The organism is Rhizobium sp. WSM4643 (genome assembly GCF_025152745.1).
GTDB lineage: Bacteria > Pseudomonadota > Alphaproteobacteria > Rhizobiales > Rhizobiaceae > Rhizobium > Rhizobium leguminosarum_I.
Genome location: NZ_CP104040.1, coordinates 680,516 through 733,343 on the forward strand (window position 1 = coordinate 680,516; position 52,828 = coordinate 733,343).

General features: G+C 62.2%; 61 protein-coding genes and 2 pseudogenes (2 of these 63 cut by a window edge). 34 read left to right on the forward strand and 29 right to left on the reverse strand.

Going from position 1 to position 52,828, the window contains the following annotated elements:
• Positions 1 to 285, reverse strand: partial view of a metalloprotease TldD gene (gene tldD / locus N1937_RS03305; RefSeq protein WP_260057456.1) — the start only. The gene continues 1,131 nt to the left of window position 1, outside the view; the window shows 285 of its 1,416 coding nt (coding positions 1-285); its start codon is at positions 283 to 285; its stop codon lies beyond the left edge, outside the window.
• A 368-nt stretch (positions 286 to 653) separates the two neighbouring features.
• Positions 654 to 1,322, reverse strand: a complete 669-nt coding sequence (locus N1937_RS03310; RefSeq protein WP_260057457.1) for an invasion associated locus B family protein — start codon at positions 1,320 to 1,322, stop codon at positions 654 to 656.
• A gap of 316 nt (positions 1,323 to 1,638) precedes the next feature.
• Here N1937_RS03310 and coxB point away from each other — a divergent pair, with 316 nt between their 5' ends.
• From coxB to N1937_RS03340, 6 genes are all read left to right on the forward strand, one after another.
• On the forward strand, positions 1,639 to 2,523 hold the full coding sequence (gene coxB / locus N1937_RS03315; RefSeq protein ID WP_260057458.1) for a cytochrome c oxidase subunit II: 885 nt from the start codon (positions 1,639 to 1,641) through the stop codon (positions 2,521 to 2,523).
• Between the two features lie 17 nt (positions 2,524 to 2,540).
• Positions 2,541 to 4,262 carry a cytochrome c oxidase subunit I gene (gene ctaD, locus N1937_RS03320; RefSeq protein ID WP_260057459.1) on the forward strand — a complete coding sequence of 574 codons (1,722 nt, stop codon included), beginning with the start codon at positions 2,541 to 2,543 and terminating at the stop codon, positions 4,260 to 4,262.
• Between the two features lie 67 nt (positions 4,263 to 4,329).
• Positions 4,330 to 5,280: a heme o synthase gene (locus N1937_RS03325; RefSeq protein ID WP_162118296.1), complete on the forward strand. Its 951-nt coding sequence runs from the start codon at positions 4,330 to 4,332 to the stop codon at positions 5,278 to 5,280.
• The gene (locus N1937_RS03330; protein ID WP_260057460.1) at positions 5,280 to 5,420 is read left to right on the forward strand and encodes a hypothetical protein; all 141 of its coding nucleotides are present in this window, start codon (positions 5,280 to 5,282) and stop codon (positions 5,418 to 5,420) included. The genes N1937_RS03325 and N1937_RS03330 overlap by 1 nt, the downstream gene beginning before the upstream one ends.
• Positions 5,417 to 6,025, forward strand: coding sequence for a cytochrome c oxidase assembly protein (locus N1937_RS03335; RefSeq protein ID WP_260057461.1), 609 nt, complete (start codon positions 5,417 to 5,419; stop codon positions 6,023 to 6,025). The genes N1937_RS03330 and N1937_RS03335 overlap by 4 nt, the downstream gene beginning before the upstream one ends.
• A gap of 61 nt (positions 6,026 to 6,086) precedes the next feature.
• A complete protein-coding gene (locus N1937_RS03340) occupies positions 6,087 to 6,965 on the forward strand; it encodes a cytochrome c oxidase subunit 3 (protein ID WP_017963115.1) in 879 nt (292 codons plus the stop codon).
• Between the two features lie 94 nt (positions 6,966 to 7,059).
• Here the strand turns inward: N1937_RS03340 and N1937_RS31500 are convergent.
• Positions 7,060 to 7,158: pseudogene (locus tag N1937_RS31500) on the reverse strand (endonuclease domain-containing protein); the annotation flags it as partial.
• 265 nt (positions 7,159 to 7,423) lie between these two features.
• Positions 7,424 to 8,065 carry a chloramphenicol phosphotransferase CPT family protein gene (locus tag N1937_RS03345; protein ID WP_170263298.1) on the reverse strand — a complete coding sequence of 214 codons (642 nt, stop codon included), beginning with the start codon at positions 8,063 to 8,065 and terminating at the stop codon, positions 7,424 to 7,426.
• A gap of 118 nt (positions 8,066 to 8,183) precedes the next feature.
• Here N1937_RS03345 and N1937_RS03350 point away from each other — a divergent pair, with 118 nt between their 5' ends.
• The 5 genes from N1937_RS03350 (at position 8,184) to rnhA (ending at position 11,876) form a co-directional block, all read left to right on the forward strand.
• On the forward strand, positions 8,184 to 8,564 hold the full coding sequence (locus N1937_RS03350) for a DUF983 domain-containing protein (RefSeq protein WP_003545995.1): 381 nt from the start codon (positions 8,184 to 8,186) through the stop codon (positions 8,562 to 8,564).
• Positions 8,557 to 9,312 carry an SURF1 family protein gene (locus N1937_RS03355; RefSeq protein ID WP_260057462.1) on the forward strand — a complete coding sequence of 252 codons (756 nt, stop codon included), beginning with the start codon at positions 8,557 to 8,559 and terminating at the stop codon, positions 9,310 to 9,312. Before N1937_RS03350 ends, N1937_RS03355 begins: the two co-directional genes overlap by 8 nt.
• Positions 9,313 to 9,388: 76 nt before the next feature.
• The gene (ispH, locus tag N1937_RS03360) at positions 9,389 to 10,390 is read left to right on the forward strand and encodes a 4-hydroxy-3-methylbut-2-enyl diphosphate reductase (RefSeq protein ID WP_017963118.1); all 1,002 of its coding nucleotides are present in this window, start codon (positions 9,389 to 9,391) and stop codon (positions 10,388 to 10,390) included.
• Positions 10,391 to 10,458: 68 nt separating this feature from the next.
• The gene (locus tag N1937_RS03365) at positions 10,459 to 11,424 is read left to right on the forward strand and encodes a homoserine kinase (protein ID WP_260057463.1); all 966 of its coding nucleotides are present in this window, start codon (positions 10,459 to 10,461) and stop codon (positions 11,422 to 11,424) included.
• Positions 11,421 to 11,876, forward strand: a complete 456-nt coding sequence (gene rnhA, locus N1937_RS03370) for a ribonuclease HI (RefSeq protein ID WP_017963120.1) — start codon at positions 11,421 to 11,423, stop codon at positions 11,874 to 11,876. Before N1937_RS03365 ends, rnhA begins: the two co-directional genes overlap by 4 nt.
• A 319-nt stretch (positions 11,877 to 12,195) precedes the next feature.
• On the opposite strand, the gene N1937_RS03375 is transcribed toward rnhA, so the two are convergent.
• From N1937_RS03375 to N1937_RS03385, 3 genes are all read right to left on the reverse strand, one after another.
• Positions 12,196 to 13,284 carry a zinc-binding metallopeptidase family protein gene (locus N1937_RS03375; RefSeq protein WP_260057464.1) on the reverse strand — a complete coding sequence of 363 codons (1,089 nt, stop codon included), beginning with the start codon at positions 13,282 to 13,284 and terminating at the stop codon, positions 12,196 to 12,198.
• A gap of 122 nt (positions 13,285 to 13,406) precedes the next feature.
• Positions 13,407 to 13,598, reverse strand: coding sequence for a CsbD family protein (locus tag N1937_RS03380; protein WP_222281451.1), 192 nt, complete (start codon positions 13,596 to 13,598; stop codon positions 13,407 to 13,409).
• Positions 13,599 to 13,713: 115 nt separating this feature from the next.
• A complete protein-coding gene (locus tag N1937_RS03385) occupies positions 13,714 to 14,319 on the reverse strand; it encodes a YqgE/AlgH family protein (RefSeq protein WP_222281452.1) in 606 nt (201 codons plus the stop codon).
• A gap of 141 nt (positions 14,320 to 14,460) precedes the next feature.
• On the opposite strand from N1937_RS03385, the gene N1937_RS03390 reads away from it, so the two are divergent.
• On the forward strand, positions 14,461 to 15,312 hold the full coding sequence (locus tag N1937_RS03390) for a protein-disulfide reductase DsbD domain-containing protein (RefSeq protein ID WP_260057465.1): 852 nt from the start codon (positions 14,461 to 14,463) through the stop codon (positions 15,310 to 15,312).
• A 94-nt stretch (positions 15,313 to 15,406) separates the two neighbouring features.
• A complete protein-coding gene (locus N1937_RS03395; RefSeq protein WP_260057466.1) occupies positions 15,407 to 15,892 on the forward strand; it encodes a peroxiredoxin in 486 nt (161 codons plus the stop codon).
• A 430-nt stretch (positions 15,893 to 16,322) separates the two neighbouring features.
• On the opposite strand, the gene N1937_RS03400 is transcribed toward N1937_RS03395, so the two are convergent.
• On the reverse strand, positions 16,323 to 16,898 hold the full coding sequence (locus tag N1937_RS03400) for a peroxidase-related enzyme (RefSeq protein ID WP_222387119.1): 576 nt from the start codon (positions 16,896 to 16,898) through the stop codon (positions 16,323 to 16,325).
• Entirely contained in the window at positions 16,895 to 17,377 is a 483-nt protein-coding gene (locus N1937_RS03405) for a CMD domain-containing protein (RefSeq protein ID WP_222387120.1), read from the reverse strand. Before N1937_RS03405 ends, N1937_RS03400 begins: the two co-directional genes overlap by 4 nt.
• A 161-nt stretch (positions 17,378 to 17,538) precedes the next feature.
• On the opposite strand from N1937_RS03405, the gene N1937_RS03410 reads away from it, so the two are divergent.
• The 10 genes from N1937_RS03410 (at position 17,539) to N1937_RS03455 (ending at position 26,121) form a co-directional block, all read left to right on the forward strand.
• Positions 17,539 to 18,537: a LysR family transcriptional regulator gene (locus tag N1937_RS03410; RefSeq protein WP_260057467.1), complete on the forward strand. Its 999-nt coding sequence runs from the start codon at positions 17,539 to 17,541 to the stop codon at positions 18,535 to 18,537.
• On the forward strand, positions 18,534 to 20,024 hold the full coding sequence (locus N1937_RS03415; RefSeq protein ID WP_260057468.1) for an NAD(P)-binding domain-containing protein: 1,491 nt from the start codon (positions 18,534 to 18,536) through the stop codon (positions 20,022 to 20,024). Before N1937_RS03410 ends, N1937_RS03415 begins: the two co-directional genes overlap by 4 nt.
• Positions 20,017 to 20,757 (forward strand): amino acid ABC transporter ATP-binding protein, encoded by a 741-nt coding sequence (locus N1937_RS03420; protein WP_260057469.1) that lies wholly within the window; start codon positions 20,017 to 20,019, stop codon positions 20,755 to 20,757. Before N1937_RS03415 ends, N1937_RS03420 begins: the two co-directional genes overlap by 8 nt.
• Before the next feature lie 16 nt (positions 20,758 to 20,773).
• On the forward strand, positions 20,774 to 21,598 hold the full coding sequence (locus N1937_RS03425) for an amino acid ABC transporter substrate-binding protein (protein ID WP_260057470.1): 825 nt from the start codon (positions 20,774 to 20,776) through the stop codon (positions 21,596 to 21,598).
• Between the two features lie 54 nt (positions 21,599 to 21,652).
• Positions 21,653 to 22,360, forward strand: a complete 708-nt coding sequence (locus N1937_RS03430) for an amino acid ABC transporter permease (RefSeq protein ID WP_017963130.1) — start codon at positions 21,653 to 21,655, stop codon at positions 22,358 to 22,360.
• Positions 22,361 to 22,379: 19 nt separating this feature from the next.
• The gene (locus N1937_RS03435) at positions 22,380 to 23,072 is read left to right on the forward strand and encodes an amino acid ABC transporter permease (RefSeq protein WP_011650777.1); all 693 of its coding nucleotides are present in this window, start codon (positions 22,380 to 22,382) and stop codon (positions 23,070 to 23,072) included.
• Positions 23,073 to 23,461: 389 nt separating this feature from the next.
• Entirely contained in the window at positions 23,462 to 23,590 is a 129-nt protein-coding gene (locus tag N1937_RS03440) for a hypothetical protein (protein WP_017963131.1), read from the forward strand.
• Complete coding sequence (locus tag N1937_RS03445) at positions 23,587 to 24,336, forward strand: metal ABC transporter ATP-binding protein (RefSeq protein ID WP_170282306.1); 750 nt, start codon at positions 23,587 to 23,589, stop codon at positions 24,334 to 24,336. Before N1937_RS03440 ends, N1937_RS03445 begins: the two co-directional genes overlap by 4 nt.
• Positions 24,333 to 25,205: a metal ABC transporter permease gene (locus tag N1937_RS03450; protein WP_260057471.1), complete on the forward strand. Its 873-nt coding sequence runs from the start codon at positions 24,333 to 24,335 to the stop codon at positions 25,203 to 25,205. The genes N1937_RS03445 and N1937_RS03450 overlap by 4 nt, the downstream gene beginning before the upstream one ends.
• A gap of 16 nt (positions 25,206 to 25,221) precedes the next feature.
• Positions 25,222 to 26,121 carry a metal ABC transporter solute-binding protein, Zn/Mn family gene (locus N1937_RS03455; RefSeq protein ID WP_260057472.1) on the forward strand — a complete coding sequence of 300 codons (900 nt, stop codon included), beginning with the start codon at positions 25,222 to 25,224 and terminating at the stop codon, positions 26,119 to 26,121.
• A gap of 31 nt (positions 26,122 to 26,152) precedes the next feature.
• On the opposite strand, the gene N1937_RS03460 is transcribed toward N1937_RS03455, so the two are convergent.
• From N1937_RS03460 to N1937_RS03470, 3 genes are all read right to left on the reverse strand, one after another.
• The gene (locus tag N1937_RS03460) at positions 26,153 to 26,461 is read right to left on the reverse strand and encodes a Dabb family protein (protein WP_260057473.1); all 309 of its coding nucleotides are present in this window, start codon (positions 26,459 to 26,461) and stop codon (positions 26,153 to 26,155) included.
• Between the two features lie 136 nt (positions 26,462 to 26,597).
• The gene (locus N1937_RS03465) at positions 26,598 to 27,023 is read right to left on the reverse strand and encodes a hypothetical protein (RefSeq protein ID WP_170278572.1); all 426 of its coding nucleotides are present in this window, start codon (positions 27,021 to 27,023) and stop codon (positions 26,598 to 26,600) included.
• A 143-nt stretch (positions 27,024 to 27,166) separates the two neighbouring features.
• On the reverse strand, positions 27,167 to 27,655 hold the full coding sequence (locus N1937_RS03470; RefSeq protein WP_260057474.1) for a RidA family protein: 489 nt from the start codon (positions 27,653 to 27,655) through the stop codon (positions 27,167 to 27,169).
• A 193-nt stretch (positions 27,656 to 27,848) separates the two neighbouring features.
• On the opposite strand from N1937_RS03470, the gene N1937_RS03475 reads away from it, so the two are divergent.
• On the forward strand, positions 27,849 to 28,547 hold the full coding sequence (locus N1937_RS03475; RefSeq protein WP_260057475.1) for a TetR/AcrR family transcriptional regulator: 699 nt from the start codon (positions 27,849 to 27,851) through the stop codon (positions 28,545 to 28,547).
• Between the two features lie 83 nt (positions 28,548 to 28,630).
• Here the strand turns inward: N1937_RS03475 and N1937_RS03480 are convergent, their stop codons facing one another.
• On the reverse strand, positions 28,631 to 28,981 hold the full coding sequence (locus N1937_RS03480; protein ID WP_260057476.1) for a DUF2200 domain-containing protein: 351 nt from the start codon (positions 28,979 to 28,981) through the stop codon (positions 28,631 to 28,633).
• A gap of 404 nt (positions 28,982 to 29,385) precedes the next feature.
• Between N1937_RS03480 and N1937_RS03485 the strand changes: the two genes are divergently transcribed.
• From N1937_RS03485 to N1937_RS03495, 3 genes and pseudogenes are all read left to right on the forward strand, one after another.
• Complete coding sequence (locus N1937_RS03485) at positions 29,386 to 30,057, forward strand: class I SAM-dependent methyltransferase (RefSeq protein WP_260057477.1); 672 nt, start codon at positions 29,386 to 29,388, stop codon at positions 30,055 to 30,057.
• A gap of 210 nt (positions 30,058 to 30,267) precedes the next feature.
• Positions 30,268 to 31,377 carry a sulfite oxidase gene (locus N1937_RS03490; protein WP_260057478.1) on the forward strand — a complete coding sequence of 370 codons (1,110 nt, stop codon included), beginning with the start codon at positions 30,268 to 30,270 and terminating at the stop codon, positions 31,375 to 31,377.
• 283 nt (positions 31,378 to 31,660) lie between these two features.
• A pseudogene (locus tag N1937_RS03495) lies at positions 31,661 to 32,288 on the forward strand (class I SAM-dependent methyltransferase).
• Between the two features lie 211 nt (positions 32,289 to 32,499).
• Here N1937_RS03495 and N1937_RS03500 read toward each other — a convergent pair.
• Genes N1937_RS03500 through thrC form a run of 4 tightly spaced genes read right to left on the reverse strand, consistent with a single transcriptional unit; the run spans position 32,500 to position 38,779 of the window.
• A complete protein-coding gene (locus N1937_RS03500; protein ID WP_260057479.1) occupies positions 32,500 to 35,412 on the reverse strand; it encodes a sensor domain-containing phosphodiesterase in 2,913 nt (970 codons plus the stop codon).
• Positions 35,409 to 36,023, reverse strand: coding sequence for a GNAT family N-acetyltransferase (locus N1937_RS03505; RefSeq protein WP_017963151.1), 615 nt, complete (start codon positions 36,021 to 36,023; stop codon positions 35,409 to 35,411). The genes N1937_RS03500 and N1937_RS03505 overlap by 4 nt, the downstream gene beginning before the upstream one ends.
• A 29-nt stretch (positions 36,024 to 36,052) precedes the next feature.
• The gene (locus tag N1937_RS03510) at positions 36,053 to 37,351 is read right to left on the reverse strand and encodes a M16 family metallopeptidase (RefSeq protein ID WP_260057480.1); all 1,299 of its coding nucleotides are present in this window, start codon (positions 37,349 to 37,351) and stop codon (positions 36,053 to 36,055) included.
• A gap of 3 nt (positions 37,352 to 37,354) precedes the next feature.
• The gene (gene thrC, locus N1937_RS03515; RefSeq protein ID WP_260057481.1) at positions 37,355 to 38,779 is read right to left on the reverse strand and encodes a threonine synthase; all 1,425 of its coding nucleotides are present in this window, start codon (positions 38,777 to 38,779) and stop codon (positions 37,355 to 37,357) included.
• A 262-nt stretch (positions 38,780 to 39,041) separates the two neighbouring features.
• On the opposite strand from thrC, the gene N1937_RS03520 reads away from it, so the two are divergent.
• Positions 39,042 to 39,689, forward strand: a complete 648-nt coding sequence (locus N1937_RS03520) for a hypothetical protein (protein WP_026154030.1) — start codon at positions 39,042 to 39,044, stop codon at positions 39,687 to 39,689.
• A 97-nt stretch (positions 39,690 to 39,786) separates the two neighbouring features.
• Here N1937_RS03520 and N1937_RS03525 read toward each other — a convergent pair whose 3' ends face one another.
• From N1937_RS03525 to N1937_RS03555, 7 genes are all read right to left on the reverse strand, one after another.
• Positions 39,787 to 40,218 (reverse strand): type II toxin-antitoxin system VapC family toxin, encoded by a 432-nt coding sequence (locus N1937_RS03525; protein ID WP_017963156.1) that lies wholly within the window; start codon positions 40,216 to 40,218, stop codon positions 39,787 to 39,789.
• On the reverse strand, positions 40,215 to 40,850 hold the full coding sequence (locus N1937_RS03530) for a DUF433 domain-containing protein (RefSeq protein WP_162119398.1): 636 nt from the start codon (positions 40,848 to 40,850) through the stop codon (positions 40,215 to 40,217). Before N1937_RS03530 ends, N1937_RS03525 begins: the two co-directional genes overlap by 4 nt.
• A gap of 246 nt (positions 40,851 to 41,096) precedes the next feature.
• Entirely contained in the window at positions 41,097 to 41,786 is a 690-nt protein-coding gene (locus tag N1937_RS03535; RefSeq protein WP_260057482.1) for an HAD family hydrolase, read from the reverse strand.
• A gap of 141 nt (positions 41,787 to 41,927) precedes the next feature.
• Positions 41,928 to 43,760 carry a HAMP domain-containing methyl-accepting chemotaxis protein gene (locus N1937_RS03540; protein ID WP_260057483.1) on the reverse strand — a complete coding sequence of 611 codons (1,833 nt, stop codon included), beginning with the start codon at positions 43,758 to 43,760 and terminating at the stop codon, positions 41,928 to 41,930.
• Positions 43,761 to 43,994: 234 nt separating this feature from the next.
• Positions 43,995 to 44,438, reverse strand: coding sequence for a hypothetical protein (locus N1937_RS03545; protein ID WP_260057484.1), 444 nt, complete (start codon positions 44,436 to 44,438; stop codon positions 43,995 to 43,997).
• Positions 44,439 to 44,447: 9 nt separating this feature from the next.
• Positions 44,448 to 44,798, reverse strand: coding sequence for a hypothetical protein (locus N1937_RS03550; protein ID WP_260057485.1), 351 nt, complete (start codon positions 44,796 to 44,798; stop codon positions 44,448 to 44,450).
• 52 nt (positions 44,799 to 44,850) lie between these two features.
• On the reverse strand, positions 44,851 to 45,318 hold the full coding sequence (locus N1937_RS03555; RefSeq protein WP_260057486.1) for a hypothetical protein: 468 nt from the start codon (positions 45,316 to 45,318) through the stop codon (positions 44,851 to 44,853).
• A 285-nt stretch (positions 45,319 to 45,603) separates the two neighbouring features.
• Between N1937_RS03555 and N1937_RS03560 the strand changes: the two genes are divergently transcribed.
• Positions 45,604 to 45,825: a hypothetical protein gene (locus tag N1937_RS03560; RefSeq protein WP_162119402.1), complete on the forward strand. Its 222-nt coding sequence runs from the start codon at positions 45,604 to 45,606 to the stop codon at positions 45,823 to 45,825.
• A 298-nt stretch (positions 45,826 to 46,123) separates the two neighbouring features.
• Positions 46,124 to 46,471 carry an oxidoreductase gene (locus N1937_RS03565; protein WP_170278582.1) on the forward strand — a complete coding sequence of 116 codons (348 nt, stop codon included), beginning with the start codon at positions 46,124 to 46,126 and terminating at the stop codon, positions 46,469 to 46,471.
• A 394-nt stretch (positions 46,472 to 46,865) separates the two neighbouring features.
• Here N1937_RS03565 and N1937_RS03570 read toward each other — a convergent pair whose 3' ends face one another.
• The gene (locus N1937_RS03570) at positions 46,866 to 47,552 is read right to left on the reverse strand and encodes an ArsR/SmtB family transcription factor (protein WP_260057487.1); all 687 of its coding nucleotides are present in this window, start codon (positions 47,550 to 47,552) and stop codon (positions 46,866 to 46,868) included.
• A 71-nt stretch (positions 47,553 to 47,623) separates the two neighbouring features.
• On the opposite strand from N1937_RS03570, the gene N1937_RS03575 reads away from it, so the two are divergent.
• From N1937_RS03575 to N1937_RS03585, 3 genes are all read left to right on the forward strand, one after another.
• Positions 47,624 to 47,953, forward strand: coding sequence for an NIPSNAP family protein (locus N1937_RS03575; RefSeq protein ID WP_017963167.1), 330 nt, complete (start codon positions 47,624 to 47,626; stop codon positions 47,951 to 47,953).
• Positions 47,950 to 48,300, forward strand: coding sequence for an antibiotic biosynthesis monooxygenase family protein (locus tag N1937_RS03580; protein WP_017963168.1), 351 nt, complete (start codon positions 47,950 to 47,952; stop codon positions 48,298 to 48,300). Before N1937_RS03575 ends, N1937_RS03580 begins: the two co-directional genes overlap by 4 nt.
• Before the next feature lie 154 nt (positions 48,301 to 48,454).
• A complete protein-coding gene (locus N1937_RS03585; protein ID WP_017963169.1) occupies positions 48,455 to 49,609 on the forward strand; it encodes a site-specific DNA-methyltransferase in 1,155 nt (384 codons plus the stop codon).
• A gap of 153 nt (positions 49,610 to 49,762) precedes the next feature.
• On the opposite strand, the gene N1937_RS03590 is transcribed toward N1937_RS03585, so the two are convergent.
• The 3 genes from N1937_RS03590 to mutY are packed head-to-tail and all read right to left on the reverse strand — an operon-like array spanning position 49,763 to position 51,854.
• Complete coding sequence (locus N1937_RS03590) at positions 49,763 to 50,128, reverse strand: nuclear transport factor 2 family protein (RefSeq protein WP_170278585.1); 366 nt, start codon at positions 50,126 to 50,128, stop codon at positions 49,763 to 49,765.
• 5 nt (positions 50,129 to 50,133) lie between these two features.
• Positions 50,134 to 50,748, reverse strand: coding sequence for an HAD family hydrolase (locus N1937_RS03595; protein ID WP_162119405.1), 615 nt, complete (start codon positions 50,746 to 50,748; stop codon positions 50,134 to 50,136).
• 2 nt (positions 50,749 to 50,750) lie between these two features.
• Positions 50,751 to 51,854, reverse strand: coding sequence for an A/G-specific adenine glycosylase (gene mutY / locus N1937_RS03600; protein WP_162119406.1), 1,104 nt, complete (start codon positions 51,852 to 51,854; stop codon positions 50,751 to 50,753).
• A 108-nt stretch (positions 51,855 to 51,962) separates the two neighbouring features.
• Here mutY and N1937_RS03605 point away from each other — a divergent pair, with 108 nt between their 5' ends.
• Entirely contained in the window at positions 51,963 to 52,460 is a 498-nt protein-coding gene (locus N1937_RS03605; protein ID WP_018069144.1) for a DUF721 domain-containing protein, read from the forward strand.
• Between the two features lie 33 nt (positions 52,461 to 52,493).
• On the opposite strand, the gene N1937_RS03610 is transcribed toward N1937_RS03605, so the two are convergent.
• Positions 52,494 to 52,828 carry the 3' portion of a hypothetical protein gene (locus N1937_RS03610; protein ID WP_162119407.1) on the reverse strand. 31 nt of this gene lie beyond the right edge of the window, so only the last 335 of its 366 coding nucleotides appear in the window; its start codon lies off the right edge, out of view; the stop codon is at positions 52,494 to 52,496.

A 52,828-nucleotide genomic window follows, 5' to 3' on the forward strand; every position in this document is an offset into this window, starting at 1 on the left:
GCGCGTCACCGCGCCGACGGCATCGGCCGCCCGCTTCAGCGCCGCCACCGAGAGATCGCCGGCATGGGCATAACCCACAGCTTCGCCGGCAACGGCGCGCAGGCCGAAACCCTGTTCGGTGTTGAAGCTGCCGCCCTTGAGCCGGCCATTGTCGAAAGTCAGTGCTTCCGCCTGCGCATGCTCGATGAACAGTTCGCCGTCATCGGCGCCGGACAGAGCCTCGGCGACGCGCTTGCGCATCGTGGCTTCATCGGCATCGAAAAGCGTCAGGAGATCGGTGGTCATGATAGGGCTCCAATGGGCATGTGTTCAGGAGTGCACTTACTCCCTAGATAGGGCTCCACATAATAAGGAGTGAAGCCCCGCCGTCGAATTATTCTTTTTTAATGGGATGGGAGCGTTTCCATCGCTTTGCGCTGTGTGGCGACGCGGCTTTTTTGCATAATCACTTTGAGAGCTGATTTGTTCGAAATGTCGAGAAAATATCCGCCCCTCACCCTAACCCTCTACCCGTAAAAACGGGGCGAGGGGACGTGCCCTGCGAGAGGCTGGTGGGGGACGGAGAGGGTGCGGCATATCCCTTCGCCCCGTTTACGGGGAGAAGGTGGCGGCAGCCGGATGAGGGGCGGACCCACGGAAGCTGCCAATTGCCCTCACGGCAGGGCGTCGAAACCTTCGGCAAAGCCCTTGAGGTCGACGGGGATGCCGATGCCTTCCTCCGGGGTCTGGAAGACGATGAAGGTTGCCTGGGCGCCGCTGCGGAAGGTCTTGAGCAGCTCGTCCTCGAGCACGACCTCGGCATAGCAGCCATCGGCGAAGCAGCGGACGAAATAGGCGCGGCCGATATCCTTACCATCGACATTGAGCCCGAGGCCGTTCGGCAGCAGCACGCCGAGCGGCGCCAGCACACGGAGAATCTTCGACTTGCGGTCGGCCGTCTTCAAGACGACGACGGAAAGGCCGACCTCCGGTCGATCCTCGGCGATGACGTTCTGCATCAGCGCGCATTGTTCGGTCGCTGCACCTGCCGGCTTGTCGCAGACGACAGACCATGCGCCGTGATTGGATTTCACCGTGCCGGGCGCCGGCGGCTGCGTCTGGCCGGGCGTCACCTGTTCGACATTCGGTTTGGCGGCGCTCGGCTGTTGCGGCGCCGGAGCAGGGGTCGGCGCCGGCGCCGAAGCGGGCGGCTTGGCCTCCGACGGGGTGGGTTGCTGCTGTGCGAAAACGGGCGTCGCCGCTGCGGCCGCGATGCTGGCAGTCAGGAGAAGCGACTGCGCGAGGGAACGGAAACCCATGGAAACCTCTGGATATCGAATCATTGCGGCTATTGTTGAAGCTGCCCACCAAAAATGAAAAGCCCCACCCCGTGAAAACCGGGGGACTGCGGCGGAAATTGGACCTTTGCGAAATAATGTGTCGCGCGCGGATTGGCCGGAAAGCCGATTTTTCATATGCTGATGAAAAACTTGGTATGTTTTGCCGTTCCGGCCTGCCTATGCTTTGAGCAAAAATGCCGCATAGACAATTGCTCTGACCTGTTGCGGCGAATGCCAAACTGTGGTTTGAAGCGCTGAAGATGGCAAGGATTCTGCGTTCTATTTTGCAGGTCAAGCGCTCGAGGGAGATAATAAGGTGATGAAGAAGGCTTATGCAGCCCTGACCACGCTGGTCTGTCTGCTTTTTGCTTCCGGCACATATGCCGACCAGCCCATGCCGTGGCAGGCGACGCTGCAGCCGGCGGCAACGCCGATCATGCGGGAAATCCACTGGTTCGAACAATATACCCTGTGGTTTATCGTTCCGATCACGCTTTTCGTTCTGGCCCTGCTCATCGTCGTCTGTTTCAAGTTCCGCGCCAGTGCGAACCCGGTTCCCTCGAGGACGAGCCACAACACGCTGATCGAGATTGCCTGGACCGTGGGGCCGGTTCTGGTGCTGCTTCTTCTCGCCATTCCTTCGTTCAACCTGCTGACCGCGCAGCTGACGCTGCCGGAAAATCCCGACGTGACGATCAAGGCGACCGCCACCCAGTGGCAGTGGAACTACGAATATGAAGGTTCGGGCGAAAGCCCGCTGGCTTTCGATTCCTACCTCTTGAAGGATCAGGACCGCGCCGCCGCCGGCAAGGAAGACAAGTCGATCTATCCCAGACTTCTCGCCGTCGACAACGAGCTGGTCCTGCCGGTCAACAAGACGGTCCGCGTTCTCGTGACCTCGGCGCCGACCGACGTCATCCACGCCTTCGCCATGCCGTCCTTCGGCGTCAAGATCGATGCCGTGCCGGGCCGCCTGAACGAGACCTGGTTCAGGGCCGAGCGCGAAGGCCTGTTCTACGGCCAGTGTTCCGAACTCTGCGGCAAGGACCATGCGTTCATGCCGATCGCCATCCGCGTCGTCTCCGAGGACAAGTACAAGCAGTGGCTGACCGCAGCCGCCAGCGACCTGCCCGGCGCCTACAAGACACTCATGGCCGCAACCGATGGTCCCGCAAAGACCCTCGACGTCGCCGAAGCACAGTAATTAAGGGGATCGGGACAATGGCTGGACCTTCCGCTCACGACGATCATTCTCATGCTCACGATCGCACGCATGGCGATCACGCCGCCCATCATGACCACGCGCATGACGACCACGATCACGGCCACAAGCCGAGCTTTGCCAATCGCTGGCTGTTCTCGACGAACCACAAGGACATCGGCACGCTCTACCTGATCTTCGCGATCATTGCCGGCATCATCGGCGGCGCACTGTCGGTTGCCATGCGCATGGAACTGCAGGAACCTGGCATCCAGATCTTCCACGGCCTGGCCTCGATGGTCTACGGCTATGAGGGCGATGCCGCGATCGACGGCGCCAAGCAGATGTTCAACATGTTCACCACAGCGCACGCGCTGATCATGATCTTCTTCATGGTCATGCCGGCGATGATCGGCGGTTTCGCCAACTGGATGGTGCCGATCATGATCGGCGCGCCGGATATGGCCTTCCCGCGCCTCAACAACATCTCCTTCTGGCTGATCGTTCCCGCTTTCGCGCTGCTGCTGCTGTCGATGTTCGTCGAAGGCCCGGCAGGCGCCTACGGCACGGGCGGCGGCTGGACGATGTATCCGCCGCTGGCGACGAGCGGCACGCCGGGACCGGCGGTCGACCTTGCGATTTTCGCGCTCCACATTGCCGGCGCCTCGTCGATCCTCGGTGCGATCAACTTCATCACCACGATCCTCAACATGCGCGCTCCCGGCATGACGCTGCACAAGATGCCGCTGTTTGCCTGGTCCGTGCTGATCACCGCCTTCCTGCTGCTGCTGTCGCTGCCGGTTCTGGCAGGCGGCATCACCATGTTGCTCACCGACCGCAACTTCGGCACCTCCTTCTTCTCTCCGGAAGGCGGCGGCGACCCGATCCTCTACCAGCACCTGTTCTGGTTTTTCGGTCACCCCGAGGTCTACATCCTCATCCTGCCGGGCTTCGGCATGGTCAGCCACATCATCTCGACTTTCTCGAAGAAGCCGATCTTCGGCTATCTCGGCATGGCCTATGCCATGGTCGCGATCGGCGCCGTCGGCTTCGTCGTCTGGGCTCACCACATGTACACGGTCGGCCTGTCGCTCGATGCGCAGCGCTACTTCGTCTTCGCGACGATGGTCATCGCCGTTCCGACGGGCGTGAAGATCTTCTCCTGGATCGCGACGATGTGGGGCGGCTCGATCTCGTTCCGCACGCCGATGCTCTGGGCGATCGGCTTCATCTTCCTGTTCACGGTCGGCGGCGTCACCGGCGTCCAGCTTGCCAATGCCGGTCTCGACCGGTCGCTGCATGACACTTATTACGTCGTGGCCCACTTCCATTACGTTCTGTCGCTCGGCGCCGTCTTTGCGATCTTCGCCGGCTGGTACTACTGGTTCCCGAAGATGACCGGCTACATGTACAACGAGTTCGTCGGCAAGCTGCATTTCTGGGTCATGTTCATCGGCGTCAACCTAGTGTTCTTCCCGCAGCATTTCCTCGGCCTCGCCGGCATGCCGCGCCGCTATATCGATTATCCGGATGCCTTTGCCGGCTGGAACTACGTGTCCTCGATCGGCTCCTACATCTCGGCCTTCGGTGTGCTGATCTTCCTCTTCGGCGTCTTCGAAGCCTTCGCCAGGAAGCGCGTCGCCGGCGACAATCCGTGGGGTGAGGGTGCAACGACGCTCGAATGGCAGCTGCCTTCGCCGCCGCCCTATCACCAGTGGGAACAGCTTCCGCGCATCAAGTAATTTGCGCGGACATCGGGACGCCGCATGCGGTACGGCGTCCTGATGGTAAGACATTCAGGACGGAATGATGACGGTCATCGACAATCACGAGGTGCTTGCAAAGGACGGCGAATTGTCGGAAGCGAGTGCGCGCGATTATTTCGAATTGCTGAAGCCACGAGTGATGTCGCTCGTGGTCTTCACAGCCTTTGCCGGTCTCGTGCTGGCGCCGGGCCACATCCATCCCGTCCTCGGCCTGATCGCCATTCTCTGCATCGCCGTCGGCGCCGGCGCCTCCGGCGCGCTGAACATGTGGTATGACGCCGATATCGACGCCATCATGAGCCGCACGGCCAACCGTCCGATCCCGGCCGGCCGCATCGCGCCGTCGGAGGCTCTCGCCTTCGGCCTGGTGCTGTCAGGCTTCTCAGTCGTGATCCTCGGCCTTGCGGTCAACTGGCTCTCGGCCGGCATCCTCGCCTTCACTATCTTCTTCTATGCCGTCGTCTACACCATGTGGCTGAAGCGCTCGACGCCGCAGAACATCGTCATCGGCGGTGCTGCCGGCGCCTTCCCGCCGATGATCGGCTGGGCTTGCGTGACCAATAGCGTGACGATCGAGAGCACCGTTCTCTTCCTCATCATCTTCCTTTGGACGCCGGCGCATTTCTGGGCGCTGGCGCTCTTCAAGATGCGCGATTACGAGGCCGTCGGCGTGCCGATGCTGCCGAACGTCGCCGGCGAACGGGTGACCAAGCATCAGATCGTCGCTTATGCGGTGCTGACCGCCGTCTGCGCGGTATTGCCGTCCTTCCTCGGTTTCGCCAGCTTCGGCTACGGCCTCGTTGCTGCCGCCCTCGGCGCGATCTTCATATACTGTTCCATCGCCGTCTGGCGCATGCCCGACGGCGATCTGAAGATGATCCCGGCAAAGAAGCTGTTCGGCTTTTCGATCTTCTATCTCTTTGCCGTGTTCTCCGCCTTGATGATCGACCGGCTGGCCTTGCTGCTGGTCTCGCATGCGGGAGGTTGGTTCTGATGGAATTGGTCAAGCTTACGGAAAAGCAGCGCAAGTCGCGCCGCAACCGCAACGTCGCGCTGGGGCTGGTGCTTGCCGGCCTCGTCATCCTGTTCTACGCGATCACTATCGTGAAGATCGGCGGGGGAATGGCTGGATGAGCGACAACGCCGGTATACCGAAGAAGCAGGGGCGCAACAACGGCGCCGTCGTGATGATGTGCCTGAGCTTCGTCTTCGGCATGGGCGCGATGAGTTATGCCGCCGTGCCGCTCTATCGCATCTTCTGCCAGGTGACCGGCTATAACGGCACGACGCAGCGCGTCGACCAAGTGTCGAGCGTCGTGCTCGACCGCACGATGCGCGTCACCTTCGACGCCAATGTCGCCCCCGGTCTGCAATGGGAATTCAAGCCGGTCCAGCGCGAGGTCAATCCGAAGATCGGCGAAACGATCCAGGTCAATTTCACCGCCGAGAATCGTTCGAACGAGACCCAGCGCGGCCAGGCGGTTTTCAACGTCACCCCCGGCGAAGCGGGCGTCTATTTCAACAAGGTGCAATGTTTCTGCTTTACGGAAACGGACCTGAAGCCGGGCGAGAAGCTCGACATGCCGGTCGTGTTCTACATCGATCCGGAAATCGTCAAGGCCGTGGAATCCAAGGATATCCACACGGTTACGCTGTCATATACGTTCTACCCGAAAGAGGGTCCGAAGCCGGTGGCTTCGAATGAGGGTGGAGCGGAGAAGATTGAAAAGAAACTTTGATCAAGGCTCGTTTCCGGCTATGCCGGGAGCGGAGTGAAGGAAGACATCCGGGGATAGCTACATGGCCGATGCTCACCAGAAGAATCACGACTATCACATCATCGATCCGAGCCCGTGGCCGATTATCGCTTCGCTCGGCGCCTTCCTCATGGCGATCGGCGGCGTCTGCTACATGCGCTACCTGAACGGCGGTTCGTTCAAGGTCGCCGGTGCCGAGCTCGCCAATCCCTGGCTCTTTTATATCGGCTTCGCGCTGGTGCTCTACGTGATGTATGGCTGGTGGGCCGATACGGTGAAGGAAGCCCATGAGGGTGCCCACACCCGCGTCGTCTCGCTGCATCTGCGCTACGGCATGATCATGTTCATCGCTTCGGAAGTGATGTTCTTCGTCGCCTGGTTCTGGGCCTATTTCGACGCCAGCCTGTTTCCGAACGAGGCGATCCAGGCCTCGCGCCTGGCCTATACCGGCGGCGTCTGGCCGCCGAAGGGCATCGAGGTTCTCGATCCCTGGCACCTGCCGATCTATAACACCGTCATCCTGCTCCTGTCGGGCACGACGGTCACCTGGGCGCACCACGCGCTGCTGCACAACGACCGCAAAGGCCTGATTCAGGGCCTGACGCTGACGGTGCTGCTCGGCGTGTTGTTCTCCTCCGTCCAGGCCTATGAATATGCCCACGCGCCCTTCGCCTTCAAGAATTCGATCTACGGCGCGACCTTCTTCATGGCGACCGGCTTCCACGGTTTCCACGTCCTCGTCGGCACGATCTTCCTGGGTGTCTGCCTGATCCGTGCGCTGCGCGGCGACTTCACCCCGAAGCAGCATTTCGGCTTCGAGGCGGCCGCCTGGTACTGGCACTTCGTCGACGTCGTCTGGCTGTTCCTGTTCTTCTGCATCTACGTCTGGGGCGGCTGGGGCGCACCCGTCGCAGCCGGCTGATCGGAACGATAGTCAAGCAAAAGGCGGGCCTGGTGCCCGCCTTTTTTGTTGGTGGGGTCCGCGACAGCCCGCACCTTTTCGGAGACCAGAGGGACGCGCCATCCGGGCGGGCGAGGAACGGAGAGGCTCCGGCATGTCTCCTCTTCTCCCCAGCGGGGAGAAGGTGGCCCGAAGGGTCGGATGAGGGGGCCACACGGCACGCCCTCTCATCTTAACTATCCGCTATGTCGACGCGAATGCGTTCGAATCCGCATGAATATTGTTGGAAAGACCGGCTTCGCCGGCCCCCTCATCCGCCCTACGGGCACCTTCTCCCCGCTGGGGAGAAGAGGGATTCGAGACGCTGCGGCATATCCCCTTCGCCCCGTTTACGGGGAGAAGGTGGCGGCAGCCGGATGAGGGGCGCCATCGGCAATCTCTTCGGCCGAGGTAAGGGCTCCGTGCCCGCTTTTATCGCCTCAGCGCGCCCCGGCGATCCGTTCGAAGGCCGAAGGCGCGGGAATGCCGAGATCCAACTGGTGGCGGATCGCTTCGGCGCATTCGAGCGGCGTCAGCACCGACGTATCGACCTCCATATCGTAGATGCCGGGGCGATGAACCTCATCCTGCCAGCGTTGCACCGGTTCTGGAACGGGCACGTCCTCCGTGGCGCTGAGATAAAGCGTCTCGCGCCCTTCCTGGGCAATCTCGCGCCGCTGCATGATCGTCTCGATCGGACAGCGCACGCCAACGAACAGCACTGGAAAGTCTTCCAGTCGCCGGGCGCAATCGCCGAGGATGCCGAGCGGCTGCGAATAGCTGTCATGGTGGCCGAGATCGGCGATGACATTGAGCCCCAGGCTGGCATGGATGGCGATCGATTCGTAGAGCGCCGCATAAAAGAACGGCACCAGTTCCTCCAAGTCCGGCCGCTCGCCGCCTGGCCGCAGTCCGATGCCCGGCAGATAACGCTTCGGTGTCATAGCATTGTAGCCGTCGACGCCGAGGTTGATCCACGGTCCCTCGAATTCGTCCTGGATTGCGCGCGCAATGCTGGATTTGCCGCTCCGCGGCGCGCCGTTCAGGATAATGATCTGTACGGAATGGCTATCATCGGTCATCAGTTCTTCTTCTGTTTGGCGCGAATCACTCGGCGGAGACCGCGCAGGCCTTTCCATCCGGGATGCAAATACTTTATGGGAGAGTTAAGGCAGCGTGGAGCGCCTAAAAGGAATTGCCATGAACGAGGACAGCGCCCATTTTCCCCCCGTCGATCCGGTGAAGACCGGCATCAAGGGCTGCTGCCCGCGCTGCGGCCAGGGCAAGCTCTTCGATGGCCTGCTCGGCGTGAAGCCGCGCTGTGCTGCCTGCGGCCTCGATTATTCCTTTGCCGATTCCGGTGACGGCCCGGCCGTCTTCGTCATTCTCATCGTCGGCTTCATCGTCATCGGCATGGTGCTGTGGCTGCAGGTGAATTACGGGCCGCCGATTTGGGTGCATATCCTGCTCTTCGCGCCGCTGACGATTATCCTGTCGCTGCTGACGCTGCGCTGGTTCAAAGGCATCCTGATCGCCATGCAATACCGCCATAATGCCCGCGAAGGACGCCTGAGTGACTGATATCGATCATGCCGCGCCGCGCCGCCGGCTGCCTGTCTTGACCGGCATCCTGGTGCTGATCGCCCTTGCCATCCTGATTTCGCTGGGCACCTGGCAGGTGGAGCGCCTGCACTGGAAAGAGGGCCTGATCGCCGATATTGCTGCGCGGCAGGCAGCAGCCCCCGTGCCGCTCGCCGACATCGAGGCGACGGCGGCTGCAGGCGGCGACATCGAATACCGCAAGGTCACCGCCACCGGCCGCTATATCAACAACAAGGAGCGGCACTTCTTCGCCACCTGGGGCGGCCAGACCGGCTTTTATGTCTATACGCCGCTGGAGCTTGCCGACGGGCGCATTCTCTTCGTCAATCGCGGCTTCGTTCCCTATGACAACAAGGAGCCGGAAACGCGCATGCAGGGCCAGCTGACGGATCAGCAGACTGTCACCGGCCTGGCGCGCGAAAAGCTTCCCGGCAAGCCTTCCTGGGTGGTGCCCGATAACGACGTCGCCAAGAACATCTTCTACTGGAAGGATCTTGACGTCATGGCCGAGAGCGTCGGCCTCGAGAAAGCGAAGGTCGTTCCCTTTTTCGTCGATGCCGATTCCACCCTGAATCCGGCCGGCCTGCCGATCGGCGGCGTTACCCAGGTGGATCTGCCGAACGACCATCTGCAATATGCTTTCACCTGGTACGGGCTGGCCGCGGTGCTCACCGCGGTGGTGGCGATCTCCTGGTTCCGCAAACCCGGCACGCAGCCTCGGCAATAGTATCGCTTCAATTCCCGGTCATATTGGGCTAGAGGTCGCTTATCCCGACGCGGTACGGAATTTTGACGGAACAGACATGAATATTGCGGCGAAACCTCCTTTGACGATCAGGCTCTGCGGGCCGCGCGGCTTCTGCGCCGGCGTCGACCGCGCCATCCAGATCGTCGTGCTGGCGCTGAAATCATATGGTGCGCCGGTCTATGTGCGCCACGAGATCGTCCATAATCGTTATGTCGTCGAAGGGCTGGAGGCCAAGGGCGCCGTCTTCGTCGAGGAGCTGGACGAGATCCCGGCCGAACATCGCGCCCAGCCGGTGGTCTTCTCCGCCCATGGCGTGCCGAAATCCGTGCCGGAGGATGCGGCAAGCCGCAACCTCTTCTATCTCGACGCCACCTGCCCGCTGGTCTCCAAGGTCCACAAGCAGGCGATGCGCCACAATCGCCTCGGCCGCCATGTCGTCCTCATCGGCCATGCCGGCCACCCCGAAGTAATCGGCACGATGGGTCAACTGCCGGAGGGGTCGGTTTCGCTGATCGAGACGATCGAGGACGCCGACGCCTATATTCCCACGGACCCCGATAATCTCGGCTATGTCACCCAGACGACACTGTCCGTCGACGACACCGCCGGCGTCATCACCCGACTGCACGAGCGCTTCCCCAACCTGACGGCGCCGGCAGCGGACTCGATCTGTTATGCGACGACCAACCGCCAGGAAGTGGTGAAGCAGGCAGCCCCCGGCTGCGATCTCTTCATCATCGTCGGCGCGCCGAATTCATCCAACTCCAAGCGCCTCGTCGAAGTGGCGCTGAGGGCAGGGGCGAAGAAATCGATCCTCGTGCAGCGCGCCGCCGAGCTCGACTGGGACGAGATCGGCACGATTTCGACGCTCGGTCTCTCCGCCGGCGCCTCGGCACCCGAGGTCATCGTCAACGAGATCATCGAGGCTTTCCGCGCCCGCTTCGATGCCCGCGTCGAACTGGCCGAAACGGTGCAGGAAACCGAAAACTTCCTCGTCAACCGCGAACTTCGCAGTATCGAGCTGACGGCAGCAGACATGGCCTTCGTCAACGGCTAGACCGGCCTTCGGCCTGGCGCCCACTCCGGCAAATCCAATATCAACAAGGCATGAAGGCGAGACCTCACTTGGCAGTCTATACCGATATCGCCGAAGACGATCTGAAGTGGTTCCTGACGGAATATGACGCAGGCACGCTGCTTTCCTACAAGGGGATCGCCGAAGGCGTCGAAAACTCCAACTTCCTGCTTCACACCTCCAAGGATCCGCTGATCCTGACGCTCTATGAAAAGCGCGTCGAAAAGAGCGATCTGCCTTTCTTCCTCGGCCTGATGCAGCATCTCGCGGCCCGCGGCCTATCCTGCCCGCTGCCGCTGCCGCGCCGGGACGGCGCGCTGCTCGGCTCGCTCTCCGGCCGTCCGGCGGCGCTGATCTCCTTCCTCGAAGGCATGTGGCTGAGAAAGCCGGAGGCCAGGCACTGCCGCGAAGTCGGCAGGGCGCTGGCCGAGATGCATGTGGCCGGTGATGATTTCCAGTTGAAGCGGGCGAATGCGCTGTCGATCGACGGCTGGCGGGGGCTGTGGGAAAAATCCGAAGCGCGGGCCGGCGAGGTCGAGCCCGGCCTGCAGGCCGAGATCCGCAGCGAACTCGATTTCCTCTCCGCCGCCTGGCCGAGTGATCTGCCGGCCGGCGTCATCCATGCCGACCTCTTCCCCGACAACGTCTTCTTCCTCGGCGACCAGCTCTCCGGCCTGATCGACTTCTATTTCGCCTGCAACGACCTGCTCGCCTATGACGTCTCGATCTGCCTGAATGCCTGGTGCTTCGAGAAGGATGGCGCCTACAACATCACCAAGGGCACGGCGATGCTTGCGGGTTACCAGAGTGTGCGGCCGTTGAGCGATGCCGAAATCTCAGCCTTGCCGGTACTGTCGCGGGGGTCGGCGCTGCGGTTCTTGCTGACCCGGCTTTATGATTGGCTGACGACGCCGGAAGGCGCCATGGTCACCAAGAAGGACCCGCTCGAATATCTCCGCAAGCTGCGCTTCCACCGCCAGATCAAATCGCCCGCCGAATATGGATTGAGCCTATGAAGCACGTCGATATCTTTACCGACGGCGCATGTTCCGGCAATCCCGGCCCCGGCGGCTGGGGCGCGGTGCTGCGTTATGGCGACGTCGAAAAGGAGCTTTTCGGCGGCGAGGCCGACACGACCAACAATCGCATGGAGCTGCTGGCGGCAATCTCGGCGCTATCGGCCCTGAAGAGCCCTTGCGAGGTCGATCTTTATACCGACAGCGCCTACGTCAAGGACGGTATCTCCAAGTGGATTTTCGGCTGGAAGAAAAACGGCTGGAAGACATCAGACAAGAAGCCGGTGAAGAATGCCGAGCTCTGGCAGGCGCTGGAGGCGGCCCGCGACCGCCACAAGGTGACGCTGCACTGGGTCAAGGGCCACGCCGGCCACCCGGAAAACGAACGCGCCGACGAACTCGCCCGGAAGGGCATGGAGCCGTTCAAGAAGGGCAAGGCGGTTTCGTTTTAAGTCAGTTCGGCTCCTCGGCTCCTGACGGATGAGAGAAGAATACGGCGCCGCCACACGTCTCTTCTCCCCAGCGGGGGTCCGAAGGACGGGTCGAGACCTGTGGCTCGACCCCGGTCGGTGCCGGCAGGCGGTTGAGGGGGTGAGCGGCGAAGCCGCGAATGCACCGAGCGGAAGCGAAGGGCAATGGATGGCGTGCCGTGTGGCCCCCTTGCTCATCCGACCCTTCGGGCCACCGACCAGGGTCGAGCCGCGGGTCTCGACCCGTCCTCTGGACCCCCGCTGGGGAGAAGAGGGGCGAGCAGCGCGGCCCGAACCTCATTCAAGCCGCCTGCTGCTGCTGCGGCGCCGTCGCTGCGCCCTGGATCAGCCGGTGCAGATATTCGAGCTTTGCCACAACAGGCGAAGACAGCACGAAGGGGTAGGAGTCGGGCTGGCCCATGCTGCGCTGGATGGCGTTGATCGCGATGCTGAGCGGCACCCAGGCGCTGACCAGCTGTTCGGCGCTTCTTGCCCGGTAAGGGATGAAATCCACCTCGCCTGATATTTCCTCATGGCCGCTCGGATCGATGGCGATGCCGAAGGCGCGCGCGGTTTCGAGCGTATCGACGATATGGAGGTAATGCGCGAAACATTCGGCGAAATCCTCCCAGGGATGCGACGCCGCATAGGCGCTGATGAAATTGTCCTGCCATCCCAAGGGCGCGCCGCCGGCATAATGGGTCTGCAGGGCTGCTGCATAATCCTGCCGTTCGTCGCCGAAGACGGCGCGGAAATCGGCAAGGCCGCCCCGATCGCGCACCAGCTTGTTCCAGATGAAATGGCCGGCCTCGTGGCGGAAATGGCCGAGCAGCGTGCGATAGGGTTCGTTCATCGAGCTGCGCGCCTGTTCGCGCGTCGCATCGTCGGCCTCTGCGGCGCGGATGGTGATCAGGCCTTCCTCGTGGCCGGTCATGGCAGGCACGACATAGCCGTTGCTCTCGATCGAATCCTCGAGGAAATCGAAGACTAGGCCGCCTTGCGGATCTTGCGCACGATCCGGATGCGGCAGCTTCCAGCGCAGCAGCGAATAAAACAGATGTCGCTGCGCCTGGCTGATGCGCCGCCAGCGATCGATGCCGTCCTGGGTATCGGTGTTCGGAACCAGCCGGTTGTGGCGGCAGGCAACGCAGAATTCGCTCTCTCCGTCACCGTCCACCAGCCAGTTGCAGATGTCGAGGCCGGCATTGGCGCAGAAGCGGACCTCGCGATCGGGATTGGAAACGAGCTGCCAGAGCGTCTCGTCGCACGGCTCCAGCGCATGCATGGCGAGATCGCCGGGCAGGAAACCGAGGCGATGGTTGCAGCGCACGCAGTGTCGGTTGTCGAAGTGAACGACCTGGTCGCAGTTGTCGCAGGCGAAAAGCTTCATCTTGTCTATCTCTGCAGAGCATGAGGTGCGGGATCAAAAATGCCCGCCGCGCGAGGGCGCGACAGGCATGGTGATAAGGGATGAGCGTCTAGTGTGCATTCCCTAAATCGGGGTACTATCGCTCAGAGCCGGTCAACTGCGCCCTTGAGCTTGTCCTTGACCTTGCCGGATGCGACCTGTCCCTTGCCTTTGGCTTCCTGGACGGCGCCCTTGGCCTGCATGTCGCGATCGTCCGTCGCCTTGCCGACGGCCTGCTTGGTCTTGCCGGCAATTTCATTTGCCTTGCCGGAAATCTTGTCGCTGGTGCTACCCATCTCGTGATGTCTCCTTGATCAGCATGGGCCTTCTGTCCATGCTTGCCGAAATGAAACGTCACTCTTGGCTATTCGTTCCCGCTGCCGTCAGGCCAGCTAGCGCCAGGCCAGCCCCTCAGGCATGGCCGGCTTCGGCCGAAAGCATGGCGGCGGTTACGCCCATGCCGGCGAGCGCCCGCTCATATTTGTCCTCGAGGCTGCGGTCGAAGATCAATTCCTCGTTGGCCGGGCAGGTGAGCCAGCCATTGTTGACGACCTCGTTTTCGAGCTGGCCGGCCGCCCAGGAGGAATAGCCGAGCAGCATCGTCGCCCGCGTCGGCCCATTGCCCTTGGAAATGGCGCGGACGATATCGAGCGTCGCCGTCAGGCAAATGTCGTCGCTGACCGGGATCGAGGAGTCGCTGGCATAATCGTCCGAATGCAGCACGAAGCCGCGGCCGCTTTCCACCGGGCCGCCGGTCTGGATCGGGAAGTCGCGCGCGCGCTTCGGCAGCACGATCGAATCTTCCTGCTTGATCATGTCGAGATGCAGCAGCACATCGGTGAAGGTGAGGCTCTGCGGACGGTTGATGACGAAGCCCATGGCGCCGGCATCCGAATGCGCGCAGATGTAGATGACGGTGCGCGCAAAATTGCGGTCTTCCATGCCCGGCATGGCGATGAGGAACTGGCCATCGAAGAAGCCACGTTCCCGTCTGTTCTTCAGCGTCGATAAGGACATCGTTCCTCCTGCTGCTAGACCGCACCAAGGCCTCGACAAGAGAAACATGGGCCAATGTCACACATCAATCAACTGAAAATGAAGATTTAAATCGCCGCGACTTCTGGCGGCCAAACAGCAGTTTCGGTAAACCTTTGTTCCATGATGATTATTTCCTCAGGCCCGCGCGGGCTTTTAATCGCGCTTGTGTCGGTGGTCGCAGCCCTTGTGCCGTTTTATTCCGCCCGTGCGGAAATGAGCGCCTGGGCGGACAATGAGGGCGGCCGCATGCGCCTGGTGGCGCTCGCGCCCGATGCCGGCGGCAAAATCCGCGCCGCCCTTCAGATCGAGCCGAAACCCGGCTGGATCACCTATTGGAAAGAGCCCGGCGGCAATGGCATTCCGCCCCAGATCACCATCGCGGCGGAGAGCGGGGTCAGCCTCGATGCCATCGCCTATCCCGTTCCGAAGCATTTTTTCAACGGCACGGTCGAGGATATCGCCTATGACGCTCCGGTGACGCTGCCGCTGTCGCTGACGGCAGCCGGCAAAGGCCCGGTCGCAATCGACGCTTCCGCCTTCATCGGCATCTGCAAAGATATCTGCATTCCCTTCCAGGCGAATTTTCAGCTGAAGCTTGGCCCCGCCATCCAGTCGCACCCGCAAGAGGAGTCAATCCTTCAGGCTGCCGATGCGAAACTGCCGAAGCCGCCGTCGCCGGATTTCGGCGTCACGGCGCATGCGATGTCGCCCGACAGGAAGACGCTGTCGCTGACGCTGGCTCTGCCGAGCGGGGGGCCGGGCGAGGGCAAGGGCGCGCCCGATATCATCGTCACCGGCCCGAGCGGCCATGCCTTCACCAAGCAGATCGGCGGCAAGCGCGACGGCGCCGTCTTCAAGGTCGATGTATCTATCGGCAAGTTGCCAAAGGATTACGACCTATCCGGCAAGCACTGGGGCGTGCTGGTCATCGATGGCGAAAGGGCGATGGAGACCACTCTTGCCTTTCAATGACCGGGTCTTATAGTCGCCGCAGATCCCGTGCGGCGCCCGCTGCCAAGCAGAACCCAAAGCCAGAACTCCCAAAGCCGGAACCAAGGAGAAGACCATGACCATCGCGATCGGCGACAAGCTTCCTGCCGCCACCTTCAAGGAAAAAACGGCTGACGGCCCGGTCGAAATCACCACCGATCAGCTCTTCGCCGGCAAGCGCGTCGTGCTCTTTGCCGTGCCGGGCGCGTTCACGCCCACCTGCTCGCTGAACCACCTGCCGGGTTATCTCGAAAACCGAGATACCATCCTTGGCAGGGGCGTCGACGACATCGCCGTCGTCTCCGTCAACGACTGGCACGTCATGGGCGCCTGGGCGCAATCGTCCGGCGGCATGGGCAAGATCCATTTCCTCGCCGATTGGGATGCCGCCTTCACCAAGGCCGTCGGCCTCGACGCCGACCTCTCCGCCGGCGGCCTCGGCCTCCGCTCCAAGCGTTACTCGATGCTGGTGGAAGACGGCGTCGTCAAAGCCCTCAACGTCGAGGAAAGCCCCGGCCAGGCCACCGTCTCGGGTGCTGCCGCGATGCTGGAACAGCTCTGAGCGTTAGAGAAAGTCTGCCCCTCACCCTAACCCTCTCCCCGTAAAAACGGGGCGAGGGGACGTGCCCTGCGAGAGTTTGGTGGGACTGGAGAGGTTGCGGCTATCTCCCTTCGCCCCGCGAGCGGGGGTCCGAAGGACGGGGCGAGACCCGTGGCTCGACCCCGGTCGGTGCCGGCAGGCGGATGAGGGGCACGCGCCGACGTCTCTACGCTTGCTAGAGCTCGAGCGGTCGCAGGTCGCGCGTCGGCACCCGCGGTCTCGGTCAGCCGGCCACCATCTCCATAGTGTCACGCCATGTGAAATGCGAAATGCGCTTCGAGATCAGCCACCGACCGTCCTGACACACATACTCGTCATTGTAATAAACGCCCCGTAAGCACCGGCTGAATCCGGATTCGGGTATCCATGCTGTCGCTCCCCAGGAAACACTTCAGTCCTTCATCGGCTCGCCGAGCGTATGCATCAGGCGGTTCGCCCAGCCGAAGATCGCCGAGGAGAGGACGAGATCGAGAGCCTGCAACTCGTCGAGCCCGACGTCCGCCAACGCCTGCGCATCGGTCGCGACGGCCTCGGGCGGCGTCGTCGACAGTCGGGCCGAGAAGTTGAAGATTGCCTGGAGGTGCTCGTCGAGCGTCGCCTCGAGACCATCGGCGAACACGGCGTCGATGACATCGGTGCGTTTTGTCAAATTGTTGAACCGGGATGCATGGACGGCGGCGCAGTAGACGCAGCGGTTGACGACAGAGGCGGCGACGGCACCCAGTTCACGCTCGCTCGCTGCCAGTCCGTCCTTGCCGTACATGATCAGGTTGAACAGGGGTGAGCGGACCGCGAGCGTCTCGGGGTCGTGCGCCAGGGTCAGCACATACGGCGAGATGCCCTTGTTCGACGGCGTCGTCTGCATCGCTGCATGCTGCTCGTCGGTGGCGGTCGCGAAATCGACCGGAACGACGTAGGGCTGCCAGCGCGGCACCGTGGTGGTGAAGGTGTGGACGACCTCGCTCATCGCATCTCTCCCAGCAGCTTCAGGCCGGCGAGAACCCGCACCTGGTAATTGACGAAAGCCGCAAGCTCTGCGAGCCGGACGATGTCGGCGTCGGTTACGCCGACTTGGCGCAATGCGTCCACATGGGTGCGCGTGGCATCGCGCGGCGCGACCGTGAGCCGGTCGGCATGGCGAACGATCTCGGCGGTACGCGGATCCGACACGTTCGTGTTCGGCTCGGCGAGCAAGGCTGTCGCCGGTTCGTCGGCGCGGGCAACGAGGGTGTCGTAGTGGCCTGTGAGCGCCGGGCTGCGATTGTGGCGCGCCATCCGGGCGGCGAGTGCCGCCCTCAGGCCGTGCGACAGTCCGCCGGGATCGCGTGGCAGAAGCACAGCGTCGTGGGCCGCTTCACTGAGGCGCAGGATCTCCGCGCGTTTCCCCATGGCTTCCGCGAGCGCGGAACCCGGCCTCACAGAGGCAAGAGTTTCGATGAGTGTCAAAACAAGCTCCTCAATACGTCAGCGGACATAAGCTCTAGGTAGGCCGGACCTCTCATTATGTCAAACTGGAATGATAAACAGCACTTGATGTGAATTTTTTATCTACAGCCAGTCGTCAAATAAGAATTGTCATGCTTTACTGACATGAAGGAGAGTGTTTGATGTCCACTATGCATTCTAACTCTTTCGATATCCGGCAACTTGAAGCCTTCGCGGCGGTGATGTCCGCCGGCAGCGTGACCGGGGCGGCAAGGCTGCTGGGCCGGTCGCAGCCGGCGGTCACGCGGCTGATCCAGGATCTCGAAGCCGATATCGGTTATGCGCTGCTGCATCGAAGCGGCCCGCGCATCAGCCCGACCGCGCGCGGTCTGCTCTTTCACGCCGAGGTGGAGCGCCATCTTGCCAGCCTCGCCCACATTCGCGAGCGGGCCAATGCCATCGGTCTCGATGAACCGCCGTCGCTGACGATCGCGGCCACGCCTTCACTTGCGGCGGGCGTTCTGCCCCAGGCGATCGCGGCCGTCGCGCCGGACCTGATACCGCGTCATCTCCATGTGCAGGCGCTGGCGGCAGAGAATGTCGTGCAGGCGGTGCTCGCCCGCTCGGCCGACTTCGGGATCTCAAGCCTGCCGCTGGAGCACCCCGGCCTCGACGTGCACTGGATTGCCGAAGCGTCGTGTGTCGTCGCCCTCGCCGCCAACGATCCGCTCGCCAATGATCACGTGGTGCGTCTCTCCGATCTCGCCGAGCGACGCATCATCACGCTCGCCAATCCTTACCGCCTGCGGCACCGCATCGACGAGGCCCTGGAGCGCGCGGGTGTGGCGCCGCAACGGATGATCGACGTCAACGCCTCGCTGACCGCGCTGACGATGGTCCGGGCCGGACTGGGCGTCGCCATCGTCGAGCCGGCGACGGTCTGCGGCGTTCCGCTCGAGGGGATCGTGATGCGCGTCCTCGACCACACCATCCCCTTCCTGTTCGGCGCCATCTCGCCGGCCGCAATGCCGCTGACTCCGACGGTCGCCGCCGTGATCGATGCGGCGCGCGCCGTGGCGCTGGCGATGCCCGGTTGCCGGCTACATGACGCAGGCGGCGTCGAAGCCTTGGCCGACACCGTCTACGGCGGTAGCCCGATGAACGAGGACGTGCCGTCATGAGCGATCTCTCGACGTTTCCGAACAATCTCGAAGCGCTCGAGGCACGCCTGCGCCAGGACCTCGCCTGGCTGGAGCTGCCGGCCAAGTCCTGGGTTCCGCCCCGCCTCGTCGACGGCCAAGCGGTCATTGACGTCGTGATTATCGGTGCGGGCATGGCCGGGCTCGTGGCCTCCGCCATGCTGAAGCGGCTCGGCGTCGCCAACCACACCGTTCTCGACAAGGCGCCTGCCGGAAACGAGGGTCCGTGGGTCACCTTCGCCAGGATGCGAACCCTTCGCTCTCCCAAGCAACTGACCGGACCCGCAATGGGCCTGCCGGCGCTGACGTTTCGCGCCTATTACGAGGCGCTGCATGGCCGCGATGCCTGGGTCGCGCTCGATAGGGCGCCGCGTCAGACATGGATGGACTACCTCGTGTGGTACCGGCACGTGCTTGACCTGCCGGTGCGCAATGGGGTCGCCGTCGATGCCATTCGTCCGCGCGGCGACGGCCTGCTCGATGTTGTCTGCCATCACGATGGCCGGTCCGAAACGATGATAGCGCGCCATGTGGTGCTGGCAACGGGCCGCGACGGTCTGGGCGGGCCCTTCGTACCTTCGATCACCGACGACATCGAGCGCAAGTTCTGGGCTCATACCGCCGACCCTATCGATTTCGCCGCATTGCGCGGCAAGCGGGTCGGCGTCGTCGGAGCCGGCGCCTCGGCGATGGACAACGCCGCTACCGCGCTCGAGGCAGGCGCTGCGCGGCTCGACATGTTCGTGCGCAGGACCGACCTGCCACGGATCAACAAATTCACCGGCATCGGCAGCCAGGGCGTGGTGCATGGCTTTGCCGGTCTGCCGGATGACTGGAAGTGGCGCTTTCTCGACTATGCCATGCGCTCGCAGACGCCGCCTCCGCGCCCGAGCGTCCTGCGTGTCAGCGCATTCCCGCAGGCCCATCTCCATCTGAAAAGCCCGATCGATCGATTGCAGCAGGAGGTCGATCATATCGTTGTGACGACGCCGAAAGGCAGCTATCCCGTCGATTTCCTGATCTTCGGCACCGGCTTCAAGGTCGACCTGACGAACCGGCCGGAACTCGCTGCCGTCGCATCGCATATCCGCCTCTGGCGCGACCGCTTTCCCGTGCCGGCGGACATGCGAAACGACGAGCTGGAAACCTCTCCCGACCTCGGTGAGGCGTTCGAGTTCCTCGAGGCCGAGCCCGGCGCCTCTCCGGCGCTCGCCCGCATCCACTGCTTCAACTTCCCGGCGACGCTCAGCCACGGCAAGCTCACGGGCGATATTCCCGCAATCAGCGAAGGCGCCGACCGGCTCGCGCGCGGCATCGTCAGGGCGTTGTTCGTCGCCGACCGCGAGCGTCATTTCGCCGATCTCCAGGCCTTCGACACGCCCGAACTGCTCGGAGACGAGTGGGCCGACGACGAGACCGCGATGTTTTCCGACCTATCTGCCGAAAGGACACCGACCCGAAATGCTTGAGCTCAAAAACCTAAAGCTGTCCTACGGAAACACCCAGGTCCTGAACGGCGTCGATCTCTCGGTGAACCGCGGCGACGTGGTGTCGATCATCGGCCCCAGCGGCACCGGCAAGACGACATTGCTGAAGTGCATCAACTATCTGGCCAAGCCGGTCTCCGGCACGATCGCCTTCGATCAGGTCAGCATGGACTACCGGAAACCGGACAACACCGCGGTCCAGGCGATCCGGCTGCGGACGGCGATGGTCTTCCAGCAGTTCAACGTCTTCAAGAACATGACCGTCATTCAGAACGTGATGGATCCGCTCGTCGTCGTGCAGCGCAAGTCGAAGGACGAGGCGCGTTCGATCGCCTTGCAGGAGCTTGAGCGGGTGGGCCTTTCGAACAAGATCGACAGCTACCCGTCCCAGCTTTCGGGCGGCCAGCTGCAGCGGACCGGCATTGCGCGTGCGCTGGCCGTGAAGCCGGATGTCATGCTCTTCGACGAACCGACGTCGTCGCTCGACCCCGAACTCGTCGGCGAGGTTTTGAAGGTGATCAGGGACGTCACGTCATCCGGCATCACCTCGCTCCTCGTCACCCACGAGATGCAGTTCGCAAAGAACATCTCGAACCGCATCGTCTTCATGGATCGGGGCGTCGTCGCAGCTCAAGGCAGTCCTGCCGAGATCTTCGACACGCCCTCCAACCCGCGCCTTGCCCAGTTCCTGAATTCCGAACACTCCATCCAGTAAAGAAAGGATGCCTGACATGTCTTCCATCAAGTCGACTTCCCGCCGTAGCTTCGGCCTCACTGTCGCCGGCGTTGCCTTTGCCTTCGCAACCGCCGGCCTGTCGCATGCCGAGGACGTGCGCACCATCAAGATCGCGACGGCCGCCGAATCCAAGCCGCTCTCCTGGGGTGCCATCGGCGTCGAGCCGCAGGGTTACGAGCCCGACGTCCTGAAGGCGATCAACACCAAGCTGCCCCAGTACAAATTCGTCATGGAGGGTGCTGCCGACATCGCTCAGGAGACCGGCCTTGCCACCGGCAAGTACGACATCGCGACCGGCGGCTACTACCGGGCGCCCGCTCGCGAAAAGCAGTTCCTCATTCCAGAAAGCCCGATCGGCGCCAGCTTGATCAAGATCTACAGCCGCAAGGACAGCGGCATCAACGAGATGAAGGATCTCGTCGGCAAGAAGATCGTGCCGGTGACGGCCGGCGGCGGCATCTACAAGTTCGCCACTGCCTGGCAGGAAAAGAACCCCGACTTCAAGATCGAGATCACCGCGTCCAGCGCCGGCATTCCCTATCCGGATCGCCTGAAAGAGGTCGAGAACGGCAAATACGACGCGCTGGTTCTGCCGTCCAACCTCGGCGAGCAGACGGTCATCGACCAGCAGAAGCTCGACGTCAAGGCGAGCGAGCCGGTCGCGATCAACAATACCTTCGTCCTGATCCATCGCTCCGAGGAGAACAAGGCACTCGCCGAAGACATCGACAAGGCTCTGAAGGAGCTCAAGGCCGACGGCACGCTCGCCAAGCTCTCGCAGAAATGGTTCGGCGAGGACATCACCACCTACATGAAGTAACGCTGAGAAACGATCGGCGATCAGGCCCAAGACCGAAACAAGGAGTGTTCCGAAGTGGACCTATCCATCATGATCCCCGAGCTGCTCAAGGCGCTGCCGCTGACGCTTGCGATCACGTTCACGGCCATGATCGCCGGCTTCCTGCTGGCCCTGATAACGACTACGTTCCGGGTGCGCAGGATACCGGTTGTCAGTCAGCTGGCTGACCTCTACGTCTCCTATGCCCGGAGCGTCCCCGTCGTGCTCCAGTTGTTCGTCGCCTTCTACGGGCTGCCGCTGGTCGTCGCTCTGTTCGAGGTCGAGGACTTCGTGTCCCCGAACGTCGCGGCGATCGTCGGCCTCAGCCTCTACCATGGAGGCTATCTTTCCGAGGTTCTGCGGCCGGCCTACCTCGCCGTGGAACGCGGCCAGCACGACGCCGCCGATAGTCTCGGATACAGCTTCCTTCAGAAGATCCTTCGGGTCGTCGGGCCTCAGGCGGTGCACATCGCCCTGCCAGGCTACGGCAACTCGATCATCTACCTCATCCACAACGTCGCACTGGTGATGTACATCGGCGCCGCAGATGTCATGGCGACCGCCCATCTCGTCATGGAGCGCGACTACAACCAATACCAGTTCGAGACCTACCTTGTGCTGGCGGTGATCTATTCGCTGCTATGCCTTGTCGCATGGATCGTCGTGCGCTTTTTCGAAACGCGAAACGCAAAATTCGCGCCCAATACCGCACCGGCCAAGGCCACCATGATGGCAAGCGTCTGATCGAATAGGAGGTCATCACATGTTCGATTCCGAAGTCCTTCTTCCCGATCTCTGGGACATCCTTGGCGCGGTCCCGGTGACGCTCGCCATGGCGCTTGGAATCTTCGTCTTCTCCACCATCGTCGGCAGCCTTTTCGCGATGGTGGAATATCGCCGGGTCCCGCTGCTTCGGGAACTGGTCGTCGCCTACAAGGTCGTCTTCAAGGGCGTTCCGATGGTCATCGTGATCTTCCTCGCCTATTACGGCCTGCCGCCGACGCTGCAGTTCCTGACCTCGCTCGTCGGCATCGACTATAATGGTCACTCGACGCCGAACTGGATCACGCTTATCGTCGCCCTGACCGCCTGCGTCGCAGCCTTCCAGGCTGAGGTCGTCAAGGGCGCCCTCAACTCCTTCGACAACGGTCAGGCCGATGCGGCCTATTCCCTGGGCTACAAGCGCAGCCAACTGTTCCGCCGGGTGATGTTGCCTCAGGTCATCGTCGCGGCCATTCCGGATCTTGCCAACTCCATTATGGTGATCATGAAGGCGCTGTCGCTGGGATTTGCGATCGAGGTCGTCGACATCTTCGCGCAGTCGCAACTGACCGCGGCGCTGAACTTCTACTACCTCGAAGCCTTCCTCATCGCTGTCGTCATCTACATGGTGATCGCCTATATCGTCACATACGCCGCCGACCGGATGGAACGGGCTCTGAGGGTATGGGCCTAGGGGCGGTTTGCCCAGGATCGGGATTTCCGCAGTCGTTTCGGCATGTGGCGGCCAGAGGCCTGGGCTCGTTCCTGTGACGAGCACAGGAATAGGGTGGGCAACGTCACGGTATGCCGATCAGCCCTCATGGTGAGGAGGCCCGAAGGGCCGTCTCGAACCACGGGGGCGGGTGGTTGGACGCCTGCGATATCCGCATTTGCGAGGGCGGTGGCCAGCCCCGTCCTTCGAGGCCCCTGCGGGGCACCTCAGGATGAGGCTGGAGAGAGGGCGCGCCTGGGTTGGCGGCCGATTGTCGCCCCTTTCAAGTGTGAATATCTGCCAGGCTCCGCCTCAATCTCGCCGCAATCGTTATAACATAACAGTAATGTTATTACATTGTAGGATGCGCCATGCCCCCGAGCCCCGACCGCCCCTCCGTCAGCCTGCTGGGACAGTCGGCATTCTCGAGGGTGATCGGCATGGCGCTGGTCATTGCGCTCCTTTGGCTGGCGATCCACTGGGCGGTTGTCTTGCCATGACGCCGCTGATCCGTCTTGATAATTTGACCGTCGCCTATAACAGGCACCCCGCCGTCCATCATGTCTCCGGCGCCTTCGCCTCAGGCAGCCTGACGGCGATTGCCGGGCCGAATGGGGCGGGCAAGTCGACGCTGCTAAAGGCGATCATGGGCGAACTTCGTCCCGCCGAAGGCAGGATCGAGCATCGGCTGGGGCGGGCGGAATTCGGCTATCTCCCGCAGGCGGCCGAGATCGACCGGCGCTTTCCGATCTCGGTGATCGATACCGTCATGCTCGGCGCCTGGAAGAAGACCGGCGCCTTCGGCCGCATCGCGCCCGCCGAGGTGAAAAGGGCAGGCGAGGCGCTCTCGGCCGTCGGGCTCGAAGGCTTCGGCCGGCGCCATGTCGGCTCGCTGTCGGCCGGCCAGTTCCAGCGTGTGCTTTTTGCCCGGCTGCTGCTGCAGGATGCCGGCATCATCCTGCTCGACGAGCCGTTTACGGCAATCGATGCCCGCACGACCAGGGACCTCATCGATATCGTCACCCGCTGGCATGGCGAAGGCCGTACAGTGATTGCCGTGCTGCACGATTTCGAGCTCGTCCGTGCCCATTTTCCGCAAACCCTGCTGCTTGCCCGCGAGCTGGTCGGCTGGGGTGCGACCGCAGACGTCATGTCCTCGGTCAATCTTCTGAAGGCTCGCGCCATGGCCGAGCGCTGGGATGAGGATGCGAACGCCTGCGCACCCGAAGAGGCACCGGCGGCATGACGGCTTACGATCTCTTCCTCGCGCCCTTTGCCGATTACGGTTTCATGCGCCGGGCGCTCATCGCCTGCCTCTGCCTTGGGCTCGGCTCCGGCCCGATCGGCGTCTTCCTGATGCTGCGGCGCATGAGCCTGATGGGTGATGCCATGAGCCATGCCGTGCTGCCGGGGGCTGCGATCGGTTACCTCGTCGCCGGCTCCCTGTCGCTGACGGCGATGGGCCTCGGCGGTCTCATCGCCGGCCTGTCGGTGGCGCTGCTGTCCGGCGCCGTCAGCCGGATGACCGTGCTGCAGGAGGATGCGAGCTTTGCCAGCTTCTATCTCGCCTCGCTGGCGCTCGGCGTGCTGATCGTCTCGCTGCGAGGCTCGAATATCGATCTCCTGCATGTGCTCTTCGGCACCATCCTGGCGATCGATGCTCCGGCCCTTTATCTGATCGGCGCGATCACCTCGCTGACCATCGTCATCCTCGCCTTCATCTATCGGCCGCTGGTGGCCGAATGTTTCGATCCGGGTTTTCTGCGCGCCGTCGGCGGGCGCGGGCCGGTCTATCACCTGCTCTTCCTGCTGCTCGTGGTGCTCAACCTCGTCGCCAGCTTCCAGGCGCTCGGCACGCTGATGGCGGTCGGCCTGATGATGCTGCCGGCAGCCGTCGCCCAGCTCTGGTCGCGCAGTCTGCCCGTGATGATGGCGATAGCAGCCGTCAGTGCCGCCGCATCCGGCTATCTCGGCCTGATCGCCTCCTATCATCTCGAGCTCGCCTCCGGCCCGACAATCATCATGACGGCGGCGATCCTCTATGGCTTTTCCATTCTTTTCGCGCCCTCCGGCTTGGCCCGGCGCGTCTTTCCCCGCCCGCATTTGAAGGGCTGATCCCAAGGAGACTTCGATGACACCGCACAGACTGCTTCTCTCCGCAGCAATCCCCGCTTTGATGGCGCTGTCGGCCATGCCCGCCTCCGCCGAGACACTGAAGGTTGTGGCCTCCTTCACCGTGCTTGCCGATGTCGTCAAACAGGTCGGCGGCGAACACGTCAAGGTGACGAGCCTCGTCGGGCCGAACGGCGACCCCCATGAATTCGAGCCGTCGCCGGCCGACGCGAAGAATTTGAAGGCGGCTGCAGTGACCTTCGTCAGCGGCGAGGGGCTGGAAGGCTGGATGGACCGGCTGATCACCGCCTCGGGCTATAAGGGCAAACCGGTCACCGTCTCCGCAGGCATCAACACCCGCACCATGGAAGAGGACGGCGCGGAAATCACCGATCCGCATGTCTGGAACAGCCCCGTCAACGTCAAAATCTGGGTCGCCAATATCGAAAAGGCGCTGTCATCGGCCGATCCCTCGGACGCCGCCGCCTTCAAGGCCAATGCCGAGAAGTACACCAGGACGCTGGATGAATTGAACGCCTATGCCCATGCGAAATTCGACAAGGTGGCCGACGATCGCCGCAAGGTGCTGACCAGCCATGATGCCTTCGGTTATTTCGGCCGCGAATATAATATCAGCTTCCTGGCGCCGCTCGGTCTGTCCACCGAAAGCGAGGCCTCGGCCGCCGATGTCGCCAAACTGATCGAGCAGATCAAGGGCGAGCGCGTGAAGGCCTATTTCTTCGAGAATTCCAACGATCCGCGCTTGGTCAAGCAGGTCGCCAAGGCAACCGGGGCCGAGCCCGGCGGTGAGCTCTATGTCGAATCCCTGTCCGACGCCAAGGGACCGGCGCCGACCTATGAAAAGATGTTCAAATACAATGTCGATCAGCTCGCCGCCGCCATGGCGAAATCGAGCTGAGGATTAAGGGCTGCAGGTTATCCTGCGGCCCTCACAAATTGAGGTCGAAGACCAGGATGCCGGCAAGGCCTCCATCCGTCGACGAGACGATGCGCTCGCCCACCGTCACGTGCTCGGGATGGATGAGATATGCGTCGCGGGCCTCGGCGCTTTCAAAGGTCACAACAAACCCGTCGACGAAGCCGCCATGCAGTCCCTCGGGCGAAACATTCGGCCCGTATTTAATGTCCAATATGCCGGGAATGATCTGTTTCAGGGCGACGATCGCCGCAAACAGCGACTGCTTGTCTTCGCTCGTCATCGCGGTCTTCAATCGCAGGAATACGCAGTGCAGGATCATCAATCGTCCTCCCTATTTTCCTTGGCCCTATTTTCTTTGGCCCGATTTTCGTTGGATGGAGAATAGCGGCGAAAGCCGGGAGAGCAATGAGATTTATTTTCACGCAGACGTTGCGCCCAGAGGCACCCCAACCAGATTACATCTGGTCGGTCGCGACCATCGGGCGCTTGTAGATCTTCTGGACGAGATCGCGGGACGAGGCGCGGGCCTGGTCTTTCTCAGCCGGCGTCATCGGCCGGCAGGTGTTCCTGAGATTGGAAGCGTCGAGCACTGTCGCAACGCCCGAATTGGCAATGACCAGATGCCAGCTGCAGGAAGCGACCTTGTCGATGGCGACGGCACCATGGCAACCTGTGGACAGGCAGAAGGCAACGGTCACCTGTGCACCGTGGTCACCCTTATAGGCCAGCTCGACGGCTTTCTTGATATCCGTGACCCATCGCTCGCATTGCGCCTGCTTTGCCCCCGGCTCGCAGCTTTTGGTCACCGGAGTGATCTCAGCGGCCTGAAGCGGCGAGACGCAAAAAACACCCATCGAGAGGGCGAGCAGAATCTTGAGCATGGGATTTTCCTTGTACAAGCCATGAGTGGCGCATATTGCAGGCGGTTGGTCAATGGCCACTGACAAAAGGGAAGGGGGGGCACGCCAGCAGATGTTGGCACGCCACCGGGAAAATCCGAAATTGTGTCGATCCGGTGCCGCTCCTAATCCAGAACGACGGTGGCTTCGACCTCGAAGAGCATGGGATCGATGGCAAGCTTGGGAACGGGAATCAGCGTCTGCGCCGGCAGTGCTTCGCCGAACATGTCCTTGACGTTGCTAGTCAGCACCTCGAGCTTGGACATATCGTGATCGACCACGAAAACCGTCAGCTTGGCGACCTGATCCGGCCGTGCGCCGAGCGCATCGAGGGCGGTGCGCAAATTCGCATAGGCCTGCTTCACCTGGACAGCGAAGTCGGGCGACAAGGCTCCCGCGCTATCCTGGCCGCCCTGTCCGGAGATATAGGCCAGCCGGCCTTGGCGGGGCACGATCACCGCCGTGCTGTAGCCATTCGACGAGGGGTCGTAGAGGTTTTTTGGATTGACGATCGTCAGTCTGAGATTGTCTTCATTGGCTGTCGTCGCGGTGCGAACGCTGATGGTCATGATGATGAGTCCTCCGATAATGAGATGCTTGATTGCGCGTGACATGATGTTCTCTTGGCTTCTCAGGGCTGCGTGCGACGGATCCTCGTGGCCTGCAGGATGAATCTCTATCGCCTCTATGATACAACTCGTACAACGTACGGTTAGATTGCATCGTACGTCGTACGAGTCAATCGGTCAGGATCGACATTCCCAGCATTGTCGGCTTAGATCGACGTCTGATCGGTAAGGAAGACGAATGGCAGCAAAACGCAGCGGCGGTGAGAGCAAGGGGTCTGGCCGGAGAAGTGAGTCACCGCAGTCCGGGCAGGAGCCGCGCAGTGAGCCGCCTCTCTCGCTGGAACGGATCGTGGCGACTGCGGTGGAGTTGCTGGACGCCGAGGGCGTCGACGGACTGAAGATGCGCCGGCTGGCCGATCGCCTCGGCTCGGGCGCGATGAGCCTCTATTGGCACGTCGACAACAAGGAAAAGGTCTTCGATCTGGCGCTGGATTCGGTGCTCGAATATCGGGGATCGCCTGATTTCGTCGAGTCTCGAGACTGGCGCGGGGAAATCGTTCATATGCTCGAAGACTGGCGCGCCAGCATGCTGCGTCATCCCTGGTCGGCATCGTTGCTGCCGCGCCGCACGCTCGGCCCGAACATCCTCAGCCGGCTGGAACGGCTGAGCAAGACCTTGTCTGCAGCCGGTGTCGCCGATGCGGATTTGAACGTCGCGATCTGGTCGCTCTGGAACTATGTGATCGGCGCGACCATCACCCGGGCTAACTTCGACCTCTCCGACGAGGACAGAGCGGCCGCGCAGCAGCGCCTGACAGGTCTGAGCCAACACTACCCGACGATCGAACGCTCCAGTCTGCTGCTGGATAATGATTGGGACGGCGCTTTCAGGAAGGGCCTCGACTTCCTGCTCGATGGCCTCGCTCCGCGCCAGTGATCATTGGTCATTCCTGGACGAGACGGTGCCGGATTCTGCGCGTGCCGCCGGTGATCGCGCACTGCCGCGACGCGGTTTCCCGGCTATTTCCGCAGGATTTTCTCCATCGCTTTCCCCTTCGCGAGTTCGTCGATCAATTTGTCCAGGTAGCGGATTTCCCGCATCGTCTTTTCCTGGATGTCTTCCACGCGGACGCCGCAGATCACGCCGGTAATCGACGATCGGGAGGGATTCATCCGAGGCGCTTGTGCAAAGAAATCCTCGAAGTTGGTCTTCGCAGCCAACTGATCGTCCAGGCTCTGCTGGCTATGCCCCGTCAGCCAACAGATGATGTCATCGACCTCCGTCTTCGTCCGCCCCTTCTTCTCCGCCTTGGCGACATAGTGGGGATAGACGCTCGCGACGCTGACCGAATAGATGCGATGCCTCGTCATCGAGTGCTCCTCAACGTTCCAGATATTTTCCGGCTTGAGATAGCTGACTTCAAGTCCTCAACAAGTGGCCGACAATGGGCGAGCCTCCGCGGGCGCGAAGTAGATCAGTGCAAAGGTGGCATCTCTACAGCGCCGCGCGTCTTCGACCGGATTGCGCCAGAACGGACATCGGCTCGGCTTGATTAGACGCCGCTACGGGGGCCGAAAGCCGTCGGTCGGCTTCCGGGCCGATTTTCGAAAGCAGACTTTGAGCCTGGCGGTCGCGTGATCTGACGCGAAGTGGACGTTCGGTCGCCCTCGGCCGAACGCACGCGCCGGCGACCCCCTTCGTCCGAAATCCTTGGTTTCTGTCCCATCATTTCAGCTATAAGGTGGGAGACATCGCCCAAGGGGATTCAAGGCCAATGCCCCCAGAGAAGAAGGACCGTTCACCTGTTGCGCTGGAACAGCGCGACATAAGCGCCGACCAGCGCATGTTCTCACCTTCCGTTGCGCGAAATTCGGCGCCGATCGTCGCGGTCCTAAAACGTGTCCTTCCAACACGGGGCGCCGTGCTGGAGATTGGATGCGGGACCGGCGAGCACGCCGTGTGTTTTGCGGGAGCAATGCCCAACCTCACCTGGCAGCCGAGCGATCCGGATGCCGACGCCCGCACCAGCACGTCTAGCTGGATCAAATTCGCAGGGCTGAAGAATGTGCTGGCACCGCGGGATATTGATGTGTGCTCAGGACAATGGGACGTCGAACAAACGGGGCATTTTGACGCCATCGTGTCGATCAATATGATCCATATCGCGCCGTGGGCGGCAAGCTTAGGATTGTTCGCAGGAGCTGGCCGTTTGCTTCACGCTGGTGGGCTTCTTCTTCTCTACGGCCCATTCATGCGCGACGGGGCACACAACGCCCCCTCGAACGCTGCTTTCGACGCGGCTCTAAAGGAGCGCAACCCATCCTGGGGGGTGCGTGATGTCGCTGATCTTGAACAAGTGGGTGAGGCCGCTGGACTTAATCTCCGCGAGACGATCGAGATGCCTACCAACAATACGTTGCTGGTCTTCTCCAGCGGCAGTGCCTGAACGACAAGCGGGCGCGAAAGAGACGGGGGCCCATAGCAGCATTCGGGCCCCTTGCTGCCGTTCGAGGTCGATCCGAGGAACGTGCGGCATGTGCTAGGATGCGGCCTGAAGGCGGAATGCGACGGACGCACTGCGAGGGGCGGTGTGATCGTACCGGAATTCGCGCGACCGAGAGCCGACGTTGTGCTTTTGAAAGGGGAGACGAGGACGATGCCGACACCACAGCAACCCAGTCTGATAGTTCGACAGAAATCCCCACAGAACATCGAGTTTCCGTTTGCGTCGCTCTCCGATTGGCTGATCCCAACCGAGCTGTTCTTCGTGCGAAACCATTTCCCGTCGCCGGACCTCGATGCGCGAGACTGGAGATTGCGCGTTGGCGGGGCGGTGGAGCGGCCGATCGAACTTGACCTCGACAGCATCAAGGCGATGCGGAGCACGACTTTCACCGCCGTGGTCGAGTGTGCGGGGAACGGGCGCGTCTACTATGAGCCGCCGAAGGAGGGGTTGCAGTGGCAGAACGGAGCCGTCGGCAATGCCGCGTGGACAGGTGTTTCTCTGCGCGAGATTTTGGAAATGGCGGGCGTTAAGCGAACCGCATGTGAGGTTCTGCTCATAGGCGCCGACAGCGGCGTCGTCGACACAAACAAGAAAACGGCTTCTCCCGGCCCCATCGCTTTTGCGCGCAGTTTACCGCTTGAGAAGGCCATCGCTGACAGCACGATCCTTGCCTACTCGATGAACGAGCAGCCGTTGACGCGTGATCACGGCTACCCCCTACGCGCGGTCGTGGGCGGCTGGTTCGGCATGGCTTGGGTCAAGTGGATCACGCATATCACGGTTGTGGAACAACCCTTCCTTGGCTACTGGCAGGCGCGCGACTATTTCCGTTGGGAGCGCAGCCTCGGGGAACCCAGGCTGGTCCCCCTTGCGGAGATGGAGGTCAAAGCGCAGATCGCGCGTCCCGTACAGGGGGCGCATCTCATCGCCGGCCAACCGTACCGGATTTTCGGAGCCGCCTGGAGCGGAGAGGCTGCTATCCGGCAGGTGCAGGTCTGCACCGGAGATGGCAGGGGCTGGCGCGAGGGAAGGCTTCTCGAAACAGAACGTCCCTTTGCATGGCGCTTGTGGGAGTACATGTGGACCCCTGAAGAAGTGGGGCGATATATACTGCGATGTCGCGCGATCGATGGGGCGGGGTGCGTGCAGCCCGAGCTCCAGCGTTCCGACTGCGAGAGCTACGCGGCCAATTGGATCGTGCCGGTGGAGGTTACGGTCGTTCCCGAGCCACAGAAGTACGAGGAGGAATTCGTGATCTAATCACCCCCATGGGCGGAATGGCGGCTTTTGGCGCAACCGCGACCGCGTTGTCATTGCGTCATGTCCGCTTTCCAGCAGCAGCGACGGGTGGCTCGATGACCATTATGAGGACGCATTGCCGCCCGGCAGCATTGGCTCGGTCGGTGGTGTCTCCGTCCGCATTTCTGCTAAAACTCGGAAGCAAATCGTCCGCGATGTCACCAACTGCCGAAGTGTGAAGGGCGCAACGGGCTGATGGGCCTCTTGCTCATCAAGCCTCTTGTCTTGAAGGAGGAGCGCTAGGATGAGCACCGACCTGGATACCGTGCGGTCCTATGATAGGGTCGCGGCGGAGTACGCTGCCGAGGCCGCGGCGATGCCCGAATGGGTCGCGACAGAGATCGATGCGTTCGTGACCGAGCTGGGCGGCTCGGGCAGGGTGCTGGAGATCGGAAGCGGTGGCGGGCGAGATGCACTTGAGCTTGAGAAGCGGGGAATGAGCGTCCGGCGCACCGACATTGCAAAGGGTTTCGTCGAACTGCTTCGCGAAAGTGGCTTCGAAGCCGACCTGTTGGACCCGCTGACCGATGACTTGGCCGACCCGCAAGCGTCCCGGCACGCCTTACGACGGGATCTGGGCCTGTGCCTGCCTGATTCATGTCGCCCGCGAGGATTTCGGCACGGTGCTTGGACGGCTTGCCGAGGCGACCCGGACCGGTGGGCGGTTGCACGCCTCGGTTAGAGAGGGCGAAGGCGAGGATGTGTCCACACACGGCAGTGCTGCAGCGCCTCGGCGCTACGTCGAGACGTATTGGCGCGAGCCTGCCCTGCGGTCCGCACTCACAGACGCCGGCTGGATCGTCAGCGAGGTACGTCGGTGCGTCGGAAGGCCCCATGATCGGTGGCTGAGTGTTCGGGCGAGCCGGGCGTGACGCACACAGAACTTGCGGGAATGGCCGGTTGTGGCGCGACTATGAACGCCAGGTGGTCACCGCAATGTCGGCTTCCGGGCGAAGGCAAAGATCCCCTCTGTGGCCGACAAGGGGGCGCAAAGCAGCCGTATCCTTCAACAACGAACAGATGTCCGCCGCGGGCCGAAGCCGGCCTCTTGTTGCTACTGAGGAAATCGACCAGCCGCTCCGCTCACGCCCGTTTCGTCAGCGGAAACCGGTCGCGAAGCAGCCGCAGCACCGATTCCGAAGGGATCGGCGGGCCGAAAAGATAGCTCTGGCCGTAGTTGCAGCCCATCTTGGCGAGTTCGATCGCATCCTCGTTGGATTCGATCCCTTCCGCCACCACCTTCATCTCAAGTTCGCGTGCCATCGATATCACCGATCTGAGCACGATCGCCTTCTTGTCGCTGCTGTCGCGCACCAAAGTCTTGTCGAGCTTGATCGTGTCGAAGGGGAAGCGCGTGAGATAGGCGAGCGACGAATATCCGGTGCCGAAATCGTCGAGCGCCAGGCCGATGCCGGCCTCCTTCAGCTTCTGCAGCACGAGGCGGGCCTGTTCCGGATTTTCCATCACCATGGATTCCGTCAGTTCGAGCTTGAGGCGCGAGGGCTGGCAATGCGTCTTGGCGAGAACCGAACGCACATCGTCATAGAGCTCGTTATTGAGCAACTGCACGCTCGACAGGTTGATCGAGACGAAGATCGGCAATTCGCCGGTCTGGTGCTGCCAGCTCATCAGATCGTTGGTCGCCTGTTCCAGTGCGAACATGCCGAGGGGCCCGATAAGATCGGAGGCCTCGGCGATCGGAATGAATTCGGATGGCGGGATATTGCCGCGCTTGGGGTGTTCCCAGCGCATCAGCGCCTCGAAACCAGCGACCTCGACATCCTCCAGCCTTGCGATCGGCTGGTAGACCATCGACAATTCCTTGCGCTCGATGGCGCGGCGGAGATCCGTTTCCAGCTGCAGCCGATCGGTGCCGAAGTCGCGGAAGGCCGGCTGGAACGGCTCGACGCGGTTGCCGCCGGCCCGTTTTGCCCGGTACATCGCAAGCTCGGCATCGCTGAGCAGGCCGGTGGCGCTCTCCTGCCGGTCGACCCAGGAGGCGAGGCCGACCGAGGCCGTCAGGATGATCTCGCGATTGGAAAAGTTGATCGGCACCATGATCGCCTTGCTGATTGCATCGGCGAAATCGGCGACCTTGGCCGGATTGTGCTCGGAGACCAGGATGAGGCCGAACTGGTCGCCGGCAAGCCGCGCCAGCGTGTCCTGCGGTTTCAACAGCCGGCGCAGCCGCCGCGTCAGCGCGATGAGGATGTTGTCGCCGGCGGCAACGCCGAGCGAATCATTGACCAGCTTGTAGCGGTCGATGTCGATCACCATCACCGTCGGCCTGAGCGTGTCGCCGCCCGGCGCCAGAGCCAGCACCGACTGCAGCCGGTCGAGGAAGACCTGCCGGTTCGGCAGGCCGGTCAGATTGTCGTGCAGCGCATCATGCAGCAGCCGTTCGACGGAATTCTTCTGCTCGGTCACATCGACGATCGTGCCGACGCAGCGGATGATCTCGCCGTTCGAGCCGAGCACCGGCCGGGCGCGGATCAACAGCCAGTGGAAATGCCCGTCTTCGGCGCGGATGCGGAACTCATGGTTCAGCCGCCCGCGGCGGTGTTCGAGCAGCACATCGAGCGTGGCGCGGAAACGGTCGCGGTCGTCGGGATGCAGCCGCGGCAGCCAGTTGCGCGCCGCACCATGCATGGCGCCCTGCGAAAGGCCGAGCTTGATCGAGACGTCGGGAATGGTGACGACGCGGTCGCGCGCCACGTCCCAATCCCACACCATATCGCCGGAGCCGGTCAGCGCCAGCGATTGCCGCTCGAGATCGGAAAACAGCCCCTGCTGGAAGGCGCCGCCGGCGAATGCATGCTGCATGACGGTGAAGCCGATCAAAAGCACGATCAGCACCAGGCCGCCGCCGAGCGCCGGCTGGATGATGTCGTTGTCGAGCCGGCCGGTGACCGTCAGCCACGCCCCGAACAGCCAGACGAGCGTCAGCGCCCAGGCCGGCACCAGCAGAATGGCGCGGTCGTAGCGGTTGAAGCCGAGATAGATGATCAAGAGCAGTCCCGTCGCGGCCGTCAACGCGAAGGAAAGCCGGGCGATGCCGGCGGCAATCGACGGGTCGTAGATCGCCACACCAAAGAGCAGGGCAAGGCCGAGCACCCAGGCAAGCGTGGCGTAGCCGAGATGCGCATGCCAGCGGTTGAGGTTGAGATAGGTGAAGAGGAAGATGACGAAACTCGAGGCCAGCGCCACCTCCGCGCAGGCGCGCCATATTCGCTGGTCGGCCGAGGCGACGCTGATCAGCTTGCCGAGAAAACCGAAATCGACGCAGATATAACCGAGCACCGCCCAGGCAAGGGCTGCCGTCGCCGGCAGCATCGAGGTGCCCTTGACGACGAAGAGGATCGTCAGGAACACCGCGAGCAGGCCGGCAATGCCGAGCACGATGCCGCGATAGAGCGTGAAGGCGTTGATCGTGTCCTTGTAGGCGTTCGGTTCCCAGAGATAGATCTGCGGCAGCTCCGGCGTCGACAGTTCGGCGACGAAGGTGATGACGGCGCCGGGGTTCAGCGTGATGCGGAAGACGTCGGCCTCGTCGCTCGGCTGCCGATCGAGCGCAAAACCTTCGCTGGGCGTAATCGCGCTGATGCGCTGCGAGCCGAGATCCGGCCAGAACAGCTTGGAATTGACCAGACGGAAATGCGGCGCGACGATGACGCGCTCGAGCTGTTCTTCCGAAACGTTGGCAAGCGCAAACACCGCCCAGTCGCCCTGATGGTTCTCCGAGCTCGCCCTGACCTCGATGCGGCGGCGGATGCCGTCGGCGCCGGCGGCCGTCGAAACCTGGAAGGCCTCGCCCTGGTTGGCGTAGATCTCGGTCGTCGCCGTCAGATCGAGCGCGGTATCGTCACGGGAAATTTTTACCGGTTCGGCCGCCTGGGCAACGCCCGCTATGAAGGCGAATGCCGCCAGGAAAAGGGCTGCGATCACCGCGATCACTTGTCCGGACGGTGACTTGGGCAGCATGCGGTCTCTTGTCATCGGCTGTCGGTTTTCCTGCCTTTATCCGTATCGGTGGCGAGACGTGAAAACATCACATGGTCGTGCCACTGACCGTTGATCTTCAAATATCCGCGCAGATAGCCTTCCTGTTGAAACCCGGCTTTTTCAAGCAGACGGATGCTGCGCGCGTTATCTGGAATACAGGCTGCTTCGATACGGTGCAACTCAAGCCCGGTGAAGATGTAAGGAATAACCATTTGAAGAGCGGCAAACATATGCCCCTGGCCGGCATGACGTTCGCCCATCCAGTAGCCGATCATGCAGCTTTGTGCCGCCCCCCTTCTGATGTAGCCGATGGTGACGCCGCCGACGAGCGTCATGTCGTCTTTGAGGAAAATGAACAGCGGCACCGCCTGGCCCGAGGCATATTCCTGCTTGCCGCGGACGACGCGGGCGCGGTAGGCGCCCTCCGTCAGCTCGTCGCGCCGCCAGGTCGGCTCCCAGGGTTCCAGGAATTTGCGGCTGTCGGCGCGCAACCGGTGCCACTGGTTGAAATCCTGGTAGCGCGGCAGGCGCAGGAGATATCTGTCGTTCTCCAACTGCACCGCTTCCGGCTGCCGCTGCAGGAACCGAAAAACCGATTTTGGCATCGATCACTCCCGGCAGGACGGACGTCGGCTCAGCGGCTTGCCTGCAGCGTCTTCGACGCCGGGACCGAAAGCGAGGCAGTGATGACTTCCATCGGGGCGAGCTGTTCCAGTGGACCGATCGCCGAAAGCGTCGGCACCGTATCATAGAACAGCCGGCCGGCGAGATCGGTCAGCCGTTCGATGGTGATGCCTTCCAGCCGCTCCATCATCTCCGGATTGGAGATCGGCCGGCCGTAGAGCATCATCTGCCTGGCGATCTGGCCGGCGCGGGCAGCCGGGCTTTCCGCACCCATCAACAGCTGGGCGCGGATCTGGGCGCGGGCGCGCTCGATTTCCTTCTGATGGATCGCATCGGCCGATTTGTGCAGCTCATCGATGATGACGGGCACCAGCTCCGGCAGGTTTTCGCCGCCGGTCGCGGCATGAATGCCGAAGATGCCGGTGTCGGAAAAGCCCCAGTGGAAGGCATAGACCGAATAACAGAGGCCGCGGAACTCGCGCACCTCCTGGAAGAGCCTGGAGGACATGCCGCCGCCAAGGATATTGGCGAGGATCTGCGAGCAGTAGAAATCGCGGGCATGATAGGGCTTGCCTTCGAAGCCGAGCAGGATTTGCGCGTCCATCAGGTCGCGCGGTTCGCGCACGCTGCCGCCGATATAACGCGCCGGTTCCATGACCGGCGGGGCGGAAGGGGTCGTCGGCAGGCTGGCGAAGCGATCCTCGACCATGCGCAGGAATTCTTCATGTTCGACGGCGCCGGTGGCGACCACGAACATGCGGTCGGTCGTATAGTTGCGGCCGAGATAGCCACGGATCTGCTGCGGCGTGAAGGAGACGACGGTCTCCGGCGTGCCGAGGATCGCCCGGCCGAGCGTCTGGTCGCGATAGGCGGCCTCGGAGAACCGGTCGAACACCACGTCGTCGGGCGTGTCGTTGGCGGCGTTGATCTCCTGCAGGATCACCTGCTTCTCGCGCTCCAGCTCCTCTTCCTCGAAGGCCGATTCCGTCAGGATGTCGGCGAGGATATCGACGGCGAGCGGCACGTAGTCCTTGAGCACGCGGGCATAATAGGAGGTCGTCTCGGTCGAGGTCGCGGCATTGACTTCGCCGCCGACATCCTCGATCTCCTCGGCAATCTGGCGGGCCGTGCGGCGCGCCGTGCCCTTGAAGGCCATGTGTTCGAGCAGGTGAGCGATGCCGTGCTCGTTGTCCGTCTCGTTACGCGATCCCGATTTGATCCAGACTCCGAGCGCAACGCTTTCAAGATGCGGCATGGTCTCTGTGACTACTGTCAGCCCGGATTTCAGCCGGGTGCACTCAACTGTCATTGGCTATCTTTCTGCGCCTGCTGTCGTCTCGCCGCGGGCATGCTGGCCGATAAAAGTCTCAACGGCTTTCAGCTCCGGTTTGATGATCTGGAAACGCTCCTCCCTGTGCATCAGATCAGCAAGCCACGTCGGAAGCGCCGGGTCAATACCGCAGGCGGATTTTACGGCGGCGGGGAATTTCGCCGGATGCGCGGTCGAAAGCGTCACCATCGGCGTCTTCGGCTTTTCTTTCTTGGCAGCGACGAAGACGCCGATCGCCGAATGCGGATCCAGCAGATAGCCGGTCTCGGCGTGGGTCTGGCGGATCGTCTCGGCCACTTGCTTCTCGCTGGCGCGCCCGGCGCGGAAGTCGCGGCGGATCGCCTTCAGCGCTTGCGCACCGATCTCGAAGCCGTTGGATTGCTTGAGGCTTTCCATTGCCGCGCGCACCTTCGAGGCGTCGCGGTCATAGGCTTCGAACAGCAGCCGTTCGAAGTTCGAGGAGATCTGGATGTCCATCGATGGCGAACTCGTCGCCTTGACCGCTTTCATGTCGTAACGACCGGTCTTCAGCATCCGCGCCAGGATGTCGTTTTCATTGGTGGCGATCACCAGCCGGTCGATCGGCAGGCCCATGCGCTTGGCGCAGTAGCCGGCGAATATATCGCCGAAATTGCCGGTGGGCACCGTGAACGAGATCTTCCGGTCGGGGCCGCCGAGCGCCACCGCCGCCGTGAAATAATAGACGATCTGGGCCATGATGCGCGCCCAGTTGATCGAGTTGACGCCGGAAAGCCGAACCCTGTCGCGGAAGGCCACGTCGTTGAACATCGCCTTCACGAGGTTCTGGCAATCGTCGAAATTGCCCTCGACGGCAAGCGCATGCACGTTCGGCGACGAAGAGGTCGTCATCTGCCGCTGCTGCACCGGCGAGACCTTGCCATGCGGGAAGAGGATGAAGATGTCGGTGCGCTCGCGGCCGGCGAAAGCGTCGATCGCCGCCCCGCCGGTGTCGCCCGAGGTGGCGCCGACGATCGTCGCGCGCTCGCCGCGCTTCTCGAGCGCATAGTCCATCAGCCGGGCGAGCAATTGCATCGCCACGTCCTTGAAGGCGAGCGTCGTGCCGTGGAACAGCTCCATGACGAAGCTGTTCGGCCCGGTCTGGACGAGCGGCGCGATTGCCGGATGGCGGAAGGTGCCGTAGGCCTCGTCGATCATCGCTCGGAACGTGTCGTCGGGGATTTCGCCGTTGGTGAAGGGCGACAGGATGGTGAAGGCGATTTCCTGATAAGACTTGCCGCGCAGCGCGCGGATCTCCTTCTTCGAAAAGCTCGGCCATTTGCGCGGAACGTAGAGCCCGCCGTCGCGCGCCAGCCCTGTCAGCAGGGCGTCGCAAAAGCCGAGGGAAGGGGCCTCGCCGCGGGTCGAGATATAGTCCACGTTCGTCATCCTTGATCTATCGCTGAAGGAAATCCGGCCGGGCGCCGCCGTGGCCCGGTCCGCTGGAAATCGAAAAGAGGCCGCCCTGCAGGCATGGCATCGCGGATATGCTGTTGAGGTTGCCCGCATCCGGCGGCGAAAAGTGCATCAAAACGGCGCTTACCCAATCGATTTTTGTTTACGCCGCTGATATAGACCATCGCAAACCGTCATGAAAGGCCCCGCGAAAAAGACATGGGCCTCCAAGAAACGCTTGCACAAGGGATGGAATATGGTGCTCGGCAAGGTCTCGCGTCTCATCGTCTCCGCATCTTTTCTCGCCTTGCTCACTGGTTGCAACTCGCTCGGTATAGGCGGCGACAGCAAGTCGTCGGCGCCGGCGACGCAGTCGAACGGCACCGCCCAGATCATGCCGCTGGCGCCCGCCAACCCGTCTTCGAACAATCCCTCGATCGGCACGGCGACGACGGCGCAGGGCACGGTCGCTCCCGTCGTCCAGGGCGCCTGCCCACAGATCTTCATGCGTGACCAGGATGCGATCTTCCGCACCTATGCCAAGGGCAAGAAGGACGATCCGCAGCAGATCGTCTTCCAGGCTTCCTTCGGCGATTACACCCGCCAGTGCACGCTGAACGACACGAACCTGACGATGACGGTCGTTGCCCAGCTGCGCCTCATTACCGGCCCGGCCGGCACGCCGGGCCCCGTGACGCTGCCGATCCGCATCTCCGTCGTCGATGGCGAGACCGTGCTCTATTCCGAGGTCACCAAGTTCCCGACCGAGATCCCACCGGGTGCGCCGGGCACCCAGGTGGTCTTCCGCAAGGACGGCATCAAGATGCCGGTCGGCTCCGGCGCCCTGGTGCGCGTCAACGTCGGCTTCGACACCCAGCCGGCAAAGACCAAGAAGAGCAGCTAGAGCAATTCCAGGAAAAGTGCGCAGCGGTTTTCCGTCCGGAATTGCGTGAAAAGGAAAGCCAATCTCAGGAAAGGCGGTTTTCGGACGACGTCCTATTCTAGGGCTCGATCCGCTCCGGGGGATCGGTGAACGGATTGAGCAGCCGCGTACCGCGGCCCTCGAAATCTTTGATGTTACGCGTGACAAGCACGAGGCGGTGAACGCGCGCAGTCGCTGCAAGCGCCAAGTCCCAGCGGTCCTTGTTCTTGGCTCCGAGCAGGCGCGTCCATTCTTCCACAACTGGGGCGTCCACCGGCAAAATCCGATCTGCAAACGCTTTCTCCAGGTTGGCAATTCCTCGAATGATAGCAGCGGCGCGTTCCGGGTCGCGCCGTTTGAGCATTTCAGCACCTCGGCGCTTCTCGAATAGCGTCGCTACGCTGAGGCGCAGTTCCGCGTCATCGACGCCGGCGATCCACTTGCGGACGTTGGCGTTCCCTCGCGGGCTGAACTCACGCAAGACATTCTCGTCCAGCAAGTAGCCGGTCACGGAATTATTCGCGGGCCTGCAACATCGGCTGCTCCGTCGACTTCATCGAAGGCCCCAAGTTCGGCGAGGTCGGCGAGCGATCGCTTGAGACTGCGGGATGGATAGGGTCGCCCCCGCTTCGGATATGCTTTCGCGTATTCGATGGCGGCCTCGACCTGCTCGCGGCTGAGAGAAGGAAAATCCTCGACGATCTCCGCGACTGTCTGTCCGCGGGCAAGTGCTGCCACCATATGGACCGGAACGCGCGTGGCCTTTATCAGCGGTTCTCCACGCTCTACGTCTACCCACTCTCGCAAAGCTTCCAGGCGCTGAAGCCGAGTTTCGAGATCTGCGTCTATCTTCCCCAGGTCGAGCTCGATTTCCCCGAGACTGACACGATGAGCGTCGAAAGAGAGTTGACGGATCGCATCGTATAGTCTGCGACGGCCGGCAGGAGTTAGGTCTTTATCGAGGCCGTCGGCGACGAGCAAAAAACGCATTTCTGCGGGGCCCAAAAGCCGCTGAACAGCGCTACCGACCTTGCGCTGGCGCGCGCGAATAACACCTGTATCGACAGCCTTGTTGAGAGCGGTCGCGGACCGGTTCAGGACGTAACCGGCCTCAGTCAAAGTGAGAGCGTGGGTAGCAGGCATAAGCATTTCCTTGCTAATTGATCTCCAACATAGGGATGATTTAAGCGCGTGGCAAGGTGAGATTGAACGACAGCTTCATTGCCGTCCTCAATTCCGCGCCGATTGGCGCAGAAGTGCGAAACCCGCTTCTCAGCTTCGGTTTATTCAGGTTCTAGAACACCGATGTCGGCGGGGCATGAAGCCGCCGCTGTCCCGATCAAAATGGTCGTCCTGGTCACCGATTGCGGCCTCAGAACCTAAATCGGTTCAGAGAACGCCTTCCCAGGCCGCCAGTGCGGCAACGACGCCCGGCAGGTCATTCATGCGGGAGATTGCCGTTTCGGCGCCGGCATCCGTCAATTTGTCGGCATGGGCGGGATAGCTGTGCGAGGCGCCGGTAAAGCCGATGACGCGCATGCCGGCGGCACGCGCCGCATGCACGCCGTGGACGGAATCCTCGACCACGACAACTTTGTCGGGCGAAACGCCCATCTGGCTTGCGCCGTGCAGGAAGATGTCGGGCTTCGGCTTGACGCGGTCGGGCCCAAGATCCTTGGCGGAAAAGATGTTCGGCGCAAACAGCGGCTTCAGCCCTACCTTGCTCAGCATCATGTCGAGTCGCTTGGTGCTCGAATTCGAGCAGATGCAGCGCTTGATCGGCAGCCTGGAGACGGCGAATTCGACACCTGGAATGGCCTGGACGTCCTGCGCCAATCTGAGGTCGAGCATATGCTCCGACTTGTCGAGCAGGGAGGCCGAAAACGGGATGCTTGCCTCGCGCTCGATCTGCAGCAGGATGTTGCGCCATGTCATGCCGGCGAAGCGCTCGCCCATTTCCTCGGCACCGATCGGATACCCGGCCTCGGTCAGAAGCGCGGATTCGACTTCCGCCGCGATGATTTCCGAATCGACGAGAACGCCGTCGCAGTCGAAGATGATGAGGTCGAAGCCGTCCATATGTTCACGCCTTGCTGGAAGTCTGGGCCTTGTCCGGGAATGCTGCGGCTTTACACGATGCCCGGCCAAAGCTCAACCTGATCTCAAGCATGGCTGCGATGCGGCAAGCGAGCGGCTGCGGCGTCGCTGCCGGAGTAGCCGTCAGGCGGCCAGCTTCCCACCCCGGCGTCCGGCTGCAGATTGCGTGGAGGCTGTCGCCCGAAGCTTGAACCGGGAAACGAGTTCGCGCAGCGTGGCAGCTTCCTGGGCAAGCTGGCCGGATGCCGCGGTGGATTGCTCCACCATCGCCGCGTTCTGCTGGGTCACCTGGTCCATGGAATTGACGGCGGTATTGACTTCGGCAAGGCCGGTCGACTGCTCCCTGGCCGATACGGCGATTGCATCCATGTGCTGGTTGATGCGGGCAATCTGTTCACTGATCGCCTTCAGAACCTGGCTGGTGTCGAGAACCAGTCTGACGCCGCTTTCGACTTCCACCGAGGATTTCTGGATGTGGCCTTTGATTTCCTTTGCCGCCTGGGCCGATCGCTGGGCGAGCTCGCGAACTTCCTGGGCCACCACCGCAAAGCCCTTGCCGGCGTCTCCGGCGCGTGCAGCTTCGACGCCGGCGTTCAGCGCCAGCAGATTGGTCTGGAAGGCGATCTCGTCGATCACGCCGATAATGCTGGAGATCTGCTGGGACGAAGCCTCGATGCGGCGCATGGCCTCTTCGGCATGCGACACGACCTCCGAAGACTTGACGGCATTGCGGTTTGCATCGGTCGCTTCGGTGCGTGCCTCGTCGGTGCGCTTGCTCGAGTTCGAGACATTGGCGGTGATCTGGTCGAGTGCCGCGGCCGTTTCTTCGAGAGCGGCCGCTTGCTGTTCTGTTCGTTTCGACAGATCGCCGGCCCCGGACGCGATTTCCCTGGTGCCTTCGTCGATCGCGGCAATAGCGGTCGCGATCGCGCCGAGCGTCTGATCGAGCTGCCGGATCGACATGTTGAAGTCATGCCGGAGGTTTTCAAAGTCGGGAGCGAAGGGCTCGTCGATCTGGAAGGCGAGATCGCCGGATGCAAGCCGCTTCAGGCCTGCAGCGAGGCCTGATGTCGCCGCCCGCAGCCGAACGGCGGCATCTTCGTCAGCCTGCTTCCGGGCGGTGATCCGCTCGGCTTCGCCCTGCAATCGAGCTGCCTCAGCGTCCTGCTCGAGTTGCTTGTTGGCAATCGCCGCCTGGCGGAAGACTTCGACGGCCGATGCCATCGTTCCGATTTCATCGGTGCGGCCGATCCCGCTGCAGGCAATGGCTGTGTCACCGCCGGCGAGCTTTTGCATATCGTTGGAAAGCGAAAGGATCGGCTTGGTGACCGTCTTGCGGGTCAGGAAATAGAGGCCAAAGGCGAAGAGCGCGGCCAAGCCCAGAAGTGCTTTCAGAACGATATCGACCGAAGCTTTTATCTCGGAGCTGTGCTTGGAAATATCATCCGACGCCGCCGTGATCTGGTCTCCGGCCTGTTCCATGGCCGTTTCCAGCGTCGAGAACTGCGCCATGAAATCCGGCAATGCCTTCAACGCCGCGGTGGGATCCTTGCCGGCGAGATCGACGATCTCAGTGGCGCTTGCAATATAGGCAAGCAGGGGACGTTCGACGCCGGCAAGGATCGTTTTGGTCTTGTCGTCGGTGGCAAGCGCCTTGTTGGCGTCGATCATCTCGCGGAACGACGCCTCGTGCTCCACCAGATCTGCCTTCACCGCGTCGGCGGCGATGCCTGCTGCCGGGTTGGATGCCAGCATCGACGCGAGCACGTCGGCGCGCAGCGCATCATGCATCATGTCGGCCTGCATGTGGTTGCGCAGAATTTGCGCTGACTGGCTGACATCGGCGCTGTTTGCGGTAAGAATGGAAGCCGACCAGATGCCGACGCCCGTGGCGCCGCCCGCCAACCCGAAAATCGCGATGCTCGCAATGATGATCTTATGCTGGATCGACGCCATGACAGGACTCTCTCGTTAATTTAGAACGTGAGAGTAGCCGAACATGCTTAATTATTTCTCTGCACCATGTCGCTTAGCGTTGCGAAAACAACAGGTTGCAGCGGGTGTTTCACTTTCGATGAAAAGTTGAGCTGCTTTGAGCGTAGAGCGGGTAACCGGTGCGAGCTCATCGAGCGCCGGGAGATGCAATAAGGTTAGGGCTCTTCCTCGTTTGCGAGGGCGAGCCCCATCCGACTATTGTTCCGGCAGGATGATCTTCTTATTGGTGGTGCTCTTGACCGGCTTCTCGCCGGGGACGTGCGACATCGTGCGCGTCGTGCTATCCAGCGTGCTGCCGTCGGTGCTGGTCTTTGTGCGAGACTTGCTGAACGTCCCTTTGTCCACAGCCTGGGCTTTGGTCTGGGCCTTCAGCTGGTCGCCATTGTCGTTGACGTGGGTCTTGCTTTGCGCCTTTCCATCGATGGTGGCTGCACTTCCCCCCGATCCAATCGAAGAGGTGGTGCCGTCGTCGGTCCGGCAAGTGCCGGCCGTTCCGAGCGAGCTTGCGGATGTGCCGCCTGCCGAGGCGCTTCCGGCCGATCCGACCGTTCCGGCCGCGATGCAATCCTCGGCGAGGACGGCCGGGGCCGACGCCAGCAGCGCGATCGAGGCGGCCGCGATAAGGTCGATAGGTTTCATTGCTATCTCCTACTTCTTGGGTTTCGTAACCGAGCAGGTTCCGTCGGACCGTTTGGTGATGACGGTGCCGTCAGGCCGGGCAATGCTCGCCGTCGAAAAGCTGTCGACGCTTCCCGATCCGGCCGAGGAGCCGGCGGAGGAGGATGACGAAGAGGTACCGGTCGATCCGCCGCCGGTCGTGGTGGATGAGGAAACATGACCGTTGCCGGCCGTTACGGTGGACGACATGTCTCCTTGCGACGACTGAGACTGGACGATGGTGCACGTCGTTCCGTCGTCGAGCTTGATTTCCTCGGACATTGCCTGTCCGGCGATCAGGGCGAGTGAAGCGCCGATTGCGATTGTGGAAAAGTTGGTCATTGGTCTATCTCCAAGGGATTGGCCGACGCCATCAAGGCGCCGGCCGACATCGTCAGCAGTCTTTGGTGCCGGCGGCGTCCTTCTTGACCTGTCCGGGTGCACAGCCCTTCTTGCCCTTATTGTCGTGAGAGCTTCCCGCAGCGCTGCCGCCGGTGCCGACTGTGCTGCCGGTCTTGTCTCCGTCCGCTGACGAAGCGCCGGTTCCGACGCTCGAGGCCGAGTTCGCGTCGCCCGAGCCCGCCGCGGAGCCGCCGGTGCCGACGGAGCTGCTCGATGTACCGCCGCCGGCCGATGAGCCGCCGGTGCCGAGCGTCGAGGACGAGCCGGAATTACAGTTGGTAGCGCCGGCAGGGCAGGTGCCCCCGGCAGAGCTGCCACCAGTACCGATCGTGCTGCTCGCAGTTCCGCCGCCGGCCGACGAACCGCCGGTGCCGACGGTGCTTGACGATTGGGCGAAGCCGGAAACAGCCGTGCCGGCCAGAAGGGCGGCCGCCAAGGCCAGATGTGTTGCCTTCATCATGGTGTATTCCTCCGTTATTTCTTACGTGCCGTCGCATCCGGAATGGATGGATAGCTGTCTGACAAACTTGGCTCTCACCCCACTGTTCCTCTCTTGGGCCCTCAGTCGGATGGGCCTCAGACCTTGGTCCGAACCTCGCCGCCATGGTTCACGATCGAGCGTGATGGGAGCGCGTTCTCGCCCGCCCGGCTGTTCGGAACACCGGCGTTTCCTGGCTGGCGCGACACCGTCCTCATTGCGGGCTCACCGGCTCGGGCGTAGCATGCAGAGCATAGGAGAGGGGAAATGAGGCTTTCAGCTCTTGTTCGGTCGGCGGCAGCCGCAGCGCTGCTGTTTGCCTTCACATCCGCCGACGTCACCGCCAAGGGCGGCAAGCACCACCACAAGCGAACCTGCGCCCAGATGCAGGCGATGATGGATCATGGTCTGACCGGCGGAAAACATGTTGGGGATGGGCCCGAAAAGAGAGCCAAGCTCGAAAAGAAGATGAGGAAGAAGGGCTGCTAAGCGCTGGGTAAACTGCGAGAGCTGGCGACGGGTGCGCAGCTGCGCGAAATCAAGGAGGATGAAAGCATCCTCGGTGAAGCCGAGAGCAATCACGCGGCGCTGGCCCTCACGCCGGCGGCACGGCGGGCGCATGTGCGGCAGGAAGATGAAAAGAGGGCAGCTGCGTGAGGGCTCGGGAAGGTTAAGCGGCGCGCTTGAAACCGTCGTGAGACGGCAAGATCCCGCGCATTTTCATCGGAACAAATCGAAGGAATCCCGGTTCGCCCACCATCCCTGGTGAAGCAAAAAGGAGATTCCAATGCTTCTGAGACTGCTCGCAGTAACAGCGCTTTCACTTGGCCTGACAACGGCCGCCATCGCACAATCCGGCGGCGGCAGCGGCGGTTCCGGATCCGGCTCCGGCAGCAGCAGCGGTGCGTCCGGCTCCGGTAGCGGCAGCGGGTCGGATTCCGGTTCCGGCGGCACGGGATCCGGCAATTCGGGCGCGAATTCGACAGATGGAGGAGGCGCAGGAGGAATGAACGGCGTCAACAACTCCGGCGGCGATCCGGACGATTGCCAGCGCCAGCAGGCAGGCCAGCCCGGCAATTCGGCACCCTCCGGCACGACGACAAACAAGCCGGATTCCGCCACCGCCTGCCAATAGAAGACGCATCCGATTATGACTGGATCCCTGGCAGCGCCTCCACGGCAAGCTGCCTGAGCTGACGCCATGCTCCGGTTGTGCCTATTTGTGAAAAGCTATGACTGGCGAGCTGTCATCCGCAGAATGCTGCTCATCTGCGGTCGGCACGCTCCACCAGACCTCATCCTGAGGTGCGCAGCCCGCAGGGCGAAGCCTCGAAGGACACGCCGAGACGCTTCTCCTTGCCTCTATCAACGCCGGTGCACCCGCCTCGCCCTTCGAGGCCCTGCGGGCACCTCAGGGTGAGGCTCTCTTGGGTGCTGGCGTTCTGGCGCATTGGCGCAATGGGAGCCGGGTGGGTGGTGAAGAGCTAGAGCCGGGATCGCGCGCCAACATTTTTTAGATCCGTCCCGACCTATGAATCGACCGGAAAAAGCATCAGAAATTGCCGGTCGCCTTCCGGTGAAAACAGGATGGAGCGGCTTTCCGCCGTGCGCCGCGCCCAGCCTTTGTCGAGGAAGCTCGAGAGTAGGGCCTTGCCGAGGCTGCCGGCCAGGTGCGCGCGTCTTTCGCTCCAGTCGAGGCAGGAGCGGCAGAGCGGGCGGCGCGAGGATCTGAGGTCGCTGACATCGATGCCGATGCATTTGAGGTCGCTTTCACCTTTTTCCGTCAGCGCCAGGCCATCGCCGACCGCGTCGATCGATCCGGAAGCGATCAGGCTGTCGAGCATGCGCACGCCGTAATCGCCGGCAAGATGATCGTAGCAGATGCGCGCCTTGCGCAGCGCCGGCTCCTTCGGTCCCGGCTGGTGACGCAGATGGCCGCGTCCGGCGGCAAAGCCCATCATGCTTTCGATCAGCCGGGCGACGGCCTCATCGGCCAGCGTGAAATAACGGTGGCGGCCCTGCTTGCGCTGGGCGAGCAAGCCGCCGGCTTCGAGTTTTGCAAGATGCGTGCTGGCCGTCTGCACGGTGATGCCGCCGACGCCGGCAAGCTCGGTCGCCGTCAGCGCCCGGCCACCTGTCAGCGCCGCCAGCATGTTGGCGCGCGCCGGATCGCCGATCAGCGCGCCGATCTGCGCAATGTCAGGACCTTCCTTCATAGTTCGATCGTAACCGAAGCATCGCCGTCAGGCAATGTGCGAAAACGGATGAAGAGCCAAAGGAGAAACCGATGATCACCTGCTTCATCCGTTACGAGATCGACCCCTTCAAGAAGGAGGCGTTTGCCGACTATGCCCGCAACTGGGGCCAGGCGATTCCGAAGAATGGCGCCGACCTGATCGGTTACTACGGCCCGCACGAGGGATCGGCGACGACGGCTTACGGCGTCTACAATATCGAAAGCCTCGCCGCTTACGAAGCCTATCGTGCCCGGCTGGCTGCCGACCCGCTCGGACGCGAGAATTACGAATTTGCCAGACGCGAAGGCTTCATCTTGAAGGAGGATCGCATCTTTCTCAAAAATGTCTCCGCTCCTCACGCCAAGCTGGTGCTGTCATGATCGCCGTCATCTTCGAAGTCGTGCCCTATATGGGCGAACGCCACAAATATCTCGATCTCGCCGGCGAGTTGCGCGGCGAACTCGAAAAGATCGACGGCTTCATCTCGATCGAGCGTTTCGAGAGCCTGACGACACGCGGCAAGCTGCTGTCGCTCTCGTTTTTCCGCGACGAGGAGGCGGTGAAGGAATGGCGCAATCTCGAAGCTCACCGGGCAGCCCAGCAGGCCGGCCGCGGCGGCATCTTCGCCGACTATCGCCTGCGCATCGCCAGTGTGGTGCGCGATTACGGCATGTTCGAACGCGACGAAGCGCCGGCCGATAGCCGCAAAGTTCATGATGCCGCCTGATCGCCGGCGGCCGGCCGGCATCGGGCAACGTTTGCCACTTACTCATCGGGCACCCGAATAAATTCCCGAAATCGGCCACCGCTTCAGGCTTTGGTAACTAAGTTGCGTAACCATAACGGACAGTTAAGCGTAGAGCGTATGAGTGAGTATTTAAATGGCATCAGTTTTTCCGCTTGCCGACCTCAAGGCTTCCGTCAAGTCGGATTCCCGGCCGGGATCCCGGACGGATTCCTGGGTTGACACGATCATCAAGGGCGACTGCGTCAGCGCCCTTGAAGCTCTGCCCAGCCACTCCGTCGATATCATATTTGCCGATCCGCCGTATAATCTGCAACTCGGCGGAACGCTGCATCGTCCCGATCAATCGCTGGTCGATGCCGTCGACGACGAATGGGATCAGTTCGCCTCCTTCGAGGCCTATGACGCCTTCACCCGCGCCTGGCTGCTGGCTTGCCGCCGCGTGCTGAAGCCCACCGGGTCGATCTGGGTGATCGGCTCCTACCACAATATCTTCCGCGTCGGCGCCACGCTGCAGGATCTGAATTTCTGGATCCTCAACGACATCATCTGGCGCAAGACCAACCCGATGCCGAATTTCAAGGGCCGCCGTTTCCAGAACGCCCATGAGACGATGATCTGGGCAAGCCCCAGCGCCAAGGCCAAGGGCTATACCTTCAATTACGATGCGCTGAAGGCCGCCAATGACGACGTACAGATGCGTTCCGACTGGCTCTTCCCGATCTGCAGCGGCGGCGAGCGGCTGAAGGGCGAGGACGGCAAGAAGGCGCATCCGACGCAGAAGCCGGAAGCGCTGCTTGCCCGCGTCATCATGGCCTCGACCAAGCCCGGCGATATCGTGCTCGATCCCTTTTTCGGCTCGGGAACGACGGGCGCCGTCGCCAAGCGTCTCGGCCGCCACTTCGTCGGCATCGAGCGCGAGCAGGATTATATCGATGCGGCCTCGGCCCGCATCGCTGCCGTCGAGCCGCTCGGCAAAGCGGAACTGACCGTCATGACCGGCAAGAAGGCCGAAGTCCGCGTCGCCTTCAACGTGCTTGTTGAAAGCGGCCTGATCAAGCCCGGCCAAGTGCTGACCGACGCCAGGCGCCGCTATAGCGCGATTGTCCGCGCCGACGGCACGGTAGCATCCGGCGGCGAGGCCGGGTCCATTCACCGTCTCGGCGCCAAGGTGCAGGGTCTCGATGCATGCAACGGATGGACCTTCTGGCATTTCGAAGACGGGCAGTCCCTGCGCCCGATCGACGATCTCAGGTCCGTCATCCGCAGTGATCTGGCAAAGGCGGAGTGAGCAGCGCCTCTACGGATCGAAACCACCTTCTTCCGATTTCCCTCCAGTTGCGGAAGAAGACCAAGGCGCCCGGGGTCAAACCCGGGCGTCCTCTTTTTTGTTTTGTGCAATTCGGACGCAAAACCGCTCTACACTTTGCTGAAATTGCTCCAGTCAGAACTCCTGGTAGTCGGTGACCTCGACCCGTGTGACGCGGCCTTCTGTGTTGAAGGTGATCGTCTCCTCACCCTCGCGGATTAGCGGCTTGCCTGATTTACTGTGGGTGGCGCGTACTGACCAGACCGACCGGCCGGAGAGCGGCGTCAACGTTTCCACCAGCGAATTTTCCGCCGTCTGATCGGGATAGTCGTCGAAATAACGCCGGAAGGCGGCCATGATTTCGGCGCGGCCGGTGAGATCGCCGACGCCGTTCGAGACATAGGTCGCATCCTCGGCGAAATAGGCCTCGATGGCCGGAAAATCGAGGGCATTGATGGCGGCGTGAAAACGTTCGATCTCTTCTGCGGGGTCGAATGCCATGGGTCTCAGACCTTCAATCCGTAAGCTGTGAGATCGCTGCGCAGCTTCTCAGGCCCCGAAAACAACACCGCATTCCAGCCGAAAGCCCTGGCGCCTTCGACATTGAGCGGCGCATCGTCGATGAAGATCGTCGCTGCCGGATCGAGGCCGAAACTTTTCGTATGGGTCTCGTAGATGGCGATATCGGGCTTGATCAGGCCGACATCGCCGGAAACCGTGACGCCGCGCGGTTTGGTCAGGAACGGGAAGCGTTGCTGCGCCTCGCGGAACGTGTCGGAGGCGAAGTTTGTCAGCATCGTCACGTCGCGCCCTTCGGCAATCAGCCCTTCCATGATCGCGACGCTGTCGTCATAGGCGTGCGGCACCATCTCGTGCCAATATTTGCGGAAGGCGCGGATATGCTCCTCACGCGCCGGATGCTGTTTAATCAGCAGCGCTTCGGCCTCCGCCCAGGTGCGGCCGCGGTCCTGCTCGATGTTCCAGTCATGGGTGCAGATATTGGCGAAGAACCAGTTGCGCTCGCTCTCATCGGGAATGAGGCGGCTGAAGGGAAGATGCGGATCGTAATGAATAAGGACTTTGCCGATATCGAAAACGATATGTCTTATGTCGGTGGTCATGGTCATCCCTTGGATGTTTTGAACGCGAGAGGAATAGCCGCTGCGATCGCTTTTTTCATGATGGTCGGCAGCGCCTGGGCTTCAAGATTTGTAACCGGCTCCCACCATCCGTCATTCGGGCCGTCATCCACGGCGACCTTGGTTGCAATCGCCGCGCGCCAGATCGAGAGCCTGAGCTCGAAATGGGTGAAGACATGGATGACGGTGCCGGAGGCCTGCCATGCCGCTTCGAAGGGCGCGGCGGCAGCCGAGGTCTCGCCGTCGATGCGCGCCGTCCACGCCGTCGTCGGCACCTCGGTCATGCCGCCGAGCAGGCCGCTGTCGATGCGCCGCCTGAGCAGGATTTCGCCATCAGCGGTCACCGCGATGAAGGCCGCGCCGTATCTGACCGGCTTCTCCTTCTTCGCCGTCTTGACCGGAAAAAGCTCGGGATCGGAAAGTTTCAGCGCCGCGCACGCACCCCGGAACGGACAGAGCGAACAGGCCGGCCGTTTCGGCGTGCAGATCGTCGCGCCGAGATCCATCATCGCCTGGGCGAAATCGCCGGGCCGTGTCTCAGGCGTCAGCAGCGCCACCTTCTCTCTCATCGCGGGTTTGGCGGCCGGTAGCGGCGTGGCGATCGCATAGAGCCTGGAAATCACCCGCTCGACATTGCCGTCCATGACAGCCGCCTGCCGGTTAAAGGCGATTGCCGCGACGGCGGCGGCCGTATAGTCGCCAATTCCGGGCAGCGATTTGAGGCCCTCTTCGGTATCGGGAAAGATACCGCCATGCTCGTTCGCCACCGCTTCGGCGCATTTCTTCAGGTTGCGGGCTCGCGCATAATAGCCGAGCCCCGCCCAGGCGGCCATGACAGCATCGTTTTCGGCTGCAGCAAGATCGGTCACCTCGGGCCAGCGCTGCAGAAACCGTTCGAAATAGGGTTTGACCGCCTGCACCGTCGTCTGCTGCAGCATCACCTCGGACAGCCAGACGCGATAGGGGTCAGGCTTGACGCCGCGGGTCGCCATACCGGGCGAAACGCGCCAGGGCAGCTCGCGGTGGTGGCGATCGTACCAGTCGAGCAGGGGCTTTGCTGAGGGCGTGTCGAGTGTGGTGATCGTCATGATTTGCCGCAATGGGGGGAAGTGCCTATACTTGGCGAAGCAATGCCGCGCGATCAAGTCGCCTGTGCGAATTGGCATGCGAATTGGCGGGGTCGCCGAAGGGTTTCGATGAGTTATCCACGCAAAGGTGCAAAACAGATCTCCGAGCTGGCGAATGGGCTGATCGATCCCGTGCTTGCCCGGCGCGCCGGCATCAACACGGCGCTGCTCGGCTCGTGGAGCGAAATCGCCGGCGAGGATTTCGCCGATTGCACCCGGCCGGAAAAGATCGCCTGGGCCCGCGGCGGCAATGAGACCGGCGGTTTCCGCCCCGGCGTGCTGACGATTGCCTGCGAGGGCGCGCGTGCGCTCTTCCTCACCCATGCCCAGGGCGAACTCATCCAGCGCATCAACAGCTTCTTCGGCTTTGCCGCCGTTCACCAGATCCGCATCGTCCAGAAGCCGGTCTCACAAGCCATCCGCCGCTCCCGCACCCCGCCGCCGCTAAAGGGCGAAGCCGCCCGCAAGCTCGAAGGCATGATGGAGGGGATAGAGAACGACAAGCTGCGCCAAGCGATCCAGCGCTTAGGGACCGCGGTGATGGGCAAGCGGGGGAATCAACGCTGATGAGCAAGACGCCCAAGTTTACCGGCAACGCGCTTAGTTTTTTGATCCTGCTTCGACAAGCTCACGGGTTACAGCGAATTCCGTCCTGCCCGAGATCGAGCTATAAGGCTCGCACTGTGTGATTGCATCGGCGATCAACGGGGCTGCCGTTTTTTCCCATTCGGAAGGCGGCGTGCGGAAGTTGATCGATAAAAAGTCCGCAGATCCGTCCTTGATTACCGCAACAACCATGAAGTCATAAGCGCTCGGCGCGTCCGCAGGCAGCTTTAGACATTTAAGCATCTGATTGAAAACAACATTGCCGCCCTCTTCAGAGGCAAGCACGCTCGTGACGTTCATGGCCGATACGACAGAGGCAATAAGCAAGC

What these genes read in the sequence shown, in the direction of transcription:
- N1937_RS03325 (WP_162118296.1), top strand. Translation starts at nt 4,330, where the DNA reads ATGACGGTCATCGACAATCACGAGGTGCTTGCAAAGGACGGCGAATTG.
- N1937_RS03510 (WP_260057480.1), bottom strand. Translation starts at nt 37,351, where the DNA reads ATGACAGTTGAGTGCACCCGGCTGAAATCCGGGCTGACAGTAGTCACA.
- N1937_RS03560 (WP_162119402.1), top strand. Translation starts at nt 45,604, where the DNA reads ATGAGGCTTTCAGCTCTTGTTCGGTCGGCGGCAGCCGCAGCGCTGCTG.
- N1937_RS03445 (WP_170282306.1), top strand. Translation starts at nt 23,587, where the DNA reads ATGACGCCGCTGATCCGTCTTGATAATTTGACCGTCGCCTATAACAGG.
- N1937_RS03595 (WP_162119405.1), bottom strand. Translation starts at nt 50,748, where the DNA reads ATGACCACCGACATAAGACATATCGTTTTCGATATCGGCAAAGTCCTT.
- N1937_RS03530 (WP_162119398.1), bottom strand. Translation starts at nt 40,850, where the DNA reads ATGCCTGCTACCCACGCTCTCACTTTGACTGAGGCCGGTTACGTCCTG.
- N1937_RS03385 (WP_222281452.1), bottom strand. Translation starts at nt 14,319, where the DNA reads ATGTCCTTATCGACGCTGAAGAACAGACGGGAACGTGGCTTCTTCGAT.
- N1937_RS03335 (WP_260057461.1), top strand. Translation starts at nt 5,417, where the DNA reads ATGAGCGACAACGCCGGTATACCGAAGAAGCAGGGGCGCAACAACGGC.
- N1937_RS03570 (WP_260057487.1), bottom strand. Translation starts at nt 47,552, where the DNA reads ATGAAGGAAGGTCCTGACATTGCGCAGATCGGCGCGCTGATCGGCGAT.
- N1937_RS03465 (WP_170278572.1), bottom strand. Translation starts at nt 27,023, where the DNA reads ATGCTCAAGATTCTGCTCGCCCTCTCGATGGGTGTTTTTTGCGTCTCG.
- N1937_RS03475 (WP_260057475.1), top strand. Translation starts at nt 27,849, where the DNA reads ATGGCAGCAAAACGCAGCGGCGGTGAGAGCAAGGGGTCTGGCCGGAGA.
- N1937_RS03520 (WP_026154030.1), top strand. Translation starts at nt 39,042, where the DNA reads ATGGTGCTCGGCAAGGTCTCGCGTCTCATCGTCTCCGCATCTTTTCTC.
- N1937_RS03420 (WP_260057469.1), top strand. Translation starts at nt 20,017, where the DNA reads ATGCTTGAGCTCAAAAACCTAAAGCTGTCCTACGGAAACACCCAGGTC.
- N1937_RS03375 (WP_260057464.1), bottom strand. Translation starts at nt 13,284, where the DNA reads ATGAAGCTTTTCGCCTGCGACAACTGCGACCAGGTCGTTCACTTCGAC.
- thrC (WP_260057481.1), bottom strand. Translation starts at nt 38,779, where the DNA reads ATGACGAACGTGGACTATATCTCGACCCGCGGCGAGGCCCCTTCCCTC.
- N1937_RS03410 (WP_260057467.1), top strand. Translation starts at nt 17,539, where the DNA reads ATGTCCACTATGCATTCTAACTCTTTCGATATCCGGCAACTTGAAGCC.
- N1937_RS03505 (WP_017963151.1), bottom strand. Translation starts at nt 36,023, where the DNA reads ATGCCAAAATCGGTTTTTCGGTTCCTGCAGCGGCAGCCGGAAGCGGTG.
- N1937_RS03415 (WP_260057468.1), top strand. Translation starts at nt 18,534, where the DNA reads ATGAGCGATCTCTCGACGTTTCCGAACAATCTCGAAGCGCTCGAGGCA.
- N1937_RS03535 (WP_260057482.1), bottom strand. Translation starts at nt 41,786, where the DNA reads ATGGACGGCTTCGACCTCATCATCTTCGACTGCGACGGCGTTCTCGTC.
- N1937_RS03605 (WP_018069144.1), top strand. Translation starts at nt 51,963, where the DNA reads ATGAGTTATCCACGCAAAGGTGCAAAACAGATCTCCGAGCTGGCGAAT.
- N1937_RS03555 (WP_260057486.1), bottom strand. Translation starts at nt 45,318, where the DNA reads ATGATGAAGGCAACACATCTGGCCTTGGCGGCCGCCCTTCTGGCCGGC.
- N1937_RS03580 (WP_017963168.1), top strand. Translation starts at nt 47,950, where the DNA reads ATGATCGCCGTCATCTTCGAAGTCGTGCCCTATATGGGCGAACGCCAC.
- N1937_RS03545 (WP_260057484.1), bottom strand. Translation starts at nt 44,438, where the DNA reads ATGAAACCTATCGACCTTATCGCGGCCGCCTCGATCGCGCTGCTGGCG.
- ispH (WP_017963118.1), top strand. Translation starts at nt 9,389, where the DNA reads ATGAATATTGCGGCGAAACCTCCTTTGACGATCAGGCTCTGCGGGCCG.
- N1937_RS03575 (WP_017963167.1), top strand. Translation starts at nt 47,624, where the DNA reads ATGATCACCTGCTTCATCCGTTACGAGATCGACCCCTTCAAGAAGGAG.
- N1937_RS03450 (WP_260057471.1), top strand. Translation starts at nt 24,333, where the DNA reads ATGACGGCTTACGATCTCTTCCTCGCGCCCTTTGCCGATTACGGTTTC.
- N1937_RS03435 (WP_011650777.1), top strand. Translation starts at nt 22,380, where the DNA reads ATGTTCGATTCCGAAGTCCTTCTTCCCGATCTCTGGGACATCCTTGGC.
- ctaD (WP_260057459.1), top strand. Translation starts at nt 2,541, where the DNA reads ATGGCTGGACCTTCCGCTCACGACGATCATTCTCATGCTCACGATCGC.
- rnhA (WP_017963120.1), top strand. Translation starts at nt 11,421, where the DNA reads ATGAAGCACGTCGATATCTTTACCGACGGCGCATGTTCCGGCAATCCC.
- N1937_RS03440 (WP_017963131.1), top strand. Translation starts at nt 23,462, where the DNA reads ATGCCCCCGAGCCCCGACCGCCCCTCCGTCAGCCTGCTGGGACAGTCG.
- N1937_RS03390 (WP_260057465.1), top strand. Translation starts at nt 14,461, where the DNA reads ATGATGATTATTTCCTCAGGCCCGCGCGGGCTTTTAATCGCGCTTGTG.
- N1937_RS03460 (WP_260057473.1), bottom strand. Translation starts at nt 26,461, where the DNA reads ATGATCCTGCACTGCGTATTCCTGCGATTGAAGACCGCGATGACGAGC.
- N1937_RS03500 (WP_260057479.1), bottom strand. Translation starts at nt 35,412, where the DNA reads ATGACAAGAGACCGCATGCTGCCCAAGTCACCGTCCGGACAAGTGATC.
- N1937_RS03350 (WP_003545995.1), top strand. Translation starts at nt 8,184, where the DNA reads ATGAACGAGGACAGCGCCCATTTTCCCCCCGTCGATCCGGTGAAGACC.
- N1937_RS03485 (WP_260057477.1), top strand. Translation starts at nt 29,386, where the DNA reads ATGCCCCCAGAGAAGAAGGACCGTTCACCTGTTGCGCTGGAACAGCGC.
- N1937_RS03540 (WP_260057483.1), bottom strand. Translation starts at nt 43,760, where the DNA reads ATGGCGTCGATCCAGCATAAGATCATCATTGCGAGCATCGCGATTTTC.
- N1937_RS03400 (WP_222387119.1), bottom strand. Translation starts at nt 16,898, where the DNA reads ATGAGCGAGGTCGTCCACACCTTCACCACCACGGTGCCGCGCTGGCAG.
- N1937_RS03330 (WP_260057460.1), top strand. Translation starts at nt 5,280, where the DNA reads ATGGAATTGGTCAAGCTTACGGAAAAGCAGCGCAAGTCGCGCCGCAAC.
- N1937_RS03550 (WP_260057485.1), bottom strand. Translation starts at nt 44,798, where the DNA reads ATGACCAACTTTTCCACAATCGCAATCGGCGCTTCACTCGCCCTGATC.
- N1937_RS03480 (WP_260057476.1), bottom strand. Translation starts at nt 28,981, where the DNA reads ATGACGAGGCATCGCATCTATTCGGTCAGCGTCGCGAGCGTCTATCCC.
- coxB (WP_260057458.1), top strand. Translation starts at nt 1,639, where the DNA reads ATGAAGAAGGCTTATGCAGCCCTGACCACGCTGGTCTGTCTGCTTTTT.
- N1937_RS03565 (WP_170278582.1), top strand. Translation starts at nt 46,124, where the DNA reads ATGCTTCTGAGACTGCTCGCAGTAACAGCGCTTTCACTTGGCCTGACA.
- N1937_RS03380 (WP_222281451.1), bottom strand. Translation starts at nt 13,598, where the DNA reads ATGGGTAGCACCAGCGACAAGATTTCCGGCAAGGCAAATGAAATTGCC.
- mutY (WP_162119406.1), bottom strand. Translation starts at nt 51,854, where the DNA reads ATGACGATCACCACACTCGACACGCCCTCAGCAAAGCCCCTGCTCGAC.
- N1937_RS03585 (WP_017963169.1), top strand. Translation starts at nt 48,455, where the DNA reads ATGGCATCAGTTTTTCCGCTTGCCGACCTCAAGGCTTCCGTCAAGTCG.
- N1937_RS03395 (WP_260057466.1), top strand. Translation starts at nt 15,407, where the DNA reads ATGACCATCGCGATCGGCGACAAGCTTCCTGCCGCCACCTTCAAGGAA.
- N1937_RS03470 (WP_260057474.1), bottom strand. Translation starts at nt 27,655, where the DNA reads ATGTCACGCGCAATCAAGCATCTCATTATCGGAGGACTCATCATCATG.
- N1937_RS03340 (WP_017963115.1), top strand. Translation starts at nt 6,087, where the DNA reads ATGGCCGATGCTCACCAGAAGAATCACGACTATCACATCATCGATCCG.
- N1937_RS03310 (WP_260057457.1), bottom strand. Translation starts at nt 1,322, where the DNA reads ATGATTCGATATCCAGAGGTTTCCATGGGTTTCCGTTCCCTCGCGCAG.
- N1937_RS03590 (WP_170278585.1), bottom strand. Translation starts at nt 50,128, where the DNA reads ATGGCATTCGACCCCGCAGAAGAGATCGAACGTTTTCACGCCGCCATC.
- N1937_RS03455 (WP_260057472.1), top strand. Translation starts at nt 25,222, where the DNA reads ATGACACCGCACAGACTGCTTCTCTCCGCAGCAATCCCCGCTTTGATG.
- N1937_RS03490 (WP_260057478.1), top strand. Translation starts at nt 30,268, where the DNA reads ATGCCGACACCACAGCAACCCAGTCTGATAGTTCGACAGAAATCCCCA.
- N1937_RS03345 (WP_170263298.1), bottom strand. Translation starts at nt 8,065, where the DNA reads ATGACCGATGATAGCCATTCCGTACAGATCATTATCCTGAACGGCGCG.
- N1937_RS03425 (WP_260057470.1), top strand. Translation starts at nt 20,774, where the DNA reads ATGTCTTCCATCAAGTCGACTTCCCGCCGTAGCTTCGGCCTCACTGTC.